At 59.9% G+C, this 57671-nt stretch carries 50 protein-coding genes, 1 tRNA gene and 3 pseudogenes (1 of these 54 cut by a window edge); 21 read left to right on the forward strand and 33 right to left on the reverse strand.

Going from position 1 to position 57671, the window contains the following annotated elements; genetic code table 11:
* The 4 genes and pseudogenes from istA to AACY52_RS07150 form a co-directional block, all read right to left on the reverse strand.
* Nucleotides 1-963 carry the 5' portion of an IS21 family transposase gene (istA, locus tag AACY52_RS07135; RefSeq protein ID WP_339506614.1) on the reverse strand. It extends 567 nt beyond the left edge of the window, so the window shows 963 of its 1530 coding nt (coding positions 1-963); it begins with the start codon at nt 961-963; the stop codon falls past the left edge of the window.
* A pseudogene (locus AACY52_RS07140) lies at nt 947-1540 on the reverse strand (ParA family protein); the annotation flags it as partial. The gene istA and the pseudogene AACY52_RS07140, both read right to left, overlap by 17 nt.
* Before the next feature lie 121 nt (nt 1541-1661).
* Nucleotides 1662-1737: transfer RNA gene (locus AACY52_RS07145), tRNA-Asn, on the reverse strand.
* A 60-nt stretch (nt 1738-1797) separates the two neighbouring features.
* Nucleotides 1798-2694, reverse strand: a complete 897-nt coding sequence (locus AACY52_RS07150) for a LysR family transcriptional regulator (protein WP_339560379.1) — start codon at nt 2692-2694, stop codon at nt 1798-1800.
* Nucleotides 2695-2794: 100 nt separating this feature from the next.
* Between AACY52_RS07150 and lldD the strand changes: the two genes are divergently transcribed.
* Nucleotides 2795-3937 carry an FMN-dependent L-lactate dehydrogenase LldD gene (gene lldD / locus AACY52_RS07155; protein ID WP_339560380.1) on the forward strand — a complete coding sequence of 381 codons (1143 nt, stop codon included), beginning with the start codon at nt 2795-2797 and terminating at the stop codon, nt 3935-3937.
* A 305-nt stretch (nt 3938-4242) separates the two neighbouring features.
* Nucleotides 4243-5169 (forward strand): GGDEF domain-containing protein, encoded by a 927-nt coding sequence (locus AACY52_RS07160; protein ID WP_339416466.1) that lies wholly within the window; start codon nt 4243-4245, stop codon nt 5167-5169.
* Nucleotides 5170-5241: 72 nt separating this feature from the next.
* Here AACY52_RS07160 and AACY52_RS07165 read toward each other — a convergent pair whose 3' ends face one another.
* The 7 genes from AACY52_RS07165 to AACY52_RS07195 form a co-directional block, all read right to left on the reverse strand.
* Nucleotides 5242-6009, reverse strand: a complete 768-nt coding sequence (locus AACY52_RS07165; protein ID WP_370467864.1) for a TenA family transcriptional regulator — start codon at nt 6007-6009, stop codon at nt 5242-5244.
* 80 nt (nt 6010-6089) lie between these two features.
* Nucleotides 6090-8552 (reverse strand): EAL domain-containing protein, encoded by a 2463-nt coding sequence (locus AACY52_RS07170; RefSeq protein ID WP_339427433.1) that lies wholly within the window; start codon nt 8550-8552, stop codon nt 6090-6092.
* A 71-nt stretch (nt 8553-8623) separates the two neighbouring features.
* Entirely contained in the window at nt 8624-10441 is a 1818-nt protein-coding gene (locus AACY52_RS07175) for an ABC transporter ATP-binding protein (protein ID WP_339560381.1), read from the reverse strand.
* The gene (locus AACY52_RS07180; RefSeq protein WP_339416755.1) at nt 10434-11036 is read right to left on the reverse strand and encodes a DsbA family protein; all 603 of its coding nucleotides are present in this window, start codon (nt 11034-11036) and stop codon (nt 10434-10436) included. The genes AACY52_RS07175 and AACY52_RS07180 overlap by 8 nt, the downstream gene beginning before the upstream one ends.
* Before the next feature lie 36 nt (nt 11037-11072).
* Entirely contained in the window at nt 11073-12014 is a 942-nt protein-coding gene (locus AACY52_RS07185; RefSeq protein WP_339416471.1) for a rhodanese-related sulfurtransferase, read from the reverse strand.
* Between the two features lie 202 nt (nt 12015-12216).
* Complete coding sequence (locus AACY52_RS07190) at nt 12217-12510, reverse strand: BolA family protein (protein WP_339416472.1); 294 nt, start codon at nt 12508-12510, stop codon at nt 12217-12219.
* A 12-nt stretch (nt 12511-12522) separates the two neighbouring features.
* Entirely contained in the window at nt 12523-13044 is a 522-nt protein-coding gene (locus AACY52_RS07195; protein ID WP_339416474.1) for a DUF2059 domain-containing protein, read from the reverse strand.
* 193 nt (nt 13045-13237) lie between these two features.
* On the opposite strand from AACY52_RS07195, the gene AACY52_RS07200 reads away from it, so the two are divergent.
* The gene (locus tag AACY52_RS07200) at nt 13238-14620 is read left to right on the forward strand and encodes a class II fumarate hydratase (RefSeq protein WP_339416476.1); all 1383 of its coding nucleotides are present in this window, start codon (nt 13238-13240) and stop codon (nt 14618-14620) included.
* Here AACY52_RS07200 and AACY52_RS07205 read toward each other — a convergent pair.
* The 3 genes from AACY52_RS07205 to pap form a co-directional block, all read right to left on the reverse strand.
* Nucleotides 14617-15573 carry a DMT family transporter gene (locus tag AACY52_RS07205; RefSeq protein ID WP_339416477.1) on the reverse strand — a complete coding sequence of 319 codons (957 nt, stop codon included), beginning with the start codon at nt 15571-15573 and terminating at the stop codon, nt 14617-14619. The genes AACY52_RS07200 and AACY52_RS07205 overlap by 4 nt on opposite strands.
* A 130-nt stretch (nt 15574-15703) precedes the next feature.
* Entirely contained in the window at nt 15704-16888 is a 1185-nt protein-coding gene (locus tag AACY52_RS07210; protein WP_339560382.1) for a thiolase family protein, read from the reverse strand.
* 91 nt (nt 16889-16979) lie between these two features.
* Nucleotides 16980-18497: a polyphosphate:AMP phosphotransferase gene (pap, locus tag AACY52_RS07215; RefSeq protein ID WP_339436276.1), complete on the reverse strand. Its 1518-nt coding sequence runs from the start codon at nt 18495-18497 to the stop codon at nt 16980-16982.
* A 152-nt stretch (nt 18498-18649) separates the two neighbouring features.
* Between pap and mnmC the strand changes: the two genes are divergently transcribed.
* From mnmC to AACY52_RS07240, 5 genes are all read left to right on the forward strand, one after another.
* On the forward strand, nt 18650-20638 hold the full coding sequence (gene mnmC, locus AACY52_RS07220; RefSeq protein ID WP_339560383.1) for a bifunctional tRNA (5-methylaminomethyl-2-thiouridine)(34)-methyltransferase MnmD/FAD-dependent 5-carboxymethylaminomethyl-2-thiouridine(34) oxidoreductase MnmC: 1989 nt from the start codon (nt 18650-18652) through the stop codon (nt 20636-20638).
* 158 nt (nt 20639-20796) lie between these two features.
* Entirely contained in the window at nt 20797-22569 is a 1773-nt protein-coding gene (locus AACY52_RS07225) for an N-acetylglutaminylglutamine amidotransferase (RefSeq protein ID WP_339416481.1), read from the forward strand.
* A 3-nt stretch (nt 22570-22572) separates the two neighbouring features.
* On the forward strand, nt 22573-24309 hold the full coding sequence (gene ngg, locus AACY52_RS07230) for an N-acetylglutaminylglutamine synthetase (protein ID WP_339416482.1): 1737 nt from the start codon (nt 22573-22575) through the stop codon (nt 24307-24309).
* Between the two features lie 114 nt (nt 24310-24423).
* On the forward strand, nt 24424-25608 hold the full coding sequence (locus tag AACY52_RS07235; protein WP_339416483.1) for an osmoprotectant NAGGN system M42 family peptidase: 1185 nt from the start codon (nt 24424-24426) through the stop codon (nt 25606-25608).
* A 59-nt stretch (nt 25609-25667) separates the two neighbouring features.
* A complete protein-coding gene (locus AACY52_RS07240) occupies nt 25668-25895 on the forward strand; it encodes a YheU family protein (RefSeq protein WP_003192759.1) in 228 nt (75 codons plus the stop codon).
* A 7-nt stretch (nt 25896-25902) separates the two neighbouring features.
* Here AACY52_RS07240 and csrA read toward each other — a convergent pair whose 3' ends face one another.
* Both csrA and AACY52_RS07250 read right to left on the reverse strand, forming a co-directional pair.
* On the reverse strand, nt 25903-26100 hold the full coding sequence (gene csrA / locus AACY52_RS07245; RefSeq protein ID WP_049712242.1) for a carbon storage regulator CsrA: 198 nt from the start codon (nt 26098-26100) through the stop codon (nt 25903-25905).
* A 127-nt stretch (nt 26101-26227) separates the two neighbouring features.
* Nucleotides 26228-27043, reverse strand: coding sequence for an SDR family oxidoreductase (locus AACY52_RS07250; RefSeq protein ID WP_314561452.1), 816 nt, complete (start codon nt 27041-27043; stop codon nt 26228-26230).
* Nucleotides 27044-27369: 326 nt separating this feature from the next.
* On the opposite strand from AACY52_RS07250, the gene AACY52_RS07255 reads away from it, so the two are divergent.
* Nucleotides 27370-27522 carry a DUF3309 family protein gene (locus AACY52_RS07255; protein ID WP_065873322.1) on the forward strand — a complete coding sequence of 51 codons (153 nt, stop codon included), beginning with the start codon at nt 27370-27372 and terminating at the stop codon, nt 27520-27522.
* 68 nt (nt 27523-27590) lie between these two features.
* Here AACY52_RS07255 and AACY52_RS07260 read toward each other — a convergent pair whose 3' ends face one another.
* From AACY52_RS07260 to AACY52_RS07280, 5 genes are all read right to left on the reverse strand, one after another.
* Nucleotides 27591-29678 (reverse strand): LTA synthase family protein, encoded by a 2088-nt coding sequence (locus AACY52_RS07260; protein WP_339416484.1) that lies wholly within the window; start codon nt 29676-29678, stop codon nt 27591-27593.
* A gap of 339 nt (nt 29679-30017) precedes the next feature.
* A complete protein-coding gene (locus AACY52_RS07265) occupies nt 30018-30209 on the reverse strand; it encodes a PLDc N-terminal domain-containing protein (protein WP_003172956.1) in 192 nt (63 codons plus the stop codon).
* A 67-nt stretch (nt 30210-30276) separates the two neighbouring features.
* A complete protein-coding gene (locus AACY52_RS07270) occupies nt 30277-30807 on the reverse strand; it encodes a hypothetical protein (protein WP_314561447.1) in 531 nt (176 codons plus the stop codon).
* 42 nt (nt 30808-30849) lie between these two features.
* A complete protein-coding gene (locus AACY52_RS07275) occupies nt 30850-31365 on the reverse strand; it encodes an ankyrin repeat domain-containing protein (protein ID WP_339560384.1) in 516 nt (171 codons plus the stop codon).
* Between the two features lie 110 nt (nt 31366-31475).
* Nucleotides 31476-33302 (reverse strand): long-chain-acyl-CoA synthetase, encoded by a 1827-nt coding sequence (locus tag AACY52_RS07280; RefSeq protein ID WP_339436280.1) that lies wholly within the window; start codon nt 33300-33302, stop codon nt 31476-31478.
* Between the two features lie 352 nt (nt 33303-33654).
* On the opposite strand from AACY52_RS07280, the gene AACY52_RS07285 reads away from it, so the two are divergent.
* The gene (locus AACY52_RS07285; RefSeq protein WP_339455473.1) at nt 33655-33933 is read left to right on the forward strand and encodes a DUF3509 domain-containing protein; all 279 of its coding nucleotides are present in this window, start codon (nt 33655-33657) and stop codon (nt 33931-33933) included.
* Nucleotides 33934-33992: 59 nt separating this feature from the next.
* On the opposite strand, the gene AACY52_RS07290 is transcribed toward AACY52_RS07285, so the two are convergent.
* The 4 genes from AACY52_RS07290 to aroC all read right to left on the reverse strand — a co-directional run bounded on the left by AACY52_RS07290 (nt 33993) and on the right by aroC (nt 37317).
* Complete coding sequence (locus AACY52_RS07290; RefSeq protein ID WP_339416489.1) at nt 33993-34262, reverse strand: helix-turn-helix transcriptional regulator; 270 nt, start codon at nt 34260-34262, stop codon at nt 33993-33995.
* Between the two features lie 211 nt (nt 34263-34473).
* Complete coding sequence (locus AACY52_RS07295) at nt 34474-35004, reverse strand: acireductone dioxygenase (protein ID WP_339416490.1); 531 nt, start codon at nt 35002-35004, stop codon at nt 34474-34476.
* Complete coding sequence (locus AACY52_RS07300; RefSeq protein ID WP_339455471.1) at nt 35001-36164, reverse strand: MFS transporter; 1164 nt, start codon at nt 36162-36164, stop codon at nt 35001-35003. Before AACY52_RS07300 ends, AACY52_RS07295 begins: the two co-directional genes overlap by 4 nt.
* Before the next feature lie 61 nt (nt 36165-36225).
* The gene (gene aroC, locus AACY52_RS07305; protein ID WP_339416494.1) at nt 36226-37317 is read right to left on the reverse strand and encodes a chorismate synthase; all 1092 of its coding nucleotides are present in this window, start codon (nt 37315-37317) and stop codon (nt 36226-36228) included.
* 143 nt (nt 37318-37460) lie between these two features.
* On the opposite strand from aroC, the gene AACY52_RS07310 reads away from it, so the two are divergent.
* Nucleotides 37461-38423, forward strand: coding sequence for an alpha/beta fold hydrolase (locus AACY52_RS07310; protein ID WP_339416496.1), 963 nt, complete (start codon nt 37461-37463; stop codon nt 38421-38423).
* 99 nt (nt 38424-38522) lie between these two features.
* Nucleotides 38523-39329, forward strand: a complete 807-nt coding sequence (locus AACY52_RS07315) for a hypothetical protein (RefSeq protein WP_339539851.1) — start codon at nt 38523-38525, stop codon at nt 39327-39329.
* 89 nt (nt 39330-39418) lie between these two features.
* On the opposite strand, the gene prmB is transcribed toward AACY52_RS07315, so the two are convergent.
* Nucleotides 39419-40333 (reverse strand): 50S ribosomal protein L3 N(5)-glutamine methyltransferase, encoded by a 915-nt coding sequence (gene prmB / locus AACY52_RS07320; protein ID WP_339436282.1) that lies wholly within the window; start codon nt 40331-40333, stop codon nt 39419-39421.
* Nucleotides 40334-40572: 239 nt separating this feature from the next.
* Between prmB and AACY52_RS07325 the strand changes: the two genes are divergently transcribed.
* The 5 genes from AACY52_RS07325 to AACY52_RS07345 all read left to right on the forward strand — a co-directional run bounded on the left by AACY52_RS07325 (nt 40573) and on the right by AACY52_RS07345 (nt 43357).
* Nucleotides 40573-41163, forward strand: coding sequence for a cysteine hydrolase family protein (locus AACY52_RS07325; protein WP_339416501.1), 591 nt, complete (start codon nt 40573-40575; stop codon nt 41161-41163).
* Between the two features lie 142 nt (nt 41164-41305).
* Entirely contained in the window at nt 41306-41626 is a 321-nt protein-coding gene (locus AACY52_RS07330; protein ID WP_339506327.1) for a hypothetical protein, read from the forward strand.
* A gap of 75 nt (nt 41627-41701) precedes the next feature.
* A complete protein-coding gene (locus AACY52_RS07335; protein WP_339416503.1) occupies nt 41702-42259 on the forward strand; it encodes a Smr/MutS family protein in 558 nt (185 codons plus the stop codon).
* 78 nt (nt 42260-42337) lie between these two features.
* Entirely contained in the window at nt 42338-42883 is a 546-nt protein-coding gene (gene folE, locus AACY52_RS07340; protein ID WP_339438344.1) for a GTP cyclohydrolase I FolE, read from the forward strand.
* A 102-nt stretch (nt 42884-42985) separates the two neighbouring features.
* On the forward strand, nt 42986-43357 hold the full coding sequence (locus tag AACY52_RS07345; RefSeq protein ID WP_065873333.1) for a glutathione S-transferase N-terminal domain-containing protein: 372 nt from the start codon (nt 42986-42988) through the stop codon (nt 43355-43357).
* 47 nt (nt 43358-43404) lie between these two features.
* On the opposite strand, the gene AACY52_RS07350 is transcribed toward AACY52_RS07345, so the two are convergent.
* From AACY52_RS07350 to AACY52_RS07360, 3 genes and pseudogenes are all read right to left on the reverse strand, one after another.
* Nucleotides 43405-43719 carry a hypothetical protein gene (locus AACY52_RS07350; RefSeq protein WP_339436283.1) on the reverse strand — a complete coding sequence of 105 codons (315 nt, stop codon included), beginning with the start codon at nt 43717-43719 and terminating at the stop codon, nt 43405-43407.
* Nucleotides 43716-45028 (reverse strand): annotated as a pseudogene (locus tag AACY52_RS07355) (acyclic terpene utilization AtuA family protein). Before AACY52_RS07355 ends, AACY52_RS07350 begins: the two are co-directional and overlap by 4 nt.
* A 1-nt stretch (nt 45029) precedes the next feature.
* Nucleotides 45030-46213, reverse strand: a pseudogene (locus tag AACY52_RS07360) (CitMHS family transporter); the annotation flags it as partial.
* Nucleotides 46214-46215: 2 nt separating this feature from the next.
* Between AACY52_RS07360 and AACY52_RS07365 the strand changes: the two are divergent.
* On the forward strand, nt 46216-47106 hold the full coding sequence (locus AACY52_RS07365) for a LysR family transcriptional regulator (protein WP_370468014.1): 891 nt from the start codon (nt 46216-46218) through the stop codon (nt 47104-47106).
* Between the two features lie 22 nt (nt 47107-47128).
* Here AACY52_RS07365 and AACY52_RS07370 read toward each other — a convergent pair whose 3' ends face one another.
* Entirely contained in the window at nt 47129-47731 is a 603-nt protein-coding gene (locus AACY52_RS07370; protein ID WP_339436285.1) for a glutathione S-transferase family protein, read from the reverse strand.
* A 10-nt stretch (nt 47732-47741) separates the two neighbouring features.
* A complete protein-coding gene (locus AACY52_RS07375) occupies nt 47742-48908 on the reverse strand; it encodes a PLP-dependent aminotransferase family protein (RefSeq protein ID WP_339416510.1) in 1167 nt (388 codons plus the stop codon).
* Between the two features lie 81 nt (nt 48909-48989).
* Between AACY52_RS07375 and AACY52_RS07380 the strand changes: the two genes are divergently transcribed.
* The 3 genes from AACY52_RS07380 to AACY52_RS07390 all read left to right on the forward strand — a co-directional run bounded on the left by AACY52_RS07380 (nt 48990) and on the right by AACY52_RS07390 (nt 51593).
* Nucleotides 48990-49424, forward strand: coding sequence for a MarR family transcriptional regulator (locus tag AACY52_RS07380; protein ID WP_339416512.1), 435 nt, complete (start codon nt 48990-48992; stop codon nt 49422-49424).
* 169 nt (nt 49425-49593) lie between these two features.
* Nucleotides 49594-50940 carry an NCS2 family permease gene (locus tag AACY52_RS07385; RefSeq protein ID WP_339416514.1) on the forward strand — a complete coding sequence of 449 codons (1347 nt, stop codon included), beginning with the start codon at nt 49594-49596 and terminating at the stop codon, nt 50938-50940.
* A gap of 11 nt (nt 50941-50951) precedes the next feature.
* Nucleotides 50952-51593, forward strand: coding sequence for a LysE family translocator (locus tag AACY52_RS07390; protein WP_339416516.1), 642 nt, complete (start codon nt 50952-50954; stop codon nt 51591-51593).
* On the opposite strand, the gene AACY52_RS07395 is transcribed toward AACY52_RS07390, so the two are convergent.
* Nucleotides 51574-56838, reverse strand: coding sequence for a dermonecrotic toxin domain-containing protein (locus AACY52_RS07395; protein ID WP_339560385.1), 5265 nt, complete (start codon nt 56836-56838; stop codon nt 51574-51576). The genes AACY52_RS07390 and AACY52_RS07395 overlap by 20 nt on opposite strands.
* A gap of 154 nt (nt 56839-56992) precedes the next feature.
* A complete protein-coding gene (gene uraH / locus AACY52_RS07400) occupies nt 56993-57346 on the reverse strand; it encodes a hydroxyisourate hydrolase (RefSeq protein ID WP_339416519.1) in 354 nt (117 codons plus the stop codon).
* Nucleotides 57347-57671: the final 325 nt, after the last annotated feature.

A 57671-nucleotide genomic window follows, 5' to 3' on the forward strand; every position in this document is an offset into this window, starting at 1 on the left:
ATGCTCCGGTAACGGTTGCAGCGCCGGTTGGTCAAGGGTCTCGAAGGCTGACCGGCGTGAGCCGGGCAGCTTCTTGAAGGGCTTTTGATTGAGGCGTTCGAGCAGCAGGCTGATTGCCGTGTTGAGTTCTCCGAGCGAGAAGAACTGGCGGTTGCGCAGCACTGCCAGGATCCAGCGCTCGACCACTTGCACACCCACTTCAACCTTGGCTTTGTCCTTGGGTTTACGCGAACGCGCGGGCAGTACGGCTACGCCGTAATGCTCGGCGAGATCGCGGTAACTGGGGTTGATGTCCGGCTCGTAGCGATGCGCCTTGGTGACGCCACTGCGCAGATTATCGGGCACCAGGATCTGCGATGTGCCGCCGAAAAAAGCAAAACAGCGGGCGTGCGAGCCCAGCCAGTCGGGCAGTTTCTGCGACCAAGTGGCTTCGGCAAAGGTGTAGCTGGACGCGCCTAGGACGGCGACGAAGATCTGGGCCTGACGGATTTCACCGGTCTGTCGGTCGATGATGGGCGCGGTCTGTCCGGAGTAATCGACGAACAGCTTTTCGCCGGCACGGTGCTCCTGGCGCATGACAACATCGACCTTGGCGGCCCAGAGGCGGTAGTGCTCGCAGAACCAGCTGTATTGGAAGCCTTGCGGGTGAGCGAGTCGGTACTCTTGCCAAAGCAGGGCCAGAGTTACGCCGGGGCGGCGCAACTCGGCATGCGCCCAAGCCCAGTCAGGCATCGGACGTTGATCGCTGGAAACTGTTGGTGCTGGAGGGAACAGGCATCGCTCCAGTTCGGAGTCCGATAACAATGTCGGCCAACTCAGCCCGCAAGCGTTAAAGCGGTGCAAGTAGTTGCCCGCACTGCCGCTACTGATGCGCAGGCTGGCGGCGATCTTGCGCACGGACAGGCCGGCGTCGAACTTTAGGCGTAGTACCTCTCGGATTTTACGCATGGATAAGATTTGCATCATTGGTTGCATCCAGTTTGTTGATCACGATGTTCAACACCGGTGTCACTGCACCCAATGCAGCCAAAGGCTCCAGGTCTCGATAGAGCTGGAGCATCCCACGCTGAAACTCTCGAGCCGTCAACATATCGGGCGTGATGGGAGAAATAGCCACTTGAGAACCCAGCAAGGCCATCTCTAGCACGATGGAGCGAGCGCCCTGGGTATCGATCAAAATCAGATCAAAGTCTTGCGCAAAGGCCGGCATTAAATTCTTGAGACGAAGGCGTCCGTCAGCAGCGTGCAGTAACAAATTACTCAATAAATTGAAGGGATCATTTGACTTGATCAGCGACAGATTGGGGATGCAGGTTTGAGAAATGATTTGATCAGGCCGAGTCTCATTACTCGTGATCAACTGATAGGTACCGCCAGGTGCCTCATGCGACAGGTTGTAAAACGAGGACAGTGACGGCTGATTATCAAGGTCAATGAGCAGGGTCCGAACACCTGCATCGGCGCAGAACGCACCTAAATTGGCGCCGACCGTGGTTTTACCCGGCCCGCCTTTGGTTGAAACGACTGCAGCGACTTTCATGGGGCTTCCCTCTGAATCGTAGGATTAGAGACGGCTTCATGCTGGTCACGCTGTGCGCTTTGATCACCTCGGAGAAATCCAAGGCAAAAAAAAGCCTGCATCTCTGCAGGCTTTCTCTATCTGGCTCCACGACCTGGACTCGAACCAGGGACCCAATGATTAACAGTCATTTGCTCTACCAACTGAGCTATCGCGGAATGCGCCGTATGTTACTGATTGAAAAGGAGAAGTCAAGCTTTCTATGGCACTTGCTGAGATTAAAACGGATGGCCGGTTGAGTCTGCGTGCTCGCTGGCCATCTCCAGCCAGGCCAGGGCGGCGGGTGGTAAGTGGGCGCTGGCTCGCCAGGCCAAGGCGATGTGCCAGTCGGTGTGGGGTTCGTCCAAGGGGATCAGGGCGATGCCCGCGTGTTGATGTTTGTGCGCCAGCATGCGCGGCAGGAAAGCCACGCCCAAACCGGCGGCGACCAGGTCGACGATGAAGTCGATCTGGCCGCTGCGCGCCGTCACCTTGGGGGTGACGCCTTTGCGTTCGCACGCGGCGAGAATTTTGGCGTTCAGGGCGAAGCCGGCTTCAAACAGGATGAAGGGTGAATCCGCCAAGTCGGTGAAGTCGATGCGTTTGCGCAGGGCCAATGGGTGGCTGATGGGCAACACCGCGATCAGTGGTTCATTGCGCACGGGTTGGTAATCGAAGCCTTCATCCACCGGCAGCAGCAGCGCCGCCAGGTCGACCTCCCCCGCTTCCAGGCACTCGCGCAGTTTTTTGCTGCCGTATTCGGTGAGTTCGATGTCGATGTCCGGATAGCGACTGCGGTAGGTGGCAAACATCGTCGCGAACAACACGCCGCAGCCCACAGGCGGCAAGCCGATGCGTAGCACGCCACGCTTGAGGCCGCGCAGGTCGTTGATCTCCGCCACCAGGTCGTTGTGCTCGGCGAGCAGCACCAAGGCGCGGCGGTAGGCAATTTCGCCGGCGGCGGTGAGTTCGTTGCGGTGGCCGAGACGGTTGAGCAACGGCGTGCCCAGCTCGTCTTCGAGGGTCTTGATCGCCTTGCTCACGGTGGATTGAGTCAGGGACACCACCTCGGCAGCCTGGGAAAAGCCACCTTGGCGCACCACTTCGACAAAGGTACGCAGTGTTCTCAGGTTCATCGGTATTCCTTTGGCGACTGGCTAGCAGTGATAAAAGTTGTTTTTATCATGCCAGATATTTGCCTATCCTGATCCGCCCTGGCTTGTGGAGACACTGTTCATGATCATCTCGTCTGCCTCCGACTACCGCGCAGCCGCCAAGCGCAAGCTGCCGCGCTTCCTGTTCGACTACATTGACGGCGGCGCCTACGCCGAACACACGATGCGCGCGAACAGTTCGGACCTGGCCGAGATCAGCCTGCGCCAGCGCGTCCTGCGCAATGTGGATAACCTGAGCCTGAAGACCACGGTGTTCGGCCAGACACTGGACATGCCGGTGATCCTCAGCCCGGTGGGCCTGACCGGCATGTATGCGCGACGCGGCGAAGTGCAGGCCGCCAAGGCAGCGGAGAACAAAGGCATCCCGTTCTGCCTGTCGACGGTATCGGTGTGCCCAATTGAAGAGGTGGCGTCGCAAAGTGCGCGGGCGATCTGGTTCCAACTGTATGTGCTCAAGGACCGTGGCTTCATGCGCAACGCACTGGAACGAGCGCAGGCGGCCGGCGTCACGACGCTGGTATTCACTGTGGATATGCCCACGCCCGGCGCGCGCTACCGCGATGCCCACTCGGGCATGTCCGGGCCCTTCGCAGCACAGCGACGCATGTTGCAAGCTGTCACCAAGCCGCAATGGGCCTTTGATGTGGGGTTGATGGGCCGCCCGCACGACCTTGGCAATATCTCCAAGTACCTAGGCAAACCCACCCACTTGGAAGATTACATCGGCTGGCTGGCCAACAACTTCGACCCGTCGATCAGTTGGAAAGACCTGGAGTGGATCCGCGAATTCTGGAAGGGCCCGATGATCATCAAGGGCATCCTCGACCCACAGGATGCCAAGGACGCGGTGAGTTTCGGCGCCGATGGCATCGTGGTTTCCAACCATGGTGGTCGTCAATTGGATGGCGTGCTGTCCACCGCTAAAGCCTTGCCACCGATTGCCGATGCGGTGGGCGACGACCTTACGGTGCTGGTCGACTCCGGCATCCGTTCCGGGCTGGACGTGGTGCGCATGCTCGCCCTGGGTGCCAAAGCCTGCCTGCTGGGTCGCGCCAGTGCCTACGCGCTGGCCGCCGATGGCCAGCACGGCGTGGAAAACCTGCTGGACATCTTCGCCAAGGAAATGCGCGTGGCCATGACCCTCACGGGCGTGACGTCGATTGACCAGATTGACCAAACCACCTTGGTTGGCCAACACCTTTAAAACGGGTACCCATCAGCCAAATAACCGGCGTGATTATTCAACGACTGTTTCTACCGATAGGAATAGTCGTTGTTTTATAAGAACATTTAATAATGTTAAACCATTTGGCACGAATATCGCTCTAACCTCTCCAAGCAGGTTAAGCGATGACAAGACGTGCGGTGGTTCCCCGGGGTTATAACCCAGTAAAAAGCGGTCTAAACTGTAACCAATGTTTTACGGAACTGAAGGAACAGTTAGACGCTTGGCACTCGCCACTCTCATCGAGCCTGTAAGACAGCTAAGAGCTTAGAGGCCGATTGCTCATGAAAACACCTACCCAGACCAACGCAATTGACTTCGACAGTGCCAAATTGCAGCGCCTGGGGTTTGGTCAGCCATCCCTCGTCCCACACCGTCCCACCACTATCAGCCAACTTCGCCAGCAACTGGGCCTGCAACTGCAAACCAGCCTGGAGCCGGAGCGCATCCTCGGTGTTTTCTTCCGAGAGATCCAACGCCTGGTGCCTCTGGACGCCCTGCAATACCGCCATCAAGCCAGCGACCTGCGCCTGGAGTTCGGCCATCGCGGTCACCATACGGTGAGCTATAGCCTGAGCCATGAAGGCGAGCACCTCGGTGAATTAATCTTTCGCCGCAACCAGCGCCTGGTGGAAGAAGAACTGGGCCAGCTCGAATCCCTGCTGGCCACCCTGCTCTACCCGATGCGCAACGCTCTGCTCTACCGTGCCGCCACCCGCAGCGCACTGCGCGACCCGTTGACCGACACCGGCAACCGCATTGCCATGGACCAGACCTTGCAACGGGAAATCGACATGGCGCGCCGGCACCTGAACCCGCTGTCCTTGCTGATGCTCGACATCGACCACTTCAAGGTCATCAACGATACCCACGGCCACACCGCCGGCGATACCGTGCTGCGCGCCGTCGCCGCAGCGATAAAGAGTCAATTGCGCAACGTGGACATGGTGTTTCGATTTGGCGGGGAAGAGTTTCTGATCCTGCTGTCCAACACCGGCCGAGACGCGGCGGCAATGGTCGGCGAACGCCTGCGCCAAGCGGCACAGACCCAGGATTACCGGGTGGATGGAGAGCGGATCGAATTGACGGTGAGCCTCGGTTGTTCGACCTTGCTGGCGGCAGAATCTGCCGAAAGCCTGCTGCGCCGAGCTGACAGCGCGTTGTACGTGGCCAAGCGCGAAGGCCGCAACCGCTTAGCGATGGCGGGGTAAGCCCTAACCGTTAAAGTCGAATGACATAACTGTGGCGAGGGAGCTTGCTCCCTCGCCACATTACCTACTGCATCAGGCTTCGCTGGCGACCCGCGCCTGGCGCTCACGCACCAAGGCTGGCGCCTTCTCTTTCTCCAGGCGCATGCAACTTTCCAAGAAGAGATACATGTAGTCGTAGCTCTTGCACACGGCTTGGCGCAGCTCTACCTGCAATTGCTGGGTCGGGTTCATGCCGGCCAGGGTGCAGATGATTTCCAGCGCTTCCCACGGGTGGGCGTCATCGTACTGGGCGTGCATCTTCAGCCACTTCATCGCGCGCTTGCGCTCTTCCTCTGGGAACGCCGCTGCGTAGACGCCGGTAGAACACACCACCGCAGACCATTCCCCCGTTGCCCCCTCGATTGCGTAGTTGGTCGCGGCAATCGCCACGATCAGCGAATCGGCAGAGCTAGTGTGCCAGCACCAATGGCTCAGTGCGTGCAGCTCCGGCGGCACATTCTGGGCCTGCAAGTCTTCCAGGCTCACGCCGTGAGCACGGGCCCAATGCATCCAATAGTCGGCATGGTTGAGTTCCACGCGAATATTGCGCATCAGCCAGCGGCGCGCCATGTCCTCCCCCGGATGGCGGGCAAATTTGGTCTTGGTGAGGTTCTGTGCCATGTACAAGGCAAACTGTTCCACCACAGGCCAGCCACCGATCAGGTAGTGGCGCATGGTCTTGGCGCTGAGCGTGTTATCGCGCATGCGCTGGTACAGTTCGTGTTCGACAACGCGACGCTTGCTCTCGCTACAGTCCTGGATCAGTTTTTGTGCCCAGGCGGGATAACTCGAGGCTTCCATAAGCGGGCCGGTTCTGTTGAATGTGTCGATCACTGTTTAAGGCTCCTTTTTAAGTGTGATTGTACAGACCAGCGAATGTTTCAGCGGAATGTGCCAGGCGCCTTGAATAACAGGGGCTGCGGCCGCACAGGTCGACACTGCAAGCTATCAAAGGTAAACAATTGCGGTCGTTCAATCAGGTAGCCCTGAGCGTAATCAACACCAATGTCGAGTAGTGCCTGTTCGATTTGCGGTGTCTCGACAAATTCTGCAATTGTGCGCTTACCCATGACATGGCCGATGTGATTGATCACTTCGACCATCGCGCGGTTAATCGGGTCGTCCAGCATATCCTTTACGAAACTTCCATCGATCTTCAGGAAGTCTACAGGTAAATGTTTGAGATAAGCGAATGAGGACATTCCGGCACAAAAGTCATCCAGCGAGAACTGACAACCTAAGGCTTTGAGTTCATTAATAAAGCGGATTGCACTGCCCAGATTAGCGATTGCACTGGTTTCGGTAATTTCAAAACAGATCATGCTGGGCGGAATATTGTAAGTATGAAATTTCTCACGTAAAAATCCGAGGAACTCATCATCACCAATAGTTATACCTGACAGATTGATCGCACACACGGCCATAGGGCGGTTCGGACGCTCCTGCAGGCAACGGGCGATGATCTTGAACACATTCTCCACCACCCAACGGTCCAGGGACGTCATCAGACCGTAACGCTCGGCCGCCGGGATAAAGCTGTCAGGCAAGATGATGCGGCCGGCCTCATCATGCAGGCGCAGCAGGATTTCGATATGCCCATTGCCCGCATCGGTCTGTCCCAGGGGCGAGATTTCCTGGGCGTAGAGGCAAAACCGATTCTCTTCCAAGGCCATGTGCAGGCGCTGCACCCAGGCCATCTCGCCAAAACGCAGGGACAATTCCGAATCATCGGCGTGGTACACCTGCACACGGTTGCGACCTTTCTCCTTGGCCATGTAGCACGCCATGTCGGCGGCGCGCAGCGAGGTTTCCAGGGTGGTCGGGGTTTGCCCAAGGTGCACCAGGCCGACGCTGACAGTGGTCATGAACGGCCGGCCCTTCCACACAAAATGCAGGTTCTGCACAGTATGGCGCAGGCTCTCGGCGATTTTTTCGGCCACGACCGCCGGGCAGTTTTCCAGCAAAATGCCGAACTCATCCCCCCCCAGGCGCGCCAGGGTGTCGCCCTCGCGCAGGTCGGACTGCAGCAACGCGCAAATATGTCGCAACAGTTCATCACCTGCCGCATGACCACAGGTGTCGTTGACCAGCTTGAACTGGTCCAGGTCAAGAAACATCAATGCATGCCGCCCGCCGTCCTGCTGCCCTGCTGGGTGCAGCACCTGTTCCAGGCGGAATTCGAATTCGCGGCGGTTGGCCAGGCCAGTCAGGGCGTCATGGGTTGCCTGCCAGGACAGGTTGGCGATGTATTGGCGCTCTTGGGTCATGTCATGCAACACCAGCACCGCCCCCGTGACCTTGCCGTCGCTGCGGATCGGCGCCCCCACCAGGGTTACCGAGACCGTGCTGCCATCCAGCCGCTGGATGGTCTTTGAATGCTCGCTGCCGCCGCTGAGCTGGCCCTTGACGATATGTTCGATCAAGGTAAACCCGTCGGGCTCGGCATCGTCATCCAACAAGTTGAACAGCGCTGCCAGCGGCAGGCCCTGAGCCTGGGCCGAATGCCAGTGGGTCAGCGCCTCGGCTGCCGGGTTCATATAGGTAATGGCGCCGTCGACGTCGGTGGTGATCACTCCATCGCCAATCGACTCCAACGTGATCTGCGCTCGCTCCTTCTCCTGCTGCAGGGCGTTGGCGAAAGCGTGACGCTGGGCCAGCAACTTATGCGTGCGCAACAGCGCCAGCACAATCAGGACAAGGGCCGTGGCCAGGTTGGTGATCAGCAGCAGCCGCAGGATCATCCGCGAGCCTTCGCCCAATGCATCGCTGAAGGCCTTGGCAGCTGGCGTTACGCCTTCATTGATCGCGATGATATGCGCCTTCCATTGCCGCACATCGTTGGCGTTGACTTGGTCGCGGAGGATTGCGCCGTGCATCTCCTGGGCCAAGCCATCGAGTTGCACCAGGTAGCCATCGCCCACAGTCCACAACTCGATGGCTTTTTCCAGGTAGCTGAAGTGACGAAAATTGAGGTACAGCCAGATCAGGCTCGAGACGTCATCCGGGTGGTTGCCTCCCTTGAGAATGCCCAGCCGCGCAGCCGTAAGATCAGGCGTAGGACGATCGAGGGCGATGCGCAGCTCATGCCCGCCCTGGGGCACGGCTATGGCCTGCTGGTATCTGAGGTACGTGGCTTGGTCACGACTGTCAGCGTAGACCGTGAGGTAGTAGATGGCGTCTTTCTGGCCCTTCGACCACAGGCTCTCGCCGGCCACATAGCCGCGCACAGCTGAAAGCATGAAAAGACTGACACTGCCCAACAATGCCTGAAACAGCACCACGGCGATGAAAGGCCACACAATGCCCAATAGCCTTGGCGTTCCGAGAGTACGCTTTTGCTTCATGAAGTCCCTTGCACATGCACTGCTGGATACGCACGCGAAAAACCGCTTCCGATAGCTCAGCTTAGGCTGAATCAACGTACTTGCTGTAAGTGTCCGTAGAGTTTGGCGTACAAGCCGCCATCGGCAATCAATTGCTGATGATCACCGTCCTCAGCAATGTGACCGCCGTCGAACACTAATACTCGGTCGGCTTGCTTAACCGCCGACAGGCGGTGGGCGATGATCAGTGTAGTACGCCCACTGAGAAACCGCGCCAGCGCCTGGTGCAGGCTGTACTCGGTAGCGGCGTCCAGGGCGGAAGTTGCTTCGTCGAGGATCACCACTTTCGGCTCGGCCAACACCATGCGCGCAATCGCCAGGCGTTGACGCTGCCCGCCGGAAAACCTCACTCCGGAGCGCCCCACCACACTGTCCAAGCCCATCGGCAATGCCTTGACGGTAGCATCCAACTGGGCGATTTCCAGTGCCTGCCAGCAGGCCTGGTCGCTGCGCTCGCGACCCATGGTCAGGTTGGCGCGCACGGTATCGTTGAACAGCGCGGGATGTTGCAGCACCACGGCGACGTTTTCGCGGATGGTTTCCAGCCCGATTTCCTGCTGAGTGGCACCACCAAAGCGGATAGTTCCAGCCTGTGGCGTATACAGCCCGAGCAGCAGTTGTACCAAGGTACTTTTACCGCCGCCGCTGGCGCCGACGATTGCCACTTTCTCGCCCGGCGCAATGACCAGGTTCAACTGATCGAGCACCAGGTCTTCGCCGTAGCCGAAGTCCAGGCCGCGCACTTCAATGCCGACGGTCTCACGCCCGATAAACGGGTCCTCACCCCCCGCATACTGCGGTTCGTCGGCACGTGCCAGCAGTTCGTTGATCCGCGTCAGCGCACCGCCCGCCGCGTAATAGGCATATTGCAAGTTCAACAGTTGCTCCACCGGCCCGATCATGAACCACAAGTAACTGAACACCGCGAGCATCTGGCCAATGGAGAGGTCGGAAAACAACACGGTGAGCATGGCGGCCGCACGGAAAATATCGATACCAAACTGGAACAGCAAACCACTGGCGCGGCTGGAAGCGTCGGTTTTCCACTGTGAATGAATGGCAAAGTCACGCACTTCCCGGGCACGCTGGCCCAGGCGCCCGAGGAAAAAGCCCTGGCGGTTGCCGGCGCGCACTTCCTGGATAGCGTCGAGGGTCTCGGTCAAGGCCTGGGTGAAGCGCGAGGTACTGTCGTTTTCCAGCTTCTTCAAGTGTTTGACGCGTTTGCCCAACTGCACCGTGGCGTAGATCACCAGCGGGTTGAACAACAGGATCAGCAGCGCCAATTGCCAATGCATCCACACCAGGATCGCCGAAGTGCCTACCAGCGTGAGCATGGCCACCAGAAAGCGGCTGAGGGTTTCGCCGACGAATCTATCCAGGGTATCCAGGTCGGTGACCAAGTGCGTGGTGACCGTGCCACTGCCCAGGCTTTCGTACTCGCCCAGGGAAATACGCTTGAGCCGCTCGATCAGGCGCACCCGGATGCGGTACACGATGTCCTTCGCCAGCCGCGCAAACAGCCGCGCCTGCACTACGTTGAACACCAGGGCGCCGCAGCGCAGACACAGGGTCACCAGCAGCATGAGGCCGATATACCCGGCCGCTTTCTGCCAACCCAGCGGGAGGGCGTGGTTCATCACTTTGAGGGCAGCATCGCCATGGCCCAGCAGCACTTCGTCCACCAGCAACGGCAGTAGCAAGGGGATCGGTACACTGCACAGGGTTGCCAGCACGGCGACGCCATTGGCGATCCACAGGGATTTCTTGTGACGCAGGGCCAGGCGGCGAATTTCCGCCCAGGTCAGTCGGTCCACACGTTTGCCGGCATCTTTGTCTGGCTGATCATGCACAGGTCGCTCGCTCCAGCCACCGGCCCAACAACGGCGACAGCTCGGACAACGGCTGGTAACCGTTGGTCAGCAGGGCCAACTGGCCATTACGCTCGGCCAACAGCGTCGGGAAGCCGGCGATACCCAAGTCCTGCACCCAAGTGAAGTCGGCAGCCGTGGCAGCATGCTGCTCGGCACGGTCAAAAGCACCGGCGAACTCGATACGCGGAATGCCCGCCTGCTCGGCCAGCTCCACCAGCACGCTGGCAAGGGTCACATCGCGGCCCTCGACATAAAAAGCACGCTGGATCAGCCCCAGCAGTTTCCACGCGCAATCCGGCGCCAAGCTGCGGGCGGTAACGATAGCGCGGCACGCGGGCTCCGTGTCGTACACAAAACCGTCAGGCAATGCGCCTTCGCGTTTGAACGGCTGGCCGGTGGCGTCGGTGACGGCCTGCCAGTGCTCCAGGATGTAGCGGCGGGTCGTCGGCTCCAACGCCGCGCCACTGCCAGTGCGCAGGCCGCCCACCACCAGGTGCAGTTCCACACCGGCCGACTGGGCCTGCTTCACCAACGCCTCGGCCACCGGGGCAAAGCCCCAGCACCAGGAACACATCGGGTCCATTATATAGAGCAGGCGCGCGGACATGGCTCAAGCCTCGGAAGGTGATTGCTTATAGTTGAAGCCAATCGGGTGCGGCATGTTGCGGGCCTTGGCCAGCTCGATCTGCTTTTGCCGATCAATCGCGCTGCGACGGGTCTTCTCGGGCAGCGTATCCCAACAATGCGGGCAGCTGATGCCAGCCACGTAGTGCTCGGATGCACGGTCTTCCACACTCACGGGTGTGCGGCAGGCATGACATTGATCGTAGTCGCCTTCGCTCAAGTCGTGGCGCACGGTCACACGATTGTCGAACACAAAGCAGTCACCCTGCCATTTGGTTTCTGCCTGCGGCACCTCTTCGAGGTACTTCAGGATGCCGCCCTTGAGGTGGTAGACCTCGTCGAAGCCTTCGCTGAGCATATAGCTGGAGGCTTTTTCGCAACGAATGCCGCCGGTGCAGAACATGGCGACTTTCTTGTGCTTGGCGGGGTCGAAGTTGGCTTTGATGTAGTCGGGAAATTCACGAAAACTGGTGGTTTTCGGGTCGATCGCGCCTTCAAAGGTACCAATGGACACTTCGTAGTCGTTACGGGTGTCGATCAGCAGCACTTCCGGATCGCTGATCAGCGCGTTCCAGTCCTGCGGGTCGACGTAAGTACCGACCTTTTTGTTCGGGTCTACGCCTTCGACGCCCAGGGTCACGATCTCCTTCTTGAGTTTGACCTTGGTGCGGTAGAACGGCTGATCGTCGCAGTAGGATTCTTTGTGATCGATGTCGACCATGCGCGGGTCTTTTTTCAGCCAGGCCATCAGGCCATCAATGCCTTCGCGGCTGCCGGAAACGGTGCCGTTGATGCCTTCTTCGGCGATCAGCAAGGTGCCTTTGATGCCGTTGTCGACCATCGCCTCCAGCAATGGCTCGCGCAGGGCGACGTAATCTTCGAGGGTGACGAACTTATACAGTGCCGCCACGACAATCGGTTGAGTCACGGGTGTTCTCTCCAGGTGGCTACCCTCGTAAAGGGTGAACCGGATAGGGGCAGTTGCGAGTTTTCAGCTGCAAGCTACAAGTAAAGGCAAAAGCAAAAAAACGCGCCGACTATGCGGCGCGTTGAGGATTCTAACAAGAAGGAGCTATATGCGGTATGCGAGCTTCAATCTTGCAGCTTGCAGCTAAAAACTTGCCGCAGCTTCACTCTCCTCCTGCGCAGGTCGGCGAGGCCGGAGCTGCGTCGATTTTCGCCCATTCTTCAGGCGTGTAGGTATGCAACGCGAGCGCATGAAACTCGCCCATCAGGTCACCCAGGGTGGCGTAGACCTTCTGGTGGCGCTTGACGCGGTTGAGCCCTTCGAACTGCGGGCTGACCAGCACGGCCTTGAAGTGGGACTGCAGCCCACGGCTGTGCATATGGCTTTCATCCTGCACGCTCAAATAGTCCTGGCCCAGCTCGGCGAGCGCCACTTGGATACGCTGTTGCATGGTCATTGCCGGCTCCACTTACTTCTTGGCAGGGGCGGCAGGTTTCTTCGCCGGTGCCAGTTGGTTGGTCATGTCTTCCAACAGCTTGTTCACCACCGGCACGGCGCTTTCCAGCTTGGCCTGGGTCATTTGGGCCGATTGCTGGGTCAGTTGCGGCATTTTTTCCAGCACTTTCTTACCCAGTGGCGACTGGTAGAAGGCAACCAGGTCCTTGAGTTCGGATTCGCTGAAGTTGGTGGTGTAGAGCTTGACCATGTCCGGTTTCAGCTTCGGCCAGCCGATAGCCTGGTCCAGGGCAGCGTTGGCCTTGGCCTGGTAGCTGTCCAATATGGACTGCTTGGCGGCAGGCGCCTTGGTTTGTTCGAAACGCTGGGCGAACATTTGCTGCACTTGCATGTACACCGGGGTACCCAGCTTGTCAGCGTGGGCCAGGGTAAGGAAGGCTTCGGCACTGGCGTTGTGGCTGGCGGTATCGGCAAAAACCTGGCCGCTGGCGCAAACCAGAGCAACCGCGGTACAGATGGCACGAAGACGAGTCATCGAGTTTCCTTTTCTAGCAGGCGAGGTAGGACCCCAAGGGTGCTCATTCTGCGCCTAAAAAACGCCATGGCTCAACCCCACCCCTTGTCGGGCCTGGATTTGCGGGCAATGAATCCGATGAACAACCTTTTATGGAACCCGCTGGGTCGATCAGGGCCTAAACTGCGCAAACGAACCAGAAGGAGTGTGCCCGATGAGCCGTATCGAAACCGACAGCCTGGGAGAAGTCCAAGTCCCGGATGACGCTTACTGGGGCGCTCAGACCCAACGTTCGCTGGTGAATTTTGCCATTGGCGAGCAACGCATGCCCCTGGCGGTACTGCACGCCCTGGCCCTGATCAAAAAGGCCGCGGCACGGGTCAACGATCGAAATGGCGACCTGCCTGCCGACATCGCCCGCCTGATCGAACAGGCCGCCGACGAAGTACTGGCCGGCCAGCATGACGACCAGTTCCCCCTCGTGGTCTGGCAAACCGGCAGCGGCACCCAAAGCAACATGAACGCCAACGAAGTGATCGCCGGCCGCGCCAATGAACTGGCTGGCAACAAGCGCGGCGGCAAGAGCCCGGTGCACCCCAACGATCACGTCAACCGCTCCCAGAGTTCCAATGACTGCTTCCCCACCGCCATGAGCATCGCAGCGGTACAAGCGATACATGAGCGATTATTGCCGTCGATCGCCACGCTTTCCGGTGGTTTGGCCGAACTGGCCGCACGGCATATGAAACTGGTGAAGACCGGGCGCACCCATATGATGGATGCCACGCCGATCACTTTTGGCCAGGAACTCTCGGCATTTATCGCCCAGCTCGATTACGCCGAACGCGCCGTGCGCAGTGCCCTGCCCGCCGTGTGCGAGCTGGCCCAGGGCGGCACTGCCGTGGGCACGGGGCTGAATGCGCCGCATGGTTTTGGCGAAGCGATTGCCGCCGAACTGGCGGCGCTGTCGGGCTTGCCGTTTGTGACCGCGCCAAATAAATTCGCCGCCCTCTCCGGTCATGAGCCTTTGGTAACCCTGCACGGCGCACTGAAAACCCTGGCCGTGGCCTTGATGAAAATCGCCAACGACCTGCGCCTGCTGGGCTCCGGCCCGCGCGCCGGGTTGGCCGAGGTGAAGTTGCCGGCCAACGAACCGGGCAGTTCGATTATGCCGGGCAAGGTCAACCCCACCCAATGCGAAGCGCTGTCGATGCTGGCCTGCCAGGTCTTGGGCAATGACGTGACCATCGGCATGGCCGCGAGCCAAGGGCACTTGCAGTTAAACGTGTACAAGCCGGTGATCATCCACAACCTGCTGGAGTCGATCCGCCTGCTGGCCGACGGCTGCAACAACTTCCAGGCGCATTGCATTGCCGGTCTCGAGCCCGACGCCGAGCAGATGGGCGCGCACTTGGAGCGTGGGCTGATGCTGGTGACTGCGCTTAATCCGCATATCGGCTACGACAAGTCGGCAGAAATCGCCAAGAAGGCCTACACCGAAGGCCTCACCCTACGGGAAGCTGCACTTGAGCTGGGCTATCTGACGGATGCCGAATTTGATCAGTGGGTTCGCCCGCAAGACATGCTCGGCGCCTAGCAAGCCATGCGCACCCGCCGGGCCTTGAGCCCGGCGAGTAACGACGGCGCCAGCGCAACAGTCGCCGAGCCCAACACCACCACCAACGCCCCGGCATACCCCAGGGCGTTAATCTCTTCGGCCTGCACATACTCAGGCCACAACCACGCCGCCAGGGCGACTGCTACAAAGGTCACCAACGGTGTGAGCGCAAGCGTCGCACTGACCCGCGAGGCTTCCCAATGCGCGAGCGCTTCAGCAAAGGCGCCGTAGGCCACCAGGGTGTTCATGCAGCACGCCAGCAGCAACCAGCCTTGCAGCGGGCTCAGGCCCAACGCCTCCAGCGGGTGCGCCCAAGGCGTGAGTAGCGCGGCGCAGGACAGGTAGATCACCATCATCACTTGCAGCGAATTCCACACTGTGAGCAATTGCTTCTGACCCAGGGCGTAGAACACCCAGATCGACGTAGCGAGCAGAACGGTCAGCACCCCGGCGGTGTAGGTGCCAAGTGACGTCAACAGCTCCAACAGACGTTGGTTGAAGAACAGGCCAAAACCGACCATCAGCACCAACAACCCCAGCACTTGCCCGCGGCTGAAACGCTCCTTGAACACAAACACGCTGGCGACCATCAAGAAGATCGGCCCCATCTGCACCACTAACTGTGCAGTGCCGGGGCTGAGCATTTTCAAGCCCACCAAGTACAGCACGTAATTGCCCACCAGGCCGCACACGGCCATCCCCACCAGCCAGCCACCCTTGGGGCCCAGCACCTTGCGGCTGGGCAAGCGCCGGGTGAGCGCCAGGTAGACGAACAGGCAACCGCCGGCCACCGTCAGGCGAAACCAGGTGACGGTGATAGGGTCCATCACCTGCAACACCTGCTTGAGTTTGATCGGCAGAATGCCCCAGAGCAGCGCGGTCATCAGGGTCAGTAAAAAACCATAGACCCAGCGGCCGGAAGAGATGTGCATGAATGCCCCAGGAGCCAGAGGAAGTGGTGCAGCATTCTAGGGGTAAGTGAAAGGATTGGGCTACGACGCCGTTCAAATGTGGGATCTGGCAAGCCAGCTCCCACATTCGAGCCGGTTTTTTCAGTGGGGTTTAGCGGACGACTTCGAACAGGCCGGTGGCGCCCATGCCGCCGCCGACGCACATCGTGACAATGCCGTAGCGCAAATTGCGCCGCTGCAGCTCACGCACCAAATGCCCTACCTGCCGCGATCCGGTCATGCCGAAGGGGTGCCCGATGGAAATCGAACCACCGTTGACGTTGTACTTCGCGTTATCAATGCCCAGGCGATTGCGCGCATACAGGCACTGCGACGCAAACGCTTCGTTCAGCTCCCACAGGTCGATATCCGCCACTTGCAAGCCCTTGGCCTTGAGCAGCTTGGGCACCGAGAACACCGGGCCGATGCCCATCTCGTCCGGCTCGCAGCCAGCCACGGTAAACCCACGGAAAAAGGCCTTGGGCTTGAGGCCCAACGCCAAGGCTTTTTCCAGGCTCATCACCAGGGTCATCGAAGCCCCGTCGGACAGTTGCGACGAGTTACCCGCCGTCACCGAACCGTCCTCGGCAAATACCGGCTTCAACCCTTGCAGGCTGGCCAAAGTGGTGTCCGGACGGTTGCAATCATCACGATCAACCACGCCATCGAGCACCTGCACTTCACCGGTGTTCTTGTCCTCGACCTTGTACCTGACGGCCATGGGCACGATTTCATCGTTGAACAAGCCGTCAGCCTGAGCCTGGGCGGTACGCTGCTGGCTTTGCAGGGCGTACAGGTCCTGCTCTTCGCGGCTGACAGTGTAGCGACGAGCGACGATTTCAGCGGTCTGGCCCATGGGGAAGTAAATACCCGGCACCTGCTCTTTGAGCAGGGGGTTGATCAGGTTGTCGGTGTTGACGCTTTTCATGGTCAGGCTGATGGACTCGACACCACCGGCGACGATGATGTCGCTGCAACCCGAAGCAATCTGGTTGGCCGCAATCGCTATCGCCTGCAAGCCCGACGAGCAGAAACGATTGAGGGTCATCCCCGCCGTACCGGTGCCCAGTTGCGACAGCACCGCCACATTGCGCCCGATGTTGTAGCCCTGGGCACCCTCGTTGGAACCGGCGCCAACGATGCAATCTTCCACCGTCGCCGGGTCGACGCCGTTGCGGCTGAGCAGCGCATTGACGCAATGGGCCGCCATGTCATCCGGGCGAGTCTGGTTGAACTTGCCGCGAAAGGATTTGGCCAGGCCGGTTCGCACGCTGTCGACGATCACTACTTCACGCATGGGCTACCTCGATCTTGTGGTGGTTGGGAGATGGATCGAGAATAGATCCAGCTCCCATCAACCGCGACGATCATTCACCCTATGGATAGGCCTACTTCTTCTTGCCTTTCTTGCCGTGCTTGTCGGATTGTTCGAATGCCTCCTCCAGCGCCCGGTTGATCGTGCGCAATACCTTGACCCGGGCCCAGCGCTTGTCATTGGCTTCGACCAACGTCCAGGGCGAGACTTCAGTGCTGGTACGGTCGACCATATCGCCGACGGCGGCGCGATAGTCGTCCCATTTGTCGCGGTTGCGCCAATCGTCCTCGGTGATCTTGAAGCGCTTGAAGGGGATTTCCTCGCGAGCCTGGAAACGCTCCAACTGGGTCTGCTTGTCGATGGCCAGCCAGAACTTCACCACGATCACGCCGGCATCGCGCAGTTGCTCTTCGAAGTCATTGATCTCGCCATAGGCGCGCATCCAGTCCGCCGTGGTGCAAAAGCCCTCGATGCGCTCCACGAGTACACGGCCGTACCACGAACGATCAAAGACGGTGAACTTGCCCCGCGCCGGGATTTTCTGCCAGAACCGCCACAAGTACGGCTGGGCGCGTTCGTCTTCGGTGGGCGCGGCAACCGGCACGATATGGTATTGGCGCGGGTCCAGTGCGGCGGCGACACGACGGATCGCCCCGCCCTTGCCCGCCGCATCGTTGCCTTCAAATACCGTGACCAGGGCGTGCTTGCGCATGCGTTTGTCTCGCATCAGGCCGGAGAGGCGCGCCTGCTCAGTAATCAGTTGCTCTTCGTAATCGTCCTTGTCCAGCCGCAGCGTCATGTCGAGGCTATTAAGCAGGCTCATCTGGTCCACCGCCGAGGGTAACGGCGCCGGGTTCATACCACTGGCCTTGCCCTTGGGCAGCTTCAAGGCGTTTTGCAGGCCTTCGAGCAGGATCTTGCCCACGGTCAGCCCACGGTAATGCGCTTCAACGCCTTCGATGACATGCCACGGTGCATAGTCGCGGCTGGTGCGGCGCAGCACACGTTCGCCGAAATGCACGAATTTGTCGTACGTCTCGGACTGCTGCCAATCCAGCGGGCTGATGCGCCAGCTGTGCAGCGGGTCATCGGCCAAGGCCTTGAGCCGCGCCTTCATTTGCTTTTTGGACAGGTGGAACCAGAACTTGAAGATCAGCGCACCTTCATCGCAGAGCATCTTCTCCAGACGCTCGGCGCCGGCGATAGCCTGGTCCAGACGTGCATCCTTGATCTGCCCATGCACGCGGCTTTGCAGCATCTGGCTGTACCAATTGCCGAAAAACACGCCCATGCGGCCTTTGGCTGGCAGTTGACGCCAGTAGCGCCAGGCAGGCGGGCGCGCCAGTTCTTCGTCGGTCTGCTGGTCGAAGGTGCGCACTTCGATCAAGCGCGGGTCCATCCATTCATTGAGCAGTTTGACGGTCTCGCCTTTACCGGCGCCTTCGATGCCATTGATCAGAATGATGACCGGAAAGCGCTTCTGCTGTTGCAGCTCGTACTGCGCTTCCAGCAGGGCTTCACGCAGTGCCGGCACTTCGGCGTCGTAAGTGTCTTTGTCGATGGCGTGGCCGATTTCAGCGGATTCGAACATGGGCAGCTCCGTTTCAAAATGGATCAAGACTAGCGGATTGGGCAGCAGCGCGCGGGAGGAAATTCCATACGCGCTTGCCGTAGGTCAATTCAAAGCTTGTTGATCAGCTAGAATGGCCACCTTGCCTTTGCCTGCTTTTTTATGAGCCGTCCATGACCCCCATCACCCACGCCCAGCTCGACTGGGATGATCAAGGTCGCCCGCACTCGCGGGCGTTTGACGATGTGTACTTTTCCGACAAGTCGGGCCTTGAAGAAACCCGCTATGTATTCCTCGAACAGAACCGTTTGCAGGAACGCTTCGCGGCCCTCCCGGCGGGTGGGCGGCTGGTGATTGGTGAAACCGGCTTCGGCACCGGGTTGAATTTCCTGTGTGCCTGGCAACTGTTCGAACAGCACGCGGTTGCCGGCGCGCACCTGCATTTTGTCAGCGCGGAGAAGTATCCGCTGAGCCACGCCGACCTGCAACGCGCCCTCGCCCTCTGGCCCGAACTGCAGCCCTTCGCCGAGCAACTGCTGGCGCAGTACATCGCTGTCCATCAAGGCTTCCAGCGGCTGGTGCTGGATAACGGCCGCGTGACCCTGACCCTGTTGATCGGCGATGCCCTGGAACAATTGCCACAACTGGATGCGCAGATCGACGCGTGGTTTCTCGACGGCTTCGCCCCGGCGAAAAACCCGGACATGTGGACCGCCGAGCTGTTTGCCGAACTGGCGCGCCTGGCGGCACCCGGCTCAACCATCAGTACCTTTACCAGCACCGGCTGGGTGCGACGGTTGATCAACGCGGCCGGGTTCAAGATGAAGCGCACGCCAGGCATCGGCCACAAGTGGGAGATCCTGCGCGGCGAGTACCTTGGCTGGCCCCATGACACGCCGCGCCCAACGTCAGCCAAACCCTGGTTCGCCCGCCCGCCTGCCCTCGACGGTGAACGCCATGCCATGGTCATCGGCGGCGGCCTGGCCGGTTGCGCCACCGCCGCCAGCCTCGCGGCGCGAGGCTGGCGCGTCAGCCTGCTGGAGCGCCACGCGGCGTTGGCGCAGGAAGCGTCGGGCAACCCCCAAGGCGTGCTGTATCTCAAACTGTCCGCACATGGCACGGCCTTGTCGCAGCTGATCCTCAGCGGTTTCGGCCACACCCGACGGCTGTTGGAGCACTTGCAGCGTGGTGTCGACTGGGACGGCTGCGGCGTGCTGCAACTAGCGTTTGATGCCAAGGAAGGCCAGCGCCAGGTGCAACTCGCCGACGCGTTCGCCCCGGATCTGCTGCACCTGCTGGACCGCGATCAGGCCCAACAACGCGCCGGGATCAGCCTGGCCCAGGGCGGCCTGTTTTTCCCCGAAGGCGGTTGGGTGCACCCGCCGGCGCTGTGCCAGTGGCAGGCGGCACATCCGTTGATTGAGGTCCTCACACACAACGAGGCCGCTGAGCTGCACCGGGTCGATGGCCAGTGGCAAGCCCGCAACGGCGATTGCGTACTGGCGAGCGCCTCGGTGGTGGTGCTGGCGGGCGCTGCTGAAATCAAGCGGTTCGCGTTCAGCGCCGACTTGCCGCTCAAGCGGATTCGTGGGCAGATCAGCCGCCTGGCGCAAACCTCGGCCAGCCAGGCGCTGGGCACGGTGGTGTGCGCCGAAGGCTATGTCGCCCCCGCCCGGCTGGGTGAACACACGCTTGGCGCCAGCTTCGACTTCACCAACGACGACCTCACGGCCACCGCTGCCGAACATGCTGGCAACCTGGAAATGCTGCGCGAGATTTCCACAGACCTGCTGCAGCGCCTGGGCGGAGAACAACTGGCCCCGGAACAGCTGGAGGGGCGTGCCGCATTCCGCTGCACCAGCCCTGATTACCTGCCGATTGTCGGACCGCTGGCGGATGGTACGGCGTTTCAAAGCGTGTATGCCGTGCTCGGCAAAGACGCCCGGCAAGTCCCGGATACGCCGTGCCCGTGGCTACCGGGGGTGTACATCAATAGCGGCCACGGTTCACGCGGGCTGATCACGGCGCCACTGTGCGGCGAACTGATCGCTGCCTGGCTGAGTGACGAACCGCTGCCCGTACCGGCCAATGTGGCCGAAGCTTGCCACCCCAACCGATTTGCCTTGCGGGCATTGATTCGAGGTAAAACAAAGACACCGTAATCAGCGCAAACGAGGGCGTTAACGCCAGTGCGCCTGTTTGCCTTATAACTTATCGGTCTAAAACTCTACGGATAGCACTGGGTCAGTTTCTGGGTACGCGCCCTCAGCGGCGTATTGAGTATTGACCCCTCCCCAACGGAAAAACCGGTAAGGAATTTATGTGCGGATTAGCTGGAGAATTACGTTTCGATGCCCAACCTGCCGACTTGGCGGCCATTGAGCGCATCACCCATCACTTGGCCCCACGTGGCCCGGATGCCTGGGGCTTCCATGCCCAAGGGCCGATTGCCCTGGGCCACAGACGCCTGAAGATCATGGACCTGTCGGACGGCTCGGCCCAACCCATGGTCGATTCACACCTCGGCCTTAGCCTGGCCTTCAACGGTGCGATCTATAACTTCCCGGAATTGCGCAAAGAGCTGGAAGCCTTGGGCTACGCCTTCTATTCCGGGGGCGACACCGAAGTGCTGCTCAAGGGCTACCACGCCTGGGGCGAAGCGCTGCTGCCCAAGCTCAACGGCATGTTTGCCTTCGCCATCTGGGAGCGCGATGCCCAGCGTTTGTTTATCGCACGTGACCGTCTCGGCGTAAAACCGTTGTACCTGTCGCGCACCGGCCAGCGCTTGCGCTTTGCCTCGGCATTGCCTGCGCTGCTCAAGGGCGGCGATATCAACCCGATCCTTGATCCGGTGGCGCTCAACCACTACTTGAACTTCCACGCTGTGGTGCCTGCACCGCGTACCCTGCTGGCAGGCATTGAAAAACTGCCACCGGCGAGCTGGATGCGTGTCGAAGCCAACGGCAAGACCGAGCAGAAAACCTGGTGGACCCTGCCCTACGGTCCGCATGAGGACGAGAAAAACCTCAGCCTGGAAGACTGGACTGATCGCGTGCTCGACAGCACCCGCGAAGCCGTGGCCATCCGCCAACGTGCCGCCGTGGATGTCGGCGTGCTGCTGTCCGGCGGTGTCGATTCGAGCATGCTCGTCGGCCTGCTGCGCGAAGTCGGCGTGCAAGACCTGTCGACCTTCTCCATCGGTTTTGAAGACGCGGGCGGCGAGGCTGGCAACGAGTTCCAGTACTCCGACCTGATCGCCAAGCACTACGGCACCCGTCACCACCAATTGCGCATTGCTGAAAGCGAGATCATCGAGCAACTGCCGGCGGCATTTCGCGCCATGAGCGAGCCAATGGTCAGCCATGACTGCATCGCTTTCTACCTGCTGTCGCGGGAAGTGGCCAAGCATTGCAAGGTGGTGCAGAGCGGCCAGGGCGCCGACGAGCTGTTCGCCGGTTACCACTGGTACCCGCAGGTGGATGGCGCCAGCGATCCTTATGCGGCGTATCGCGATGCGTTTTTCGACCGCAGCTACGAAGATTACGCCGCCACCGTCGCGCCGAAATGGCTGACGGCCAACGACGCTGCCGGTGACTTTGTACGCGAGCATTTCGCCATGCCAGGCGCCGATGCCGCCGTGGACAAGGCACTGCGTCTGGACAGCACAGTGATGCTGGTGGACGACCCGGTCAAACGCGTCGATAACATGACCATGGCCTGGGGCCTGGAGGCGCGTACGCCGTTTCTGGACTACCGTCTGGTGGAGCTGTCGGCCCGTGTACCTGGCAAGTTCAAGTTGCCTGATGGCGGCAAGCAGGTCCTCAAAGAAGCCGCGCGCCGTGTCATCCCAAGCGAAGTCATTGACCGCAAGAAGGGCTACTTTCCAGTGCCGGGCCTCAAGCATTTGCAAGGCGATACCCTGAACTGGGTCCGTGAACTGCTGCTGGACCCCAGCCAGGATCGCGGCCTGTTCAACCCGGCCATGCTCGACCGCCTGCTCACCGACCCGCAGGGCCAACTGACGCCGTTGCGCGGCTCCAAGCTGTGGCAACTGGCGGCGCTGAACCTGTGGCTCAGCGAACAAGGAATCTGATTGATGAAACCTCTTGCAGCGGCTTACAGCCAACGCTTGCTGAAGGGCCAGGCGCCAACCTACGAGCGCCTGCAAGCCCGCCTGGCTGAAGACGGAAGCCCCTTGGCCGCCGAACCGATTGCCGTGCATTGCGGTTGGGGTCGGCTGTTGATCGGCCATACCTTTCCGGACCCTGCCAGCCTCGCCCTGGAGTTGCTCAATGAGCAGGCTGGCGAGCGAGACATCGCCCTGTATGTGGCGGCCCCCCAGCAAATTCTGGGGATCGATCCTCAGCAGTTGTTTCTTGATCCATCCGACACGTTGCGCCTTTGGTTCAGCGACTATCGCCCAGCGACTCGAGTGTTTCGTGGCTTCCGTATTCGCCGCGTGCAGAGCGAGGCGGATTGGCTGGCGGTGAACCGGCTCTATCAAGGGCGCGGCATGTTGCCTGTCGACACCGAACGCCTCACGCCGCGCCATCAAGGTGGCCCGGTGTATTGGCTGGCAGAGGATGAAGACAGCGGCGCGGTGATCGGCAGCGTGATGGGCCTCAATCACCAAAAAGCCTTTCACGACCCGGAAAACGGTTGCAGCCTGTGGTGCCTGGCGGTTGACCCGCAATGCACGCGCCCCGGTGTGGGTGAGGTGCTGGTGCGCCATCTGGTGGAACACTTCATGAGCCGTGGCTTGAGCTATCTGGATTTGTCGGTGCTGCACGATAATCGCCAAGCCAAGAACCTTTACGCCAAGCTCGGTTTTCGCGCGCTGACCACCTTTGCGATCAAGCGTAAAAATGGCATCAACCAGCCTTTGTTTCTCGGCCCCGGCCCGCAGGCGGGGTTCAACCCTTATGCACGAATCATCGTGGAGGAGGCCCACCGCCGAGGTATCGATGTGCAGGTGGATGACGCTGATGCGGGCATGTTCACCTTGAGTCATGGCAGCCGCCGTGTGCGCTGCCGTGAATCCCTGAGCGACCTGACCACCGCCGTCAGCATGACGCTGTGTCAGGATAAAAGCCTGACGCATAAAACCCTGAAAGCCGCAGGGCTGAACGTGCCGTCGCAACAACTCGCGGGCAGCGCCGATGACAACCTGGAGTTCCTCGAGGAACACCAGCGCGTCGTGGTCAAGCCGCTGGATGGCGAGCAAGGCCATGGTGTAGCGGTGGATTTGCAAAGCATCGAAGACGTGCAGCAGGCGATTGAAGCGGCGCGGCAGTTTGACAGTCGGGTATTGTTGGAAAGCTTTCACGAAGGCCTGGATCTGCGCATCCTGGTGATTGGTTTCGAAGTTGTCGCCGCTGCAATCCGACGCCCAGCCGAAGTGACTGGCGACGGTCAGCATTCCATCGGCGCCTTGATAGAAGCCCAGAGCCGCCGCCGCCAGGCCGCCACCGACGGTGAAAGCAAAATCCCGGTCGACGCCGAAACCGAGCGCACCTTGACAGCCGCCGGCTACGACTACAGCAGCATCCTGCCTCGCGGCCAGACCCTGGCCGTGCGCCGTACCGCCAATCTGCACACGGGGGGTTGCCTGGAAGACGTCACCGCGATCCTGCACCCCACGCTGGTGGACGCCGCCGTGCGCGCTGCGCGCGCCCTGGATATTCCCATGGTCGGCCTGGACCTGATGGTGCCTGCCGCCGATCAACCCGAGTACGTGTTTATCGAAGCCAACGAACGCGCCGGCCTGGCCAATCATGAACCGCAACCCACTGCTGAAAAATTTGTCGATTTGTTGTTTCCGTATAGTGGGTAGCGGCAAGCGGCAAGCTTTTAGCTTCAAGCTTCAAGCGAACTCAACAGCCTTACACCACACCGAACTTGCAGCTTGCAGCTTGCAGCTAATAGCTTGCAACTAAAGGACCCCTTTATGCCCCAAACCATCCCCGAACCGGATCTCGCTTACCTGCAAAAAGTGCTGCTGGAAATGCTCGCCATCCCCAGCCCCACCGGGTTTACCGACACCATCGTGCGCTACGTCGCCGAGCGCCTGGAAGAACTGGGCATTCCGTTTGAAATGACGCGGCGCGGCACTATTCGCGCCACCCTCAAGGGCCAGAAGAACAGCCCAGACCGTGCGGTGTCCGCACACTTGGACACCATCGGCGCCGCCGTACGCGCGATCAAGGACAACGGCCGCCTGAGCCTGGCGCCGGTGGGCTGCTGGTCGAGCCGATTTGCCGAAGGCAGCCGCGTCAGCCTGTTTACCGATAACGGTGTGATCCGTGGCAGCGTGCTGCCGTTGATGGCCTCCGGGCACGCGTTCAACACCGCCGTGGACGAAATGCCGGTGAGCTGGGACCACGTGGAGCTGCGCCTGGACGCCTACTGCGCGACCCGCGCCGATTGCGATTCCCTGGGGGTCGGCATCGGTGACTACGTGGCCTTCGACCCGCTGCCCGAATTTACCGAAAGTGGGCACATCAGCGCCCGACACCTTGACGACAAGGCTGGCGTCGCTGCCCTGCTCGCCGCGCTCAAGGCGATTGTCGACAGCGGCGAGCCGTTGCTGATCGACTGCCACCCACTCTTCACTATTACCGAGGAGACCGGCAGCGGCGCAGCGGCCGCCCTGCCCTGGGATGTCAGTGAGTTCGTCGGCATCGATATCGCCCCCGTCGCCCCCGGCCAGCATTCCAGTGAACATGCGGTGAGCGTGGCGATGCAGGATTCGGGTGGGCCGTATGACTATCACCTCTCGCGGCATTTGCTGCGCCTGGCGTCTGACAACGAGTTGCCGGTGCGCCGCGACCTGTTCCGCTACTACTTCAGCGATGCGCACTCGGCCGTGACCGCAGGCCATGATATCCGCACCGCGTTGCTGGCGTTTGGCTGCGACGCGACTCACGGCTACGAACGCACCCATATCGATAGCCTCGCGGCGCTGAGCCGCCTGCTGGGCGCGTATATTCTCAGCCCGCCCGTATTCGCCAGCGACGCACAACCGGCCCAGGGTTCACTGGATCGGTTCAGTCATCAGATTGAACACGATGCACAAATGGAGAGCGACACGCGGGTGCCATCGGTGGAGAGCCTGGTGGGCAACAAGCCCTGAGACTGGCAACTCCGGTCCCGGCGCAGTAGCATCGCCGGGATCCATCACCCGAGGCTTGTATGCTGATTCCCTACGACGCTCTTGAAGTCGACACCCTGACCCGCCTCATCGAAGACTTCGTCACCCGTGACGGCACCGACAATGGCGACGACACGCCCCTGGAGACCCGCGTATTGCGCGTGCGCCAGGCGCTGACCAAGGGCCAGGCGCTGATCGTGTTCGACCCCGAGAGCGAGCAATGCCAGTTGATGCTCAAGCACGACGTGCCCAAGCATCTATTCGACTGAAAATGCGCTAAGGGTTGGGGGCCGCGTGCAGCTCAGCGGCTTGGCGTTCGAGGATTTTCTGGTACACCTCCGCGCGATGAACATGCACCCCGGCCGGCGCTGCAACACCGAACTTCACCTGGTTACCGTTCAACTCGAGGATGTGCACGGCGATGTCATCGCCAATGGAGATGACTTCGCCTACGGCGCGGCTTAAGACCAGCATGGCGGTTGTCCTTTTAGAATGACAGGACCTCGACCATGCGCGCTGGCTGTGGGGCCATCAATGCCTTGCGGTGAAATCAGGCACTCCCTACATACGCAGGTAACTTACCTGACAGACTGCCACCTGATCAGCCTTTAACCGCCTGCGCTTTGGCACGCATCTTGTCGGCCATGGTGGTCATCTCGTCATAGAGCAACTGCGGGTTCTTCTGCTTCAACGCCCACGCCATCCGCCCTTGCTCATGGGGCAGGATCATGAACTCGCCTGCTGCGACGCGCTGATAAATGTAATCGGCAATGTCTGCCGCCGAAATCGGCGAGCTCTCAAGCAGTTTGCCCACTTGGGCCTTCATCGCCGGGGTCGGCCCACGGAACGAGTCGAGCAGGTTGGTCTGGAAGAACGACGGGCAGACCACGTGCACGCCGACTTCCTGCTGCTTTAGCTCCACCAGCAGACTTTCCGACAGCGCCACCACGCCGGCCTTGGCCACGTTGTAGTTGCTCATGGCCGGGCCCTGCATCAATGCCGCCATAGACGCGATGTTGATGATGCGGCCCTTGCTCTTTTCCAGCAGGGGCAGGAACGCCTTGCAGCCCTTGACCACGCCCATCAGGTTGATTGCTATTTGCCAGTCCCAGTCTTCCAGGGACAGTTCGGCGAAGAACCCACCCGAAGCCACGCCTGCATTGTTGACGATCACATCGATGCCACCCAGTTTCACCTCGCAAGCCTGGGCAAATGCGGTGAGCTGGCTGTAATCGCGCACGTCACAGCGCTGCACAAAACCGTCGCCGCCCGCCTCGCGCACGCGCTTGAGGGTTTCCTGCAAGCCCGGCTCGCTGACGTCAGACAAGGCCAATTGCCAACCTTCGCGGGCCCAGCGCAGAGCGATTTCGCGACCCAGGCCAGACCCGGCGCCAGTGATCATCATGCGATTTTGCATAGGAGGTAGCCTTGTGGTTCACGGAAGAAGTGACCGGCAGTGTAGCGAAGGTTTTTCCCACACCCACCCACCATCAGAGTGATGAATGCCCTTGGCAAACCGGCGACTGGGTCGGATGTTTGCCTATTGCCTAAGTTCAATATTTTTCAACTAGCAAAACGAATTTGCGAACGCATTAAAAGAAATAAGCGAGTGCACGAAATGCTTTAAAAAATACTGAATTTTTCGCGAGGGGCAATAGTCGGAGTTATTAAGGCGTCCGTAAGTTAGCTGTCGGGCCTATCGTTAAATAACCGGTCTTTGCAGAAAGACAATAAGGAAAAACCATGAGCCTCATTCTGATCATTATCCTGATCCTCCTGCTGGTCGGTGGTCTGCCAGTGTTCCCTCACTCGCGTAACTGGGGTTACGGCCCGTCGGGTATCCTCGGGGTGGTATTGGTTGTGCTGCTGGTGTTGATGTTGCTTGGCCGGATATAAAGTCCTGGTAGCAAAAAAACAGCAAAAAAAGAGGCCTTGAAAAAGGCCTCTTTTTTATTGCCGGTTAATTAGTCCGGCTTGCCGTCAGCCACACCGGCGGTGTTATCCAACAGGCTCTTGGTCGCCGTCTGTAGGAACGACTCAAGTTTCTGCCTCAATGCCCCCTCGTCCGGCGATTCAGGAATCACTTTACCGGTCGGGTGGGCGCCCAGCTCATATTCCCAGAGCTTGGGTGGCATTTCCTTCGGCAACACCAGAATGCGATCGCCGGTAACCAGCGCCACTGTCTGATCGCTGCCCGACGGTTTGATCACGCCGAAGCCTTTATCGCCTTCCGGCAGGTTCAGCAGGTCGCGCCCCCAGCACTGGTGCAAGGTTTCGCCACCCAGGCGGCCCATGATGGTCGGCACGATGTCGATCTGGGTGCCCACGGTGTGGTCACGCTCGCCGAACTTCTCCTGTATGCCCGGTGCGATCATCAGCATCGGCACGTTAAAGCGACCCAGGTCCATTTCGGTGATCTGCTGTTCGTTGCCAAAGCCGTGGTCGCCGACAATCACGAACAAGGTTTCCTTGAAATACGGCTCCTTACGCGCCTTTTCAAAGAACTGGCCCAACGCCCAGTCGGAGTAGCGCATCGCCGTCAAATGCTCGTCAAGGCTGCCACGACCCGTGACCTTCTCGACCGGCAATGGCGTCGGCAAGGCATACGGCGTGTGGTTGGACAAGGTTTGCAGCAAGGCATAGAACGGCTTGCCGCCTTCGCGGGCTTTCAGCTCTTCCAGGCCACGGTTGAACATGTCCTGATCGGACACGCCCCAGGTCGGGTCGGAGAACACCGGGTCGACGAAGTCGTTGCGACCAATGAAGTGGGTCATGCCCTGGTTGCTGAAGAAGCCCGATTGGTTATCCCAGGCGAAGTCACCGTTGTAGACATACACGTCGTCAAACTTGCGCGCGCTGAGCAACTGGGGCAGGCCCGACAGCTTGTGGCTGCCTTCCGGGGTCTGCATCAGGTATTCGAACGCCGGCAGGTTGGGGAAACACGCCATGGTGGCAAACATCCCCTGGTGAGTGTGAGTGCCGTTGGAGAAGAAGCGGTCGAACAACAGGCCTTCCTTGGACAGTTTGTCGAAGTACGGCGTGATGTTACCCGGACGACCCAGGGCGCCGACCGAGTGACCGGCGAAGCTTTCCATCAGGATCACGACGACGTTCTTGATCGGCAGGGTTTTCTCTGCCGGTGGGGTGAACTCGCGGCGCACGGCGGCGGTGTCGGTATCCACCAGTTTTTCCGTCGGCAGCACCAGCATGTCGCGCACAGTCTGGGTCGCCAACGGCTGTTCCAGCGTCGCCTTCCAAGTGTTGTCACGATGCTCGGAGAACCGTGCCTTGGCCGCGCCGACCAGCGACAACGTGCCATTCAGGCCCAGTTGGTTAGCGAAGTTCGAGTCGGTGGTGTAGACGTCACCCCAACGCAGTGGCGCGCCTTGGCGCAGAGTGCCACGCGCGGCGATGACAGCGACCAACAGGCAGACCACGAACACCGCAATACGCGTGTACCACGGCGCTACTTGGCGAGTGCCGATGCTGCCACCGCTGAACGGCCCGCGTGGGCGCGTTGCACGGTCGGCGCCTTTGAAGGCGATGCTCAGGATCAGCGTGCCCACGGCCCAGGCCAGCAGGTAACGCACCACCGGAAAACCGTACCAGAGCATGCTCATCACGGTTTTCGGGTCTTCCTTCACGTACTGGAACACCAGGCCGTTGAGGCGCTGGTGGAACTCGCGATAGAAGTCCATTTCCATCAGGCCCAGGAACAGGGCGATGCTGGACGCCACGGTCAGCCAGAAACGGAAGAACCCGCGAGCAGCCATCGCCCGTACGCTGAACAACGCCAGCAGCAATGGGATGATCAGGTAAACCACCAGGCGCAGGTCCAGGCGCAGGCCGTTGGCGAACGCTTCAAGGAAGGTCGAGGCCGGCGTGTCGAGGATCATCTCGCGGTTGTACACCAGCAGCGCCAGGCGCAGCAGGGAGAACATCACCATCATGACCAGTGCGCAGAGCAGCGTGTATGCCAGATGGGATTTGACGGTGGGTTGCAGCAGGCGACTTGAAGCTCGCTGATGATTCAGGGCGTCCGGGTTTGCCATGTCGTTTGAGGACCCATTGGAAGTTTAAGTTGCGAAATATTGCTGCGGCATCCTGCCCACGCCCAAGCGTGTAGGAACGGGGGGTAAGCGCGTTGGCGCAAATGGTGCCCGATGAATGCCATCAACGCTATTGATTACTGAGGAAAAACACTTCTTTGTAGGGCTTTCGCCAGCCGGCGACAGAGCCGTCCTACAAGGAAATAGAACGAAGGGAATTGTCCGGAAGGCTGTGTGAAAATTCTGTATAGCGAATATTTCGACACAAAGAAATATGGGAGGGGGATTGCCCCCCTCCCACATTGACTACGGCCATTCAATGTTGAGTGGGCAGTTTTACAGTCATATCCGCACGTTGCCACGCGGCCCGGCGATTGCCCAAATGATCAAGCCCAGCACCGGCAACAACAGGATCAGCAAAATCCACAGCACCTTGGCGCCCGTGCTGGCACCGCTTTTGAACACATTGATGATCGCCCAGATATCCAGCGCCAGGATGATCAGCCCGATCAGGCCATTGAAAGTCGAACCCATGGTGTCGCTCCTAAGTGAGGGCATGCACTTGTAGGATAGTCAGCACTGGCCGGGGTTCCGTTCTATTTCAGACGTGCACAGCGATCTTCAGCGCTTCCAGGGACGGTTCGCCCTTGATACCGACTTCGGCGCACAACGCCAGCACGCGCGGCAGGTCGTTGCCGTAGACCAGCACGGCCTGGATCTCGTCGTCCAACAGTTGGCTGAAGTTGAGCAACACGTAGCCGCCATCTTCCGGGCTGAGGGCACTCATCTGGATCTGGATGCGGTTCAGTGCAGTCAGGTCTTCGGTCTTGGCCAGTTGCTTGGGCTTGAGGTTGAACGCTACGCCTGGGCCGAACGAAGCGACGATCTGTGCGAACAGGTCGCCGTAGGTGTCGGCCTGGAACAACACGGTGTCCGGCAGGCTGCCGACGACGATCCATTCACCCAAAGGAATCGGGAAGGTATCGTCGTAGTTGATATCCGGGTTGGCCGCCAAAAACGCCGCCGGGTCCGCGTAGGCCTGGGCCGCTTCATCGGCGATACGCGCCACTTCGTCCTCGCCCATGACGCCGGCGCTGATTTTGCTGATGAGTTCGACGAGGGCGGTTTTCATGGGCATGGTCCTGTAGCGGGCTGGTTTTTGAGGGCGCGTAGCCTACACCAGTTTCCGCAACTGCGCCGCCGTATCCACGGCGCCCATGGTCTGCGCCGCCGCCAACGCCGTCGCGCCCTGGGCATCAGTCGCCTTGGGGTTGGCGCCCTGGCCGAGCAGGTAGTCGACCATCTCCACGCGGTTGAACATTGCCGCCACCATCAAGGCGGTACGGCCGTCCGAGGAGGAGGCATCCACTGGCGCGCCCCCTTCGATCAGCGCCTGTACTACCGGCAAGGTGCCCTTGAACGCAGCCCCGGCGATCGGCAACTGGTTTTTGTCATTGGCGATCAGCGGGTCAGCCTTGAACTCCAGCAGGACTTTTACCGCCTCGGCATGGCCGTGGTAGGCCGCGAGCATCAACAGGGTGTCGCCGTTATGGTTACGAAAATTGGCTGGCAAGCCTTTGGCCAGCAGCGCGGCGAGCATAGCGGCGTCGCCTTTGCGGGCGACGTCAAAGACCTGCTCGGCAAATTCGGCGGCTTCATCATCGGTCATTTGTTTGGGTTGATCTGACATGTGGGGCTCCTTGTCCTGATACTGAATAGGCGCCAGTGTCGCGAGGGAGTTCCCACCTGTCATGGCTTTTTTGTCAAAAGGCGCCATAGGCAGAATCAATAACGCTACGGTTAATAACGGAAGTGGCCGGCCTGGATCTGCGCCAACAATGGCCCCGTCACCGGTACATAGCAGTCCGAACCCGGCAGCCAGGCGTAGACCGGATCATTGCCTGCCTTGTCCGGGTCGAACGCCTCCTGCTTGAGCCGTACTTTCTGGTATTTGAAGGTACCGGTGGTTTCCATCTTCACCTTGATCCGCAGGAACAACGGCACCGCATAATGCGGCAACTGGCCATGGGCGAACTGCAGCAACTCGCGCATGTCCAGGGCGGCCAGGGACTCGCTCGGGGTGATGGCAACCATGCCGGCACGGCCGTTGGTGTTTTCGATTTCCACACCATAGGCCACGACCTCGGCGATCTGCGGATGTTGCAACAGGACATTCTCAACTTCCGTAGTGGAGACGTTTTCGCCCTTCCAGCGATAGGTATCCCCCATACGGTCGACGAATTGCGCATGGCCAAAGCCAATGCTGCGCACCAGATCGCCGGTATTGAAGTAGCGGTCGCCCTTCACGAATACATCGGTGAGGACCACCTGGCGGTTCTTTTCCGGGTCGGTGTAGCCATCATAAGGCGACTTTTCATCGATCCTGGCCAGCAACAATCCCTGCCCACCTGTCTTCACTTTGTGCATGAAACCATCGCTGCCGCGTAGGGGCTCACCCGTATCGAGGGTGTAGTCCACCAGCGCCCAGTGCTGCAGGCAAAAACCGACGGTATTGTCGAAATTCAAGACGTTGGTGAAGCCGATATTGCCGTCGCTGGCGGCATACAACTCGCACACATGATGGACGCCGTAACGCGCCTTGAACTGCGCCCACACGCCAGGACGCAGGCCATTGCCGACCATCTTGGTCACGCGGTGATCACCATCGTTTTCGCTGGCTGGCTGGTCGAGCAGGTAACGGCACAATTCACCGACATAACCGAGGGTGGTCGCCTTGAATCTACGCGCGTCGTCCCAGAACTGGCTGGCACTGAATTTACGCCGGATGGCAAACCCCGACGCTCCGACAATCGCCGAGCCCCAGCACACGCACAGGCCGGTGGCGTGATAGAGCGGCAGCGTGCAATAAAGGACGTCGTCCGGGCCCATGTCCAAGGCAATGCTGCCGAAGCTGACGGCGGTCTTGGTCCAGCGGCCGTGCTTCATGATGCCGGCCTTGGGCAAGCCCGTGGTGCCGGAGGTGTAGATATAAAAGCAGGGATCGTTGAAGAAAACCTGCGCGGTGCTGGCCGGGTTAGTCGCCGGGCGCTCGGCGCTGGCAGCGATCAGGTCGATGTAACCTTGCGGCACCGTGGCGCCGTGTTGCTCGGCGACGAACCACGTGCGTTTTGCCTCGATCGCCACCTCATTACGCACGACTTCGTAGGCGTCCACCAATTCTGCCCCCACCACGATCGCCACGGGGTTCACCAGGTTAAGGCTGTGCACCAGCGCCGCTTGGGTTTGCGCCGTATTGAGCATGGCGCAGATGCCGCCCAGCTTGGTCACGGCCAACACGTTAAGCAGCAGTTCGGGACGGTTTTCGATAAACATCGCGACTACATCACCCTTGCCGATGCCATGGGCCTGCAAATGATGGGCAATGCGGTTGGCCTGTTGGTTGGCTTCGGTGTAGCTGAGGACGCGGTCGGCGTACAACAAGGCGGCGCCATCCGGGTTACGCAAGGCGGCTTGTTCAAAGTGCCAGCCCAGGCCGCAGGGTTGCTGGGGGTCTGTGACATTGGCGGCACGCATGCCGCGTACCACGCGGGGGAGCGCACAAACAATGGCAGGCACCTTACGCAGCATCATGCCCCAAGTGATCATGTCGTTTGGCGGATGGCTCATGGGAACGTCCTTTTTCTTATTCTTCGTAAACCTTGCAGGAAAGTACGTCAGCCACTCTTCGGCTGTACACGCAGGATTTGAAAAGTTTTGTATCCCGATGAGCGACCGCGGAAAAATGGAATTTAGCGACGCAGAGGCAGTCTTAAAAACTGATGGGGCGCCTGTTCAGGCCTGAGGAACAACGCAAAATGCAGGATACATGATGGCCATTCATGCAAATTGCACGAAACTGAAATTCCTGAATTTTCACAAGACACTGATTTATAACGATATTTTTATAAATCGGTAGCTGGCACAATCACTGCACCTATCACTCCATGCTTGCCAACTTGAGCCAACGGAGCTGATAGACATGAGCCTGATCCAAGATAAATTCGCTTCAGTATTCTGCAACTACGACGTCACCACTCAGCCACGTCCTGACGGCGGCATCCTGTTGACCCTGCGTAACAGCGAAGGCAAACAGGTGAAGCGCTCGATCTCCTACCAGCAGTTGCACACTGCCGACCAATTGACCTGGGTGATCAGCGCCATTCGCCGCGACCTCGCCGAACAAGCCAGCGACCTGCCGCAGATTTCGATGCTGCAGAGCCAAAACCGCTTTGCCCTGCCGACGTACCACTCGGCTTAAGGCTCAGACAAAGCAGAGGGCCGCGACACTGTTGAGTGTCGCGGCCCTTTTTTACGCCTTCAGCAAAGCCCCTGACGCGCGGCCTCATTCATTGCCTGCACGCGGTTGGTCACTTCCAACTTGCCGTAGATATTGCGCAAGTGGAATTTTACCGTGGCTTCTGACGTGGCGCGTATCTTACTGATCTCCCACACAGTCTTGCCTTCCGAGGCCCAGCGCAATATTTCCAATTCTGTCGGGGTCAGCGACTTGCCCGCCAGGTTAATGCGTCGCCTGGCAGCATTGGGTACCGAATACGGCGGTAGAAACGATTCCCTCGGGCCTCTCATTGCGTTCTCTCCATTTTATTGGTCGACGTCCTATCACCCTTCGGATTCCTCCTATTGACAGGTGATATAAACGCTAATACCAGAGAGAGTTACATAAGGAATGGTATTAAGGCGCAGGCCCGAAAATAAACAGCAAGTCCCTACAGAAGGTTAAGTTTCTTCCCACAGAAACTTCCACCATACGGGGATTGAAGTTTCTGATAGGCCGTAATTAATCGTCCAAACCGGGAAAGCGCCGGGCAATATCGTCACCTGTGAATTCAGGTACCCACCCTTTCGCCGTATTGAACAACCGCAACGCTACGAAGTGCGGGTTCTCACCCATGTCAAACCAGTGCGCAATACCGGCGGGAATCACCAGCAGGTCGTTTTTCTCGCAACGCACGGCGTACACGTAGTCGCCAATGTGCAGGGCGAACAGGCCCTGGCCAGCAATGAAAAAACGCCCATCGTCTTCACTGTAACGGCGCTCGTCCAAAAACTGTGCACGCCGTTCAGATTTTTGCGCGTGATCGCCGGTAACGCGCAGCACTTCTACAGAGCCGTAGCCGAGAGCATCGATCTGCGTCTGATACGCCGCGATCAGTTCGGCATCGCTGGCGCCCTGCTCAATCGGGCTCGGCTGCCAGCGCTCAAAGCGCACGCCATGCTCGGCCAGAGTCGCGGCGATGTCATCGAAATGGGTCAAGACCTTGTTCGGAGTGTCCGGTGTAGCGGCGGAGTAGACAGCGACGTAGCTCATTGAAGGGTTCCTTGGTTCTGCTCTTGCAATCGAAGACCGATGATAACGGCGGCGGCCAGGGCGGCGACGCTGGCGATGCTGAAGGTCAGGGTCGGCCCCAACAGGTTCCAACTGTAGCCCGAATACAGCGCGCCCAGCGCACCGCCGGTACCGGCCAGGGCGGCATACAGTGCCTGGCCCTGGCCTTGTTGTTTGTCGCCAAAACTGCGCTGCACAAAGGCAATCGCTGCCGCGTGAAAGCTGCCGAAGGTGGCGGCGTGCATCACCTGCGCCAGCAACAGCACCCAGAAAAACTCGGCAAACGAACCCAGCAGCAGCCAGCGCAGTGCCGCCAGCAGCAAACTGGCGAGCAATACCCGGCGTACCGAAAAGCGCGAGAGGATACGGCTCATGGCGAGGAACATCAGCACTTCCGCCACGACACCCAAAGCCCACAACAGGCCGATCACACCACGGCTGTAACCCAGGTGTTCGAGGTGCAGGGTGAGAAAGGTGTAGTACGGGCCGTGGCTCATTTGCATCAACGCCACGCAGGCGTAAAACGCCAAGACGCCCGGGCTGCGCAATTGTTTCAGGAATCCCTCGCCTGCCAGGCGACTACCCTGGGTCGCCGGCTGCGCGTTCGGCACCCACAGGCTGGCGCCGATGATGCCGGCCATGATCACCACAACCACCACCGGGTAGATGTCCAGGCTCAGCCAGTCGAACAGGCGACCCATGATCACCACGGTGAGGATAAAACCAATGGAGCCCCAGAGGCGGATCTGGCTATAGCGCGAGGTTTGTTTGCGCAGGTGCGCGAGGGTGATCACTTCAAACTGCGGCAGCACTGCGTGCCAGAAGAACGCATGCAGCGCCATCACCAGGGCCAGCCAGGCGTAGGTATGACTGACGAAGATCAGCGAAAAACTCGCCAGGGTGCACACCGCGCCAACGCGCACGATGGCCAGGCGTTGGCCGGTGTAGTCACCCAGCCAGCCCCACAGGTTGGGCGCCACGCAGCGCATCAGCATGGGGATCGCTACCAGCTCGCCGATGCGCGCGCTGGAGAACCCGAGGTGATTGAAGTACAGCGCCAGGAACGGCGCTGTCGCCCCAAGCAGGGCGAAGTAGAACAGGTAGAAGCTGGAGAGGCGCCAGTATGGGAGAGGGTTAGTCATGGCTTGGCAGGGGGCTGCTTCGCAGCCCAGCGCGAGCAAGCTCGCTCACTACAACAAGCAGTCACAGCTGGCCCAGTACCGGGGTGGTTACATGGACGTCAGCATTTTGACCACGGTTGCGCAGCAGGTGGTCCATCAACACGATGGCCATCATCGCTTCGGCAATCGGCGTAGCGCGGATGCCGACGCAGGGGTCGTGGCGGCCCTTGGTGATCACGTCAACCGGGTTACCGTGCACATCAATCGAACGGCCCGTTGTGGTGATGCTTGAGGTCGCCTTGAGCGCCAGGTGCGCAACGATCGGCTGGCCGGAGGATATACCGCCGAGGATGCCGCCCGCGTTGTTGCTGAGAAAACCTTGCGGGGTCAGCTCGTCGCGATGCTCGGTGCCGCGCTGGGACACGCACGCGAAGCCGGCGCCGATTTCCACGCCTTTGACGGCGTTGATGCTCATCAGCGCGTGGGCCAGTTCGGCATCGAGGCGGTCGAAGATCGGTTCGCCCAGGCCCGGTTTAACGCCTTCGGCAACCACGGTGATCTTGGCGCCGACCGAATCCTGGTCGCGGCGCAACTGGTCCATGTAGGCTTCCAGTTCCGGCACCTTGTCCGGGTCGGGGCTGAAGAAAGCGTTTTCTTCCACGCTGTCCCAGGTCTTGAACGGAATTTCAATCGGGCCCAACTGGCTCATGTAGCCGCGGATCACGATGCCCTGGGTCGCCAGGTATTTCTTGGCAATGGCGCCGGCAGCCACACGCATGGCGGTTTCGCGGGCCGAGCTGCGGCCACCGCCACGGTAGTCGCGTTCGCCGTATTTGTGGTGGTAGGTGTAATCGGCGTGGGCCGGACGGAACAGGTCCTTGATCGCCGAGTAGTCCTTGGACTTCTGGTCGGTGTTGCGGATCAGCAAGCCGATGGAGCAGCCGGTGGTACGCCCTTCGAACACGCCGGAAAGAATCTCGACTTCGTCGGGCTCCTGGCGCTGGGTGGTGTGGCGGCTGGTGCCGGGTTTGCGACGATCGAGGTCACGCTGCAGGTCTGCCACGGACAGCTCGAGGCCAGGCGGGCAGCCGTCGACAATGGCGACCAACGCCGGGCCATGGCTTTCGCCCGCGGTGGTGACAGTGAACAACTTGCCGAAGGTATTGCCGGACATGCAGGGCGCTCCGTGAAATCAGTTGAATCAAGTCAACTGTAATAACTTAAGGCCGCCAGTATACGCAGGCCAACCGACTAGTTCATCCTCGAAACCTTACCGGTAGACCTTGGTCCAACCGGCACCTCTCTGATGATGGCGCGATGATGCTGCGAGTTCTACTGTTGACCCTCACCCTGTTTTCCAGCCTTGGCTTTGCCGCCTCCCCCATTGTGTTGCAACGCCCCATAAGCCTGGACACCGGTAGCGGCGAGCTGTTTGGCTCACTCCTACTGCCCAAATCCGACGAGCCAGTACCGGTGGTGCTGATCATTGCCGGCTCCGGCCCCACCGACCGCAACGGCAACAGTGCCGACGGGGCGCGCAACGACAGCCTCAAGCGCCTGGCCTGGGTGCTGGCGCGGCATAACATCGCCAGCGTGCGCTACGACAAGCGTGGCGTGGCCGCCAGCCTGGCCGCCACGCCGGATGAGCGCAACCTGACCCTGGACGCTTACGTCGCGGACGCCGTGGCCTGGGGCAAACTGCTCAAAGCCGACAAACGCATGGGCCCGCTGATTGTGCTCGGCCATAGTGAAGGCGCCCTGGTAGCAGCCCTCGCCGCGCCGCAACTGGACCCCGCCGGCGTGATTTCCCTGTCCGGCAGCGCACGCCCGGTTGATCAGGTGATCCGCCAACAGTTGGCCGATCACCTGCCGCCTGCCCTGCTGCTGCGCAGCAATCAAATCCTCGATCACCTCAAGGCCGGCCAAGTGGATATGGATGTGCCTGGCCCACTGGAAGGCATTTTCCGACCCAGTGTGCAGCCGTATCTGATCAGTTTGTTTCGCGCCGACCCGTCGGCCGCCTTCGCAAAGCTGCGCATGCCAGCGCTGATCATCCAGGGCACCAACGACATCCAGGTCGGAGTGGGCGATGCCCAGCAACTGAAAAAGGCCAAGCCAGACGCTCAGCTTGCGGTGATCGGGGGCATGAACCACGTGATGCGCATCGTGCCCAACGACGTGAAACAGCAATTGGCCTCCTACAACGACCCGCAATTGCCCCTCGCCGCCGAGCTGGGCAGTCGTCTGGTGCGCTTTATCGACGGACTTCAACCCCATTAAGCGGCAATTTGCCTCCAGTCTTGGAAAAAACGGCCGATAAGCCCAGGGTCGACAGTAAACAGACTGTCGGTTTGCTGGGCTTGGACAGGATCGCGCCGCATGACAACCACTGAAGCAACACCGGAACCTACCGCCGAAACCCCGGCTGAAAAAACCGAGGCCGTCGACGCGGCGACCCTGCCATGGGCGGATGTTCAGGCCGAGCATTTCAAGATGCTGCGCCTGGCCCCCTTGGCCACCGACCGGGCCACGGGCGTGCGGCCATTGCGGTTCGTGCAATTCGGTTATGCCGAGCGCAATGACAAGCACCACAGCCTGCTGCGCATGGTCATCCAACTGCCGGGCCAGCGCGTGCGCCGTGAGCAGAATCACCTGGATATCTGGGTCGACCACGACAAGCACCGCGTGCATTTCGGCCCGGGCAACAGCCTGGAAATCGAACCGGCCAACCGCGGTATCGGCCGCTTCCTGGTCGCCCAAGCCGCCGCGTGGGCGAAGAAGAAGTGGTCGCACTATCGCGTCGACGGCGTGGACCTGTCCAACAAGGACGCATTGAACGAAGCGACACGCCTGCGCCGCGATCACTTCTTGCGCATCCAGGGTTTTGATGTGGCCTACGCCGATGTGCAGCACCTCAAAGGCAATGTGCAACCGGGCAAGGTCAGCGACGTGCTGGACAGCTGGAACACCGAGAAGGTGCAGTTCGTGGAGATTCTTGAAGCGGCGCAGATGCTGCAACAGGCCGAGCAGAATCTGATGGAACACGAAGTGAAGCTGCGCAAGGAAGAGGAAAAAGTCACCAAGTTCAAGCGTGAGGACAGCGGGTTGCGCTTTACCATCACGTGCCTGGTGGCGTTTACGGTGTTTCAGGCGGGGTTGTTGATCTGGATTGCGACACACCGCTGAAACAGGTTCGCACTAGGAAATAAGATCAAAATGTGGGAGCGGGCGTGCTCGTTCCCACATTTGCACCGTATTCCTATGGCTAGGACAAGTTAAACTCTGGCGGCAAACACTGCTTGATGCGCCAGGCACTGTTCCGCCGTCAACATAAACACCCCATGCCCACCGCGCTGGAAATCCAGCCAGGCAAAATCCACTTCCGGGTACAACGCTTCGACGTGGACCTGGCTGTTTCCCACTTCAACCATCAGCAAACCCTTCTCGGTCAAGTGGTCCGCCGCCTCGGCCAGCATACGCCGCACGAGATTCAAGCCATCATCGCCGCACGCCAGGCCCAGCTCCGGCTCGTGCTGGTATTCGTCAGGCATGTCGGCAAAGTCTTCGGCATCCACGTACGGCGGGTTGGACACGATCAGGTCAAAGCGCTGGCCCGGCAGGCCGTCGAAACCGTCGCCCTGTACGGTATACACGCGCTCATCAACGCCATGACGCTCGATGTTCTGGTTAGCCACTTCCAGGGCTTCGAAGGACAAGTCCCCCAGCACCACCTCGGCGTCCTGGAACTCGTAGGCACAGGCGATGCCGATGCAGCCGGAGCCGGTGCACAGGTCTAGGATGCGTGCCGGTGGCTGGGCCAACCAAGGCGCGAAGCGGTTTTCAATCAGCTCGCCGATCGGCGAACGCGGGATCAGCACACGCTCATCGACGATAAATGACATGCCACAGAACCAGGCCTCGCCAATCAGATAAGGTGTCGGCACGCGTTCGTGGATCCGGCGGTGCAGCAACCGTTGCAGGTGCGCGACTTCCTCTTCTTCCAGGTTGCAATCCAGGTAACTGTCGGCAATTTCCCATGGCAGGTGCAAGGCGCCGAGCACCAGTTGCCGGGCATCGTCCCAGGCATTGTCGGTGCCATGGCCAAAAAACAGGTCTTCCCCATGAAAACGGCTGACAGCCCAACGGATATGGTCGCGCAAGGTGCGCAGGCGGGAAGAAGAAGTGGTCACGGGGGCAAGCTCCTGGAAAAAACGACTGGCGATTCTAACAGCCTTAGCCCCTATCGACGATGTACGAACACCTGTCGCCACACGTCGGAATTCATCCAAATTGCCATCATTGTGTTAAACAAGCCCACCTATTGACATGGCTGCACGTCAACAACGGCGTACCTTACGATCGTAGCGATTCACAGAACCGCTCAGCCAGTGGACAATGTCGCAAAAGCCCCCCTCACAGGAGCCCCAGAATGTCCGTTCCAAAGACGATGTTTCAACTCAGCGGTCGTGGTTACGCAGCAGCGAACCTTGCCCATGCGACTCTCGTGATCATCGACGCCCAGAAGGAATACCTCAGCGGTCCACTCGCCCTCTCGGGCATGGACGCAGCTGTCGAAAACATCAAACAACTCGTTGCAGCGGCACGCAATGCAGGGCGGCCGATCGTGCATGTACGCCATCTGGGCACCGTGGGTGGCCTGTTTGACCCCCAGGGCGAGCGCGGTGAGTTCATTCCCGGCCTCGAGCCTCTTGGCGACGAAACCATCATCGGCAAGCTGCTGCCCAGTGCCTTTCACGGCACGGGCCTGGAAAAACACCTGCAAGACCTCGGCCCTCTGGACTTGATCGTCTGCGGCTTCATGAGCCATTCCAGTGTCAGCACCACCGTGCGTGCCGCCAAGAACCTGGGCTTTCGCTGCACCCTGGTGGAAGACGCCTGCACCACCCGTGACCTGCCTTACAAAGGCGGCATCTTGAGCGCCGAGCATGTGCAGCAGACTGAAATGGCGATCATGGCCGACAACTTTGCCACTCTCGCGCAGACCAAAGACCTGATCTGATCGACCTTTTGATGAGCGGCGCGGCAGTGTTTATTGCCCCGCTCATCCGCAGAGCCCTTTCATTTGGCGCATTTACCCCTCCCCCCGGAACAACCTGTGTATTGTCCGGTCGAAGGGCCGATACCCTGGAGGAAAGGTCGGAATGAAGATATCCGATGGTTTTGATGCTCGTCGCTTGCGCCCCAAGGGCCCGAGCAACTGGCGTCTGCGCCTGGTGGCCGGCATTGCCGCGCTGCTGGCGATTATTGGTGTGCTGTTGGCTGGCGCTGGTGGCGCCGGTCTATTGGGTCACTCGCCGGCCCTTGGCGAGCTGAATGCCAGCCCTGGCGGTTCGGCGATTCTGTTGGCGATCGGGCTGTTGGTGCTGTGGCTGGGCGTGTGGTTGTGGCGGCGCAGCCGTCGGAAAATGCGCCAGCCGTTGTCGCTGAACATCGCTTCGCATCTGATGAAAAAGCACGACTGATGGCGCTTGGATAGCGTTTCCTGCGCCCTGGCCGCCGCGATTTAGGTAAACTGCCCGCCCTTCGCGGAGGCCAACATGCACGACGACGACTTTTCCCTGTTCAAAAACGAGCTGCGCGGCGTCAAGCCGATCAAGCACGATCGCGCCGATACCGGCAAACCCAAGGCCGACCGGGCGCAGATCGCCAAGCTGCGCCAGGCCGCGACCGTGCGCACCGACGCCACCACCGTGGACGGCCTGTCGGACCAATTCGTAATCGATGTCGGCCCCGAAGACGAGCTGATGTGGACCCGCGACGGCGTGCAGGAAAGCCAGATGCGCAAGCTCAAGGCCGGCCAGATCCCCTTCGAAGGCAGCCTCGACCTGCACGGCATGACCGTGGAAAAAGCCCGCGAAACCCTGTGGGCCTTCCTGGCCGAAGCCACCAAGTTCGAAATCCGCTGCGTGCGCGTTACCCATGGCAAGGCCGTGCGGCTGGACGGCAAGCGGCCCATGATCAAGAGCCACGTCAACACCTGGCTACGCCAGCACGCCCAGGTACTCGGCTTTACCTCGTGCCAGGCCCGCCACGGCGGCGCGGGAGCGGTGTATGTGATGCTCAAGCGCACCATGATGGAAGGGCGTGACGAGTAACAAGTGCCCTCGTCAGGCTTGCAGCGATGTGTCCGCCACCGTAACCTTGCGCTTTGCGAAAATCCCACAGGTAGTTTCATGTCCCTGGAACAGAATTACACCGAGATCCTCGGCCAACTCGGCGAGGACGTTTCCCGCGAGGGCCTGCTCGACACGCCAAAACGTGCCGCCAAGGCGATGCAGTACCTTTGCCGCGGCTATGCGCAGACGCTCGAAGAAGTCACCAACGGTGCCTTGTTCAGCTCCGACAACAGCGAAATGGTGCTGGTCAAGGACATCGAGTTGTACTCGCTGTGCGAACACCACCTGCTGCCGTTTATCGGTAAGGCCCACGTGGCGTATATCCCGAGCGGCAAAGTGCTGGGCCTGTCAAAGGTTGCGCGGATCGTCGACATGTACGCCCGCCGCCTGCAGATCCAGGAGAACCTCAGCCGCCAGATCGCCGATGCCGTGATGCAAGTGACAGGCGCCCTGGGCGTGGCCGTGGTGATTGAAGCCAAGCACATGTGCATGATGATGCGCGGTGTCGAGAAGCAGAATTCGTCGATGATCACCTCGGTGATGCTGGGTGAGTTCCGCGAAAACGCGGCCACCCGCAGCGAATTCCTCAGCCTGATCAAGTAACAGGCTGCATACGAAAAAGCCGGCGTTCATCGCCGGTTTTTTTTCGCCTGCCAAATTGAGGTAAGCTGCGGCCCCTTCTGTATCGGGCAAGAGGTTTTAGCCATGTTCGTCAAAGCACTTCGAGTGGGCCTCGGCCACGTCATCATCGCGGGCGACTTCCTTACCCGCCCGCGCAAAAAGCAGCGGCCTGCCGAACAGCAGGCGTTGGTGAATGCGGCAGCCAAGGAGCTGACGCTCTATCAATTCCATGCCTGCCCGTTCTGCGTGAAGACTCGCCGCACCCTGCATCGTCTGAATGTGCCAGTAGCGTTGAAGGATGCGAAGAACAACGAGCAGGACCGCCAGACCCTGCTGGAGCAAGGCGGCAAGATCAAAGTGCCGTGCCTGCGCATTGAAGAAAATGGCCAGACCACCTGGATGTATGACTCCAAGGTGATCATTGATTACCTGGACAAGCGGTTTGCTGCGGTCTGACAGGTTTAAAAAATCAAAATGTGGGCGCTGGCTTGCCTGTGCCCGCCTTAACGCCGTATTACCAGATCCAGCAGCGCGGAACCCAGGCACTTGCCATGCGCATCCAGCGCCAGCGAACGGGTGACGCCACCGCGCAGGATCCCCGGCAGCACGAAATTCAGCGCCTGCACATTGCGCAACTCATAACGCCGCACAGGTGCCGCCCCCGGTTCGCGCAAGCCAGCGAAAAACTCAGCCACGCGCTCGGCCGTGAGCTGTTCGCACAGCAGCGGATAATCCTCGGCACGGTAGGCAATGATCGAGATATTCGACGTGTCGCCCTTATCCCCGGTGCGGGAGTGGGCCAGCGTGTGCAACTTCATGCTTCGATCCTCGGGTTGACCGCATTGCGCGGCAGCAGCAACGACGCCACGGCCACCACTTGGCGCACGCTTTTGCTCGCGCCGCCGCCTCCGGACGGGCCATTGGTGTAGAGGGTTTCAACTTCATTGCCAACGCGCACCGCTTCGCCGCGATCCTCACAGCGGGCCGCCACGCGCAGGCGCACTTCCCAGGGTTCGACTGTGCTGCGTGTGCCGTGAAGCGAGTCCATGCCGATCAGCTCCGCGCGCAGGTCTTGCATCTTCACGCCCATCAACTCAAGACGCTTGAGGACTACATCCCGCGCCAGCTGCGCCCGTGCGACAGCACCGGGGCCGCCGTAGGACATCTGCCCTTCACCGATCCAGCCATCCAGATAGCCGACGCTGATCTTCAATTGTTCGGGCCGCGCGCGGCCGTCGGCACCGCTGGCGCGCACGCGATCAACGCTTTCTTCGACAAACCCCACCTGGGAAAAATCGGCCGTCACATCCGGCGTGAGGTACGCCGCCGGGTCGTGCACTTCGTAGATCAGTTGCTCAGTACAGGTGGCGCGGCTGACCCGCCCACCTGAGCCGGCAACCTTGGTGATCAAGGCGTCGCCGTCGGCATCGATCTCAGCCAAGGGGAAGCCCAGGCGCGCGAGGTCATCCACGTCCTTGAAGCCGGGATCGGCAAAATACCCACCGCTGACTTGCCCGGCGCATTCGAGCAAGTGCCGCGCCCCAGACGCAGCCAATCGTCCGGCGCCCAGCCAAATTCAAACATCTGCGGCGCGAGGAACAGCGATGGGTCGGCCACGCGCCCGGTGATCACTACATCTGCTTCGGCACGCAACGCCTCCAGAATACCGTCGACGCCCAGGTAGGCATTTGCGGAAATCAGCCGTTCACCCAATGAGCCGACAGTCTGGCCATTATCCAACAGAAACTCGGGCTGCAACACGTTCAACACGTCGTCGCCGACGACCGCAACCACCTTAAGATCAAGGCCCAACTCACCGGCAATCCGCCGCACTTCAATAGCCGCGGATACCGGATTGGCGGCGCCCATGTTGGTGATCACCCGCAGGCGGCGGCGACCTTCAGGCCGGCCAACAAAAGGCAACACCCGGCGCATGCGCTCACTCAGCAAGGGGTCGTACCCACCCTGTGGATCACTGATCCGCGCCTGTTGCGCCAGGGCAATGGTGCGTTCAGCCAGGCACTCGAACACCAGGTAATCCAGGTCGCCCCGCTCGGCCAGCTCCACGGCAGGTTCGATACGGTCGCCGGAATAGCCGGCGCCGGAACCGATGCGCAAGGTTTTCATCTCAAATTACTCCCAGGAGCAACGCCGTCAGGCTCATCAACACCGACGCTGCGAACAGAAACGGAATGGTGAAGCGCTGGTGATCGGCCAATTCGATCTTGCACAGGCCCACCAACAGGAAGGTCGCGGGGTCAGCGGGCTGACCGGGAAACCGGTGGTGTGCACGCCGAGCAATGAGGCTTGGGCCACTTGCAACGGGTCGACGCCCAAGGCCTTACCCACTTCGGCGATCACCGGCATTACGCCGCAATAGTAGGAGTCGGGGTCGAACAGCATGCTCAACGGCATGGAAATAAAGCCCACCACCGCCGGGATCAACTTGCCGTGGCCGGCCGGAATCTGCGCCACCGCCACTTCGGCAATCGCCTTGAGCATGCCGGTGCCTTGCATGATCCCGGTGAACACCCCCGCGGCGAGCAGGATACTGGCCATGGTCAGCGCGGTCTTGGCGTGGGCATCGATGCGGGCGCGCTGGGCGTCCACATTGGGATAGTTGATACACAAAGCCATCACGGTGCCGAGCATAAACATCACCACCGGGTCGACCCAGCCGGCAATCATCACCACCATCACCAGCACGGTCAGGATCAAGTTGACCCAGAACAGACCTGGGCGACGCAGCTTGATGTCGTCGTCACTGAGCACCCGTTGCGGCATCGCATCGACGACCGAGCCGGCGCCGAGGCCCAGGCGTTTTTCTTCGCGATGACCCAGCCACCAGGCGCAGGCGAATACGAAGATCAGACCAACGATCTGCACCGGGATCAGCGGCTGGAACAGGTCCGCCACCGGCACATGCAACGCCGCGGAGGAGCGCAGCACCGGGCCGGTCCACGGTAAGAAGTTGACCCCTGCCGCCATCGCGCAGACACACGCGAGGATGCGCTTATCAATGCCCAGCCGCGTGTACAGCGGCAGCATCGCCGGCACCGTCACCAGAAAGGTCACCGCGCCGGAGCCGTCCAGGTGCACCAGTAACGCCAAGGTCGCCGTACCCACGACAATTCGTGTAGGACGCGTCCCTACCGTGCGCAGGATGCGATCAATGATGGGGTCAAGCATGCCGGCGTCGGTCATGATCCCGAAAAACAGGATCGCGAACACAAACATACCCACCACGGGGGCGACGTTCTTGATACCGGTGATGATGAAGGCGCTGGTTTGCAGGCCGAACCCGCCGAGCAGCAATGAAGAACAGCATGCAACACATCCAGGCATTCCTTGCCGTGGCCCGCACCGGCAGTTTCACCAAGGCCGCCAATGAGCTGCACCTATCGCCTTCTGCGCTGACCGTGCAAGTGCAGCAGCTGGAAGACTGGCTCGGCGTCGCCCTGCTCGACCGCAGCCCACGTCACGTCAGTATCACCGCCGCCGGCCTGGATGCGCGCGGGCCCATGGAAAAACTGCTGCTGGACCTGGACAACATCGTCACCGGTTCCCGCGACCTCGCCGCCTTACGCCGAGGCGTGGTCACCATCGCCGCCCTGCCCTCGGTCTGTGCCGGTTCGCTGCCGCCTGTTCTGCGCCTGTTTCGCGAGCGTTTTGCCGGGATCGAAGTACGCCTGCATGACCTGGTGGCCCATCGCATTCACGCTCAAGTACGTTCCGGCGAAGTGGATTTCGGCATCGGCGTGCGCGCACGGCTCAGCCACGGCCTGGAATTCGTACCGGTGCTGAATGATCGTTTGTGCGCGTTTGTACCGCTGGATCATCCCCTCACCCGCCATCAACAACTGACCCTGGAACAATTGGCGGACCAGCCGATCATCCTCACCGGCCGCGACAGCAGTGTGCGCGAGCACGTGGATGCGCTGTTCGACGAGACACGACTGACGATGAACGCCGGGATGGAGGCCAACTACATGTCGACCGTGTTGGCGCTGGTGCGCCAAGGGCTGGGGATCAGTGTGCTGCCAGAGTCGGCGGCGGACAGTCTGGAGGGGTTGAAGCGCATCAATATCGATCATCCTGGCGTGAACAGGGAGATCGGGTTGATCAGTCGCAGCGGGATGGGGCTGAGTCCCGCAGCACAACGCTGCTTTGATCTGCTGAACGACGAACTATCTGACACACTCTAGCGCCCACATTTCGGCCTCGTTGTCAGTCCAGCATCGGCACGTGCTTGGGATGGCTGGCCACCCGCACCAGCCACGCCTGCACGGCCGGATAAGCGTCCAGGTCAAACCCACCTTCATTCGCCACATGGGTGTAGGCATACAGCGCCACATCGGCGATGGAGAACTGGTCGCCCACCAAGTAAGGCGTCAACTGCAGCTGGCGCTCCATCACCTTGAGTGCCTTGTAGCCGCCTTTGTGCAGTTTTTTGTATTCCTCCAGACGATCCTCGGGAAGTCCCAGGTAAAACTGGATAAACCGCGCCACTGCAATGTACGGCTCGTGGCTGTATTGCTCGAAGAACTGCCACTGCAGCACTTGCGTGCGCAGGCGCGGCTCGGTGGGCAGGAACTCACTGCCATCGGCGAGGAAGTTGAGAATCGCGTTGGACTCCCACAGGCAGGTGCCGTCTTCCAGTTCCAGCACCGGGATCTTACCGTTGGGGTTCTTGGTCAGGAACTCGGGGGTCTCGGTATCGCCGTTAAGGATATCGACATCGATCCATTGATACGGGATGCCCAGCAGGCTGAGCATCAATTTGACCTTGTAGCAGTTGCCCGACTTGTAATCGCCATAAACCTTGTACATGGGGCTCCCCTTATGCCGCTTGCGCGTGCTGTGCGTGACGGACCACCGCGGCCAGGCACTTAAGACCTTCGTCGAGGCGGGCCGGGTCGATATGGCTGAAATTGAGTCGCAGCGAACCGTGGTGCTGGTCCGGCTCGGAAAAGAACGGTTCACCGGGCATGAACGCGACGTTCTGATCGAGCGCTTGAGCCAACAAGGTGCGGGTGTCGAGCGGCTGTTTCAAGGTCAGCCAGAAGAATAATCCACCCTGGGGCACTTGCCAGTCGGCCAGATCGGCGAAGTGACGTTCCAATGCGGCTTGGAACGCATCGCGACGCTCGCGGTAAAAGCTGCGAAGTTCCACCAGGTGATGCTGGTATTTCTCCGTGCCGATCCACTGCATCGCTTGCCACTGGCCGACGCGGTTGGTGTGCAAATCCGCCGACTGCTTGAGCTTGAGCAGGTGCGGGAACAGGTCCGGGCTGGCAATCAGGTAGCCAACGCGCAGGCCCGGCAACAGGGTCTTGGACACGGTGCCGGTGTAGATCCAACTGGCTTTTTTCAGGCGTCCGACAATCGGTGTGGCGCTGCCGCCGTCGAACGTCAGTTCGCGGTAGGGCTCATCTTCGATCAGGGTCACGCCAAACTCATCGAGCAAGGCGGCGACGGCGGCGCGCTTGGCGTCGCTGTAGCGCACGGCCGACGGGTTCTGGAACGTCGGGATCAGGTAGATGAACGCCGGACGATGGCGTTCAAGGTTGACCCGCAGAGCGGCCAGGTCGGGGCCATCGGCTTCCAATGACACGGTGAGGCAATCGGCGCCGAACAGCTGGAAGATCTGCAAGGCAGCCAGGTAGGTCGGGCCTTCCAACAGGATCTGCGTGCCTTTGTCGATATACAGCTTCGCCGCCAGGTCCAGGGTTTGCTGGGAACCGCTGACCACCAGCACCTGGCTGGCCTGGCACGGCACGCCAAGGGCTCGGGCCTCGGCGGCGAGCAACTCGCGCAATTGTGGCTCGCCTTCGCTCATGCCGTATTGGCCGATGTTCAGCGGCATGTCATCCCAGTTCAATGCTGGCAGCATGGCCTCGGCCGGCAGCCCCCCGGCGAAAGACATCACTTCCGGGCGCTGGGCTGCCGCGAGGATTTCACGGATCAGGGAGCTTTTAAGGCGCGTAACACGTTCAGAGAAGGCCATGGGGTCACCGGTAGCGAAGATCGCGTTAAATACGTCAAACTGGTTGACCGAAATTACGACAACTTCAGTGGATACGTCAACATGCTTGACCTTAAAAACCAGGCCCGCCAACAAGAGGCCATGGAGGCGTTCTTTTTCGGCTACCAGGCCTTCACCGCCAAAGCCGACGAAATGCTCGAACGTCGAGGCCTGAGCCGCGTGCACCAGCGCATTGTGTTTTTTATCGCGCGCTACCCCGCCTTGAGCGTGAAGGAACTGCTGGAATTGCTCGGTGTGAGCAAGCAGGCGCTGAACATGCCCCTGCGCCAATTGCAGGAAATGCATCTGGTCAACAGCGTCGCGTCAGAAACCGACAAGCGCAAACGCCTGCTGGAGCTCACTGAAGAAGGCCTGCGTTTTGAGCAATCACTGCGCCGCGAACAGGTGAAGTTGTTGCAACGCGCCTTCAGTGACGCGGGGGCTGAAGCCGTGGCCGGATGGCTAGCGGTGAACCAGGCGCTGAGTGCCTTGAACTAGCCTTTCATCCACTTTTACCCAACCGCTCGAAAACATTATTTGCTTTATTTGTATACAAAAGCATAATTCGCTTCGTGCGAGTTCCTGACCTATTGGTCAACAAACCCGCCAGTACCTCACAGCGCCTAAGCGCTGGCCATAACAATAAAATGCTTGAGGAGTACTCGCTGTGGATAGCCGCAAATCCGAAGCCTCACCCCTGGACCTCCAACCCACCCGCACCGGCTGGCTGGAACGCCTGTTTAAGCTGCGCTTGCATGGCACCACAGTGAAGACCGAGCTGATCGCCGGTCTCACCACCTTTATCACCATGGCCTACATCATTTTCGTCAACCCGAACATCATGGCCGACGCCGGCATCGATCACGGCGCGGCATTCGTCGCCACCTGCATCGCCGCCGCGCTGGGCTGCCTGTTAATGGGCCTCTACGCCAACTGGCCGGTCGGCCTGGCGCCGGGCATGGGCTTGAACGCGTTTTTCACCTACACCGTGGTCGGCACCATGGGCTACACCTGGGAAACTGCGCTGGGCGCAGTGTTTATTTCCGGCGTTCTGTTCATGGGCCTGACCCTGTCCCGCGTGCGCGAATGGCTGCTCAACAGCATCCCCGTCAGCTTGCGCCATGCGATGGGCGCGGGTGTAGGCCTGTTCCTCGGGGTGATCGGCCTGAAGACGGCGGGCATCATCGTCGACAGTCCCGCGACCTTGATCAAACTCGGTTCGTTGCACGAGCCCGCGCCACTGCTGGCAGCCGTGTGCTTCCTGCTGATCGCGATCCTCAGCTACCACCGCGTGTTCGGCGCGATCCTGATCAGCATCATCGCTGTGACGCTGGCGGGTGGAGGGCTGGGCCTGGTGCACTACAACGGCATTCTTGCCACACCTCCGAGCCTGGCGCCGACCTGGATGGCCATGGACGTAAAAGGTGTATTCAATATCAGCATGATCAGCGTGGTATTTGCATTTCTTTTTGTACACATGTTCGACACTGCCGGTACACTGATGGGCGTCGCGCAGCGGGCCGGCCTCGTCAATGCCGATGGCAAGATCGATAACCTGTCACGTGCGTTGAAAGCCGACAGTGCTTCCAGCGTATTCGGTGCCATGGTGGGTGTTCCACCGGTGACCAGCTACGTGGAAAGTGCTGCCGGCGTGGCCGCTGGCGGGCGTACCGGGCTGACCGCCGTGACCGTGGGCATCCTGTTTGTGGCGGCGATGTTTTTTGCACCACTGGCGGGGATGATTCCAGCGTATGCCACGGCGGGTGCGCTGATTTATGTCGCGATGCTGATGATGGCGAGCATGGCCCATATCAATTGGGATGAAGCCACTGACAGCATCCCGGCGATTGTCACCGCAATCATGATGCCGCTGACCTTCTCGGTCGCCGACGGTATCGCCTTGGGCTTTATCACGTATGTGGCGCTCAAGGCCGGCACCGGTAAGTACCGCGAGATTTCTGTCAGCCTGTGGGTGCTGTGCGCGATCTTTATCGCCAAATTCATATTTCTATAAAGGAGCAATGGATGAACCTGGAAACCTGGCTACTGTTCAGCGGCGCAGCATTGGTGGTGATCCTCATACCAGGGCCACTGTCCCTGCTGATGATCAGCAACAGCCTCAACTATGGGCTGCGCCGCTCGTATCCAGCGTTTCTTGGCGGGGTACTTGCCTCGATCTGCCTGCTCAGCGCCTCGGCGCTGGGTTTGGGGGCGTTGTTACTGGCGTCCGAGCAACTGTTCAGTGCCTTGAAGATTGTTGGCGCGTTGTACCTGTTTTATCTCGCCTGGCAGAGCTGGCAGCAATCGCGGCAACCGGCCCATGGCGCCGAAGTTGCGCAGTCGGCTGCCACGCCCCGCTTTCGCACACTGTTTGGCCGCGCCTTTGTCCTCGGCGCCAGCAACCCAAAGGACATTCTGTTTTTCGCCGCCTTTCTGCCCCAGTTTCTCAACGGCGAGCAGCCGTTCCTGCCACAACTACTGGTAATGATCGCCACCTGGACCGTGCTCGACCTGTTCTGCAAACTGGCCTATGGCTTGAGCGCCCATGGTGCGGCCCGCTACCTGCGCAGCGGCAAAGGCCAAAGCTGGTTCAACCGTGTCAGTGCGGGATTGTTTGGCGGTGCGGGCATGATGTCGTTGATGAAGGTCAGAATGGACTCACTTTGACGAAATAAACACTGGGAGGAACCGTACCCCGGACGGGCCATTGAATGCCTGCTGCGATCCGGATCAATCGCCCCTCCTCCATGGCACTTTTGACTTGCACGAGCGCGCTTAATTTTGGAGATCGGCTAATGGCTCGATTAAACCAACCATCCGTCAACCGTTCATGCAACGTGACAACCCCTTTTTCGGCCCACTGGACTGTCACGTAGTACAGCAGGTTCTGATCGGAGGACGTATGGGTCGCGATAAAATCGCGCGTGAACCGGCGACCTCGCTTTTTGCGCAGCTCATTGACACTGAAACCCTGTCGCTCCAGCACCTGCCTGACGGCCGCATACTGCGCATCGTTTCGCTCAACCCAGCGCCCCCCGCGACTGGGCCGCAACGAAGGATCCAATCCCGTCGCCTGAAAGTCGACACGAGTAAAGCCGGGCGCTTTACCATCGAAACCGATGAACACCGTGCCGTTCTTCCTATGGGAATACCGCAACATCCTCAGCAAGTCATCCGTTTGACCGGGGCTGGCAGGCAGTGCTGGTAACCAACCGTCCAACGTCGCACGAACGTTGAGCAGATGAGTCGCCGTTGCAGAGCGACTCGAATCCGCCCGTTCAATCATCCTTGCGACAGTGAAATCCCGGCTTTTGATGGTCATGGCAGGAAATGCATCCCCCACAGACTCCGCCAATGGCTTGTTGAATAGAGGTGTATGGAACACCCAGTCGTTCGTCGAAGTGCGTGAGGCCGCAATAGGCTGTTCGAGCCGCGCGGTGCTTGTCCAACGCTCGAGATCAACGCTGGCCAATGACACCAACGGTTCATCCTTCATGATAAATACAATGCCGTCCAAAGGCGCTTGATTACCTTGAGGGAGCAACCTGTAATAAGCACTTGACGGATCAGCCAAACTCGCGCCAGCCGGGGCGTCTCGCAGTACATTACAGGCAAAACCTCGGGAATCCATCGGAATGTGATACACATCAGGCGCGAGCAAGATCATTTGGTCAACATTCGGAGTTTGCATACGCCACTGCAGCCCATCAGAGGGTGCCGTGACGGTTTTCTTAATCCAGTCTTCCGTCGCCGTGCGCACTAAGGGAGGCGACCAGTCCGGCGACGGTGGTACCGGAGCTGTCCACGGGCCTGGCATGCTTGAACTCGTTCCCGCCACCGGTTGCGGCGCGTCTGCGCCGAGTAACCACTCCCTGGACTGGTGGATATCCAGAATCAATTCGTCCTGACCCGGCGACTGCTGGTTTTTCAGACGAAACCCTTGCTCACTGCCCCGTTTGTAAACCGGATAATGGTGTGTGTCATCCGCCACAAATAGCCCTCCATTTTTGACGTAGACACCTTCCCGACCCGGCCCCTTCAACGCCACAGCCCCCTCCGGCACCGATGCAGTCTTGAAACGCTCCAGGGCCGGAAGTTGCCTCACGGATGACGCCGAACGGGGACCACCGCTCGGTTCCACCCGCCAGCGGCGTATCCGCCCCAAAGCCGGGGGCAGCGCAGACCGTATAGCGGAAGCCCCCGCCACACCCGCCACCTTGGGGCCGGGTACGAACGTCATCACCAGATTGACCATTAACAATTTAATCGTATCGGCCAACACGCGCTTATCACTGGGATCGCCATAACGCTTGTAACGGCGCGCTGCAACGTACAACTCGTAGATGTCACTGAACACTCCGAGTACGGGAATGAAGAGACTTAACACCATCCGTGTTTTGGCCAAGCTGCCGTCGCGAAGGCGGCGGATTCGATATTCCTTCAGCGCTTTATTAGAGTAACTGGCGGCCTGTGCCTGGCGTTGCAACTCGTGCACTTTGCCGTGGTACAGCAACGCCTGGGCATTGCAGTTGGACGTGGCAACAATCGCCAGCCAATCCCGTGGATCACTGGCAATCTGCTCGAGCGCCTGTTCTTCAATCTCATCAAGTAACAGCGACGGTTCCAGATGCTTGACGCGCAGCAGGCGGGTCAACCGCCAAATCCCTCTCACGAGGAAACTGCCAGGAAGCACATCAAGTATGTTGAAGGCCGTTGGTTCGAACGGGGACTGGTGCTTTGCCTGAAAGGCCCAGCCGGGTGCGACCTGGCGTGCCAGCGTCTTAAGGTTATCGGGCAATGCGCACAGACGGTTCAATTCAGCCCCTGCCTTTTCAAGGTTGCTGTACTCAGTGAGCACCAAGGCGAGGGGCGCCTGGGGCCAATAGACCACGCAAAGCTGCGAACGCTTGTCTTGCACGACCACTATCCCTGCGACATAGCGATCATGCTGCATCGTATGGCCCACCAAATGAACCACGTGCAGGTTTAACTCATGCGGGTTCGTCATCAGGTCCTGCGGCGTCCGTGCGGCCATTGCAGTACTGAATACGCTTTGCGCGTTCGCCGACAGCCCGTGTTGAATCGCTGAAAACAGATGATGCTCAACCCCCGCACGCAGCGCGCGATTCAATAACTCGGGAATACGTCCTTTGCTGAGCGAGTTACTGGGATTAACAGAGGGATAAAACACCTTATTGATCAATGCGTCGTACCGGCCGCCTACATCCAGCGAAGATACGATTTGCCTCAAACGGCCAGTCGAAAGACTGTCTGGCCACGTCCATCGCAGAGGGCAAGCACGGTTTAACTTATAGTGCGTCCAAGGTGCCAGCGGGTCCAGGTTGTGCAGCGCCAGCTCCAATAGACTGAAGGCCCTGCACGACGACGAGGGGGGCAGTATCTTTTGCGGATCTTTCAAGAGGCAAGCCTCTTTATAATCACAATACGTGCCATGGATATCACCGGACATCGCCATAAAGGGCTCGTCTATCTGCACCCCCAAGGAGATCCCCTCGTCACGCAACCGGGCGGTCAACGCCTGGCGGGCATAGGTGTTCAAGTCCGGTAGACGTTGTTCCAGCCGGCTTAAAAATGCCCAGGTGCTGCTCATGTAAAGCTTCTTCGAGCGCCTGAAGTGTTTGCGCTGCGCACGCGTGGCCCCCGCTAACCATGCCGGCAGTTTTTTCGCCTCAAGTGCGACGTTGCGCAGCAACTCAATATTCGCCTGCGCGCGGCTCAGGGCGCTATTGAAGGGAACCTGCAGGTGTTGTTCCAGCTCAGTCAACAGCAGCGCACGGCTCATGTCGGCATCCTTGACCTCACTGAAAATACGCGTGATGTGATCGGTGCTTTTGTACAAGCGATCACAGCTCCCAAGGCGCTTTTTGAGGGAGGCCAATGCCGGTTTACCTGGGATGGGCACGTAGCGCACCTCTAAGGTTTCACGCACCGCATGTGTGCGTAAGTTGTTGCGCTTATCGCGCGCGACACAGCCCCACAGCACGGAATCGTCCCGACTGACGAGACTGGCTTTGACACTTCGGGTGAGGGCGTCCAGCCCGGCAAAAGCCATCACCCCGCCTTCTTCTCCGAAGGCGTACAGCACCACGGGTAGCTGGCGAAGCGGGACTCTCACCGCCGCGGCGGTCGTAACCACCCAAATGTTATGGAGCGAGTAAAAGGCATCCAGCTCGCTGCCGATGGCAATCGACAGCACCTGGGTTTGACTGTCCGGACGCCGGGCGGGCAAAGGCTGCTCCACCACTTCAATCATCAAGTCACGATGCGCCGTACTCAGCAGCTTAAGCCTGTGTTGCAACTGCACTTCGCAGCGCAAGGCCTCGGTTTGGGCGTGCATAAACGACACAACCCGCCTGGGTGTCCCCTCCCCACCTGGGCGCTCAGACCAAAAATCAACGTGAAGCAAGCGTTGCCCGGCACCCTGCGACAATGCATTCAAGGTTTGGGCGTGAACCTTGAGTTGACCCACCCATGCGACGACCTCCTGATGCGCCGGTGTCTCGGCGCTTGGATCATCCGGATCCAGCAGCGCGACCATGCCTTTTTCGTAACGCTTGATCTGCTGCTCTGCCGTGCGCAGCGCCAAGCCGGGCGCGACACTGGCAAAGATAATTTCTGTGCTCCGTCGCTGGTGGTCCCAATCGAGCAATTCGTCACGCAGCTCGCCGAGCCGAGCCCACCCGACCAGTTGTTTCCTGTTGCCCTCCACGTACTTGAGAAACGAACCTGCATCAAGTGGCTGCGGCCGCTCTTTGGCAAATACGTGCTGGTGATAAATCACCGAAACGCAGGCCAACTCGTTATTCCATTGCTGGCTCAGCAACTCCTGCGCCCCCAGCGCCAACGCATCCTCCAGAATCTCCTGACCACGCACAACGCTGGACGCCGGGGACAAGTCCGCAGGACGGCATAACATGTGGCGACGATTTAAAGGCAAGCATTGCCAGAGCTCGTCAAACCGCGACTTGCTCAGCTCCAGCACACCGCACTGAAGCGCAACGAAGGAAGGGTACTCATAGAGATTGCGGGCCACACCCGGCAGGTAAATGATATGCGGCACACCACTGGGGTCACCCTCGCGATAGATATGCAGGGCACCTGGAATCACCATCGCAGGTGTACCCGGCCAGAGTAACTGGCCCACTCGCACGCAGGCCCAATCACCACCCGCGGCCTGACGCGCCGGCGCGCCAGGCGCATCAATCACAGCCTGAACCATGGCCATTCCGGTACTCGACAGCTCATCCAGTTGCCGCGCGATCAAGGCATGGGCGGCGAAGAGCTCCTCGTGCAACGCTACCCAGCGCTCCCGGCGCGTGCGCCAGGAACCGTATGCCAAGGTGTCCCAATAGTTAGCGGCCGCGTGGATTAATCGCTCATAAAGCCGCATCGCGACCACCCGTTGAAGGGCTTCCAACGGCGTCAATGTCAATCGAGAGCCGGGCTTTCCTTTGATGGTCAGCGTGGTTGACGCACAAACACTGGCAGCCGCCCAGGGCTCAAAAAGCAACGACAATGCACGACTTGTCAGGCTGTCGACTTTCTCGGGCTCACCGTCCTTCGCAGGCACGGTAAACAGCAGATCATCCGGTTCCTCCTTGAACGCCTTGTAGAGCTCGGCGCGAATCACCTTCAATATTTTGGGCGAGCGCCCCAGCAGATGTGTCAGCGTCTGCGCCGACTCGCTGCAGCGCATGTCGGCCAGGCAGATCTGATTGATCAGGCGGCTGGGATGGGTAGAGGTGCGAACCCGCGCCTTCAACGAGTTACGAATGGCCCGTAACTCAGCGTCGGGGGCCTCTTCAGCATCGCTGGCGTCGTCAATCTCGTCGGTGTCGGACGCAGCGCTGGAAACGGGAGGAGCGGACTGACTTTCGGTGGCCGAGGTCATGGTGTTTTTTCTCGTGGAGGAAAACACCCAGCCTAAGCAACGCAGGCGGTCAGAACGCGCTAGATAATTGAGCCCACTGCAGGCAAAAAAAGCCCGCAGTGTGGGCGGGCGAAAAACCAACGAAGAGCTTTGGGGGTGTGAAGCGAGGTGACGCTCAGCTACCGCGGTAGGTGGAATAGCTGTAAGGCGAAATCAACAGTGGGACATGGTAGTGATCCTGTTCGGCGCTGATGCCAAAGCGCAACACCACCACATCGAGAAACGCCGGTTCAGGCAATTGCACGCCACGGGCACGGTAGTAATCACCGGCGCTGAATTGCAGCTGGTAGACACCGCTGCGGTAGTCGTCGCCTTGCAGCAATGGTGCTTCGCAGCGCCCGTCGCTGTTGGTCACGGCGGTAGCGACCCACTCAAGCTGAGTGCCTTCGACGCGATACAGTTCAACCTTGATCGCGCTGCCGGGGCAGCCGTGTGCGGCGTCCAAAATGTGTGTGGTCAAGCGTCCCATGGCGTCTACGCGCCTCCCGTGGTCAGTAGAAGAGTGATCCGCACTTTTTCAGGGCATCGAAAAAGCCGGCGATGGCTGATTAAGACACTTTTAAAAAAAATTGTACACAATAAAAATCATAACGCTTTGGATCAGCATGCTGCTGATGCTCGACAGACTGATCGATGAGTAATCCTTGCTTTTAAACAACCTTTTGTCCATTAGCTGACCAGTCAGGCAAGTTTCTTGCTACACCCTTTACACAGAGCTCTGCGGAAAAAATGCAAAAATGCAGGCTTACAAAGTTGCCGATAAGTTGTATACAATCACTCATCGCTGTGACGCC

Origin of the sequence: Pseudomonas sp. EA_65y_Pfl1_P113 (assembly GCF_963970525.1) — a bacterium.
In the GTDB taxonomy this organism is placed as follows: domain Bacteria; phylum Pseudomonadota; class Gammaproteobacteria; order Pseudomonadales; family Pseudomonadaceae; genus Aquipseudomonas; species Aquipseudomonas tritici.

What these genes read in the sequence shown, in the direction of transcription:
- AACY52_RS07330 (WP_339506327.1), top strand. Translation starts at nt 41,306, where the DNA reads ATGAAGATATCCGATGGTTTTGATGCTCGTCGCTTGCGCCCCAAGGGC.
- pap (WP_339436276.1), bottom strand. Translation starts at nt 18,497, where the DNA reads ATGTTCGAATCCGCTGAAATCGGCCACGCCATCGACAAAGACACTTAC.
- lldD (WP_339560380.1), top strand. Translation starts at nt 2,795, where the DNA reads ATGATCATCTCGTCTGCCTCCGACTACCGCGCAGCCGCCAAGCGCAAG.
- AACY52_RS07180 (WP_339416755.1), bottom strand. Translation starts at nt 11,036, where the DNA reads ATGTGTTCCTGGTGCTGGGGCTTTGCCCCGGTGGCCGAGGCGTTGGTG.
- AACY52_RS07390 (WP_339416516.1), top strand. Translation starts at nt 50,952, where the DNA reads ATGAACCTGGAAACCTGGCTACTGTTCAGCGGCGCAGCATTGGTGGTG.
- AACY52_RS07265 (WP_003172956.1), bottom strand. Translation starts at nt 30,209, where the DNA reads ATGGGTTCGACTTTCAATGGCCTGATCGGGCTGATCATCCTGGCGCTG.
- AACY52_RS07250 (WP_314561452.1), bottom strand. Translation starts at nt 27,043, where the DNA reads ATGCAAAATCGCATGATGATCACTGGCGCCGGGTCTGGCCTGGGTCGC.
- AACY52_RS07270 (WP_314561447.1), bottom strand. Translation starts at nt 30,807, where the DNA reads ATGAAAACCGCCCTCGTCGAACTCATCAGCAAAATCAGCGCCGGCGTC.
- AACY52_RS07285 (WP_339455473.1), top strand. Translation starts at nt 33,655, where the DNA reads ATGAGCCTGATCCAAGATAAATTCGCTTCAGTATTCTGCAACTACGAC.
- AACY52_RS07375 (WP_339416510.1), bottom strand. Translation starts at nt 48,908, where the DNA reads ATGGCCTTCTCTGAACGTGTTACGCGCCTTAAAAGCTCCCTGATCCGT.
- AACY52_RS07370 (WP_339436285.1), bottom strand. Translation starts at nt 47,731, where the DNA reads ATGTACAAGGTTTATGGCGATTACAAGTCGGGCAACTGCTACAAGGTC.
- AACY52_RS07280 (WP_339436280.1), bottom strand. Translation starts at nt 33,302, where the DNA reads ATGAGCCATCCGCCAAACGACATGATCACTTGGGGCATGATGCTGCGT.
- AACY52_RS07170 (WP_339427433.1), bottom strand. Translation starts at nt 8,552, where the DNA reads ATGAAGCAAAAGCGTACTCTCGGAACGCCAAGGCTATTGGGCATTGTG.
- AACY52_RS07365 (WP_370468014.1), top strand. Translation starts at nt 46,216, where the DNA reads ATGAAGAACAGCATGCAACACATCCAGGCATTCCTTGCCGTGGCCCGC.
- ngg (WP_339416482.1), top strand. Translation starts at nt 22,573, where the DNA reads ATGAAACCTCTTGCAGCGGCTTACAGCCAACGCTTGCTGAAGGGCCAG.
- AACY52_RS07160 (WP_339416466.1), top strand. Translation starts at nt 4,243, where the DNA reads ATGAAAACACCTACCCAGACCAACGCAATTGACTTCGACAGTGCCAAA.
- AACY52_RS07295 (WP_339416490.1), bottom strand. Translation starts at nt 35,004, where the DNA reads ATGAGCTACGTCGCTGTCTACTCCGCCGCTACACCGGACACTCCGAAC.
- AACY52_RS07200 (WP_339416476.1), top strand. Translation starts at nt 13,238, where the DNA reads ATGAGCCGTATCGAAACCGACAGCCTGGGAGAAGTCCAAGTCCCGGAT.
- AACY52_RS07150 (WP_339560379.1), bottom strand. Translation starts at nt 2,694, where the DNA reads ATGAACCTGAGAACACTGCGTACCTTTGTCGAAGTGGTGCGCCAAGGT.
- AACY52_RS07165 (WP_370467864.1), bottom strand. Translation starts at nt 6,009, where the DNA reads ATGGAAGCCTCGAGTTATCCCGCCTGGGCACAAAAACTGATCCAGGAC.
- AACY52_RS07380 (WP_339416512.1), top strand. Translation starts at nt 48,990, where the DNA reads ATGCTTGACCTTAAAAACCAGGCCCGCCAACAAGAGGCCATGGAGGCG.
- AACY52_RS07190 (WP_339416472.1), bottom strand. Translation starts at nt 12,510, where the DNA reads ATGACCATGCAACAGCGTATCCAAGTGGCGCTCGCCGAGCTGGGCCAG.
- AACY52_RS07195 (WP_339416474.1), bottom strand. Translation starts at nt 13,044, where the DNA reads ATGACTCGTCTTCGTGCCATCTGTACCGCGGTTGCTCTGGTTTGCGCC.
- AACY52_RS07275 (WP_339560384.1), bottom strand. Translation starts at nt 31,365, where the DNA reads ATGTCAGATCAACCCAAACAAATGACCGATGATGAAGCCGCCGAATTT.
- AACY52_RS07255 (WP_065873322.1), top strand. Translation starts at nt 27,370, where the DNA reads ATGAGCCTCATTCTGATCATTATCCTGATCCTCCTGCTGGTCGGTGGT.
- AACY52_RS07260 (WP_339416484.1), bottom strand. Translation starts at nt 29,678, where the DNA reads ATGGCAAACCCGGACGCCCTGAATCATCAGCGAGCTTCAAGTCGCCTG.
- AACY52_RS07300 (WP_339455471.1), bottom strand. Translation starts at nt 36,164, where the DNA reads ATGACTAACCCTCTCCCATACTGGCGCCTCTCCAGCTTCTACCTGTTC.
- AACY52_RS07345 (WP_065873333.1), top strand. Translation starts at nt 42,986, where the DNA reads ATGTTCGTCAAAGCACTTCGAGTGGGCCTCGGCCACGTCATCATCGCG.
- AACY52_RS07290 (WP_339416489.1), bottom strand. Translation starts at nt 34,262, where the DNA reads ATGAGAGGCCCGAGGGAATCGTTTCTACCGCCGTATTCGGTACCCAAT.
- aroC (WP_339416494.1), bottom strand. Translation starts at nt 37,317, where the DNA reads ATGTCCGGCAATACCTTCGGCAAGTTGTTCACTGTCACCACCGCGGGC.
- AACY52_RS07350 (WP_339436283.1), bottom strand. Translation starts at nt 43,719, where the DNA reads ATGAAGTTGCACACGCTGGCCCACTCCCGCACCGGGGATAAGGGCGAC.
- AACY52_RS07310 (WP_339416496.1), top strand. Translation starts at nt 37,461, where the DNA reads ATGATGCTGCGAGTTCTACTGTTGACCCTCACCCTGTTTTCCAGCCTT.
- csrA (WP_049712242.1), bottom strand. Translation starts at nt 26,100, where the DNA reads ATGCTGGTCTTAAGCCGCGCCGTAGGCGAAGTCATCTCCATTGGCGAT.
- AACY52_RS07325 (WP_339416501.1), top strand. Translation starts at nt 40,573, where the DNA reads ATGTCCGTTCCAAAGACGATGTTTCAACTCAGCGGTCGTGGTTACGCA.
- AACY52_RS07205 (WP_339416477.1), bottom strand. Translation starts at nt 15,573, where the DNA reads ATGCACATCTCTTCCGGCCGCTGGGTCTATGGTTTTTTACTGACCCTG.
- folE (WP_339438344.1), top strand. Translation starts at nt 42,338, where the DNA reads ATGTCCCTGGAACAGAATTACACCGAGATCCTCGGCCAACTCGGCGAG.
- AACY52_RS07225 (WP_339416481.1), top strand. Translation starts at nt 20,797, where the DNA reads ATGTGCGGATTAGCTGGAGAATTACGTTTCGATGCCCAACCTGCCGAC.
- AACY52_RS07240 (WP_003192759.1), top strand. Translation starts at nt 25,668, where the DNA reads ATGCTGATTCCCTACGACGCTCTTGAAGTCGACACCCTGACCCGCCTC.
- uraH (WP_339416519.1), bottom strand. Translation starts at nt 57,346, where the DNA reads ATGGGACGCTTGACCACACACATTTTGGACGCCGCACACGGCTGCCCC.
- AACY52_RS07235 (WP_339416483.1), top strand. Translation starts at nt 24,424, where the DNA reads ATGCCCCAAACCATCCCCGAACCGGATCTCGCTTACCTGCAAAAAGTG.
- mnmC (WP_339560383.1), top strand. Translation starts at nt 18,650, where the DNA reads ATGACCCCCATCACCCACGCCCAGCTCGACTGGGATGATCAAGGTCGC.
- AACY52_RS07315 (WP_339539851.1), top strand. Translation starts at nt 38,523, where the DNA reads ATGACAACCACTGAAGCAACACCGGAACCTACCGCCGAAACCCCGGCT.
- AACY52_RS07210 (WP_339560382.1), bottom strand. Translation starts at nt 16,888, where the DNA reads ATGCGTGAAGTAGTGATCGTCGACAGCGTGCGAACCGGCCTGGCCAAA.
- AACY52_RS07395 (WP_339560385.1), bottom strand. Translation starts at nt 56,838, where the DNA reads ATGACCTCGGCCACCGAAAGTCAGTCCGCTCCTCCCGTTTCCAGCGCT.
- AACY52_RS07335 (WP_339416503.1), top strand. Translation starts at nt 41,702, where the DNA reads ATGCACGACGACGACTTTTCCCTGTTCAAAAACGAGCTGCGCGGCGTC.